Origin of the sequence: Thalassospira sp. MIT1004 (assembly GCF_001858545.1) — a bacterium.
GTDB classification, from domain to species: Bacteria; Pseudomonadota; Alphaproteobacteria; order Rhodospirillales; family Thalassospiraceae; genus Thalassospira; species Thalassospira xiamenensis.
The window spans coordinates 1-57,671 of the sequence record NZ_MCAO01000008.1; the positions used below are offsets into that span (position 1 = coordinate 1).

The 57,671-nt window shown below is 55.5% G+C and carries 46 protein-coding genes and 2 tRNA genes (1 of these 48 running past the window's edge); 21 read left to right on the forward strand and 27 right to left on the reverse strand.

The window, feature by feature from the left end; translation table 11 throughout:
- From BC440_RS03910 to soxR, 7 genes are all read right to left on the reverse strand, one after another.
- The coding region (locus BC440_RS03910; protein WP_247643525.1) for an Ig-like domain-containing protein at positions 1-3,152 on the reverse strand (3,152 nt) is incomplete at its 3' end.
- Positions 3,153-3,297: 145 nt separating this feature from the next.
- Complete coding sequence (locus BC440_RS03915; RefSeq protein ID WP_071239573.1) at positions 3,298-4,650, reverse strand: HlyD family type I secretion periplasmic adaptor subunit; 1,353 nt, start codon at positions 4,648-4,650, stop codon at positions 3,298-3,300.
- Positions 4,647-6,785 carry an ATP-binding cassette domain-containing protein gene (locus BC440_RS03920; protein WP_071239574.1) on the reverse strand — a complete coding sequence of 713 codons (2,139 nt, stop codon included), beginning with the start codon at positions 6,783-6,785 and terminating at the stop codon, positions 4,647-4,649. Before BC440_RS03920 ends, BC440_RS03915 begins: the two co-directional genes overlap by 4 nt.
- On the reverse strand, positions 6,782-8,497 hold the full coding sequence (locus BC440_RS03925; protein WP_071239575.1) for an ABC transporter transmembrane domain-containing protein: 1,716 nt from the start codon (positions 8,495-8,497) through the stop codon (positions 6,782-6,784). Before BC440_RS03925 ends, BC440_RS03920 begins: the two co-directional genes overlap by 4 nt.
- A gap of 175 nt (positions 8,498-8,672) precedes the next feature.
- Positions 8,673-9,077 carry an RNA-binding S4 domain-containing protein gene (locus tag BC440_RS03930; protein WP_037988119.1) on the reverse strand — a complete coding sequence of 135 codons (405 nt, stop codon included), beginning with the start codon at positions 9,075-9,077 and terminating at the stop codon, positions 8,673-8,675.
- Positions 9,078-9,152: 75 nt separating this feature from the next.
- Entirely contained in the window at positions 9,153-12,008 is a 2,856-nt protein-coding gene (locus BC440_RS03935; protein ID WP_071239576.1) for a helicase-related protein, read from the reverse strand.
- A gap of 130 nt (positions 12,009-12,138) precedes the next feature.
- Positions 12,139-12,630: a redox-sensitive transcriptional activator SoxR gene (soxR, locus tag BC440_RS03940; RefSeq protein ID WP_071239577.1), complete on the reverse strand. Its 492-nt coding sequence runs from the start codon at positions 12,628-12,630 to the stop codon at positions 12,139-12,141.
- Positions 12,631-12,755: 125 nt separating this feature from the next.
- On the opposite strand from soxR, the gene BC440_RS03945 reads away from it, so the two are divergent.
- Positions 12,756-13,346: an NAD(P)H-dependent oxidoreductase gene (locus BC440_RS03945; protein ID WP_071239578.1), complete on the forward strand. Its 591-nt coding sequence runs from the start codon at positions 12,756-12,758 to the stop codon at positions 13,344-13,346.
- A 59-nt stretch (positions 13,347-13,405) separates the two neighbouring features.
- On the opposite strand, the gene BC440_RS03950 is transcribed toward BC440_RS03945, so the two are convergent.
- Complete coding sequence (locus BC440_RS03950; protein ID WP_007088900.1) at positions 13,406-13,732, reverse strand: HPF/RaiA family ribosome-associated protein; 327 nt, start codon at positions 13,730-13,732, stop codon at positions 13,406-13,408.
- Between the two features lie 276 nt (positions 13,733-14,008).
- Between BC440_RS03950 and htpG the strand changes: the two genes are divergently transcribed.
- The 3 genes from htpG to BC440_RS03965 all read left to right on the forward strand — a co-directional run bounded on the left by htpG (position 14,009) and on the right by BC440_RS03965 (position 17,650).
- Entirely contained in the window at positions 14,009-15,892 is a 1,884-nt protein-coding gene (gene htpG / locus BC440_RS03955) for a molecular chaperone HtpG (protein WP_071239579.1), read from the forward strand.
- 155 nt (positions 15,893-16,047) lie between these two features.
- Positions 16,048-17,373, forward strand: a complete 1,326-nt coding sequence (locus tag BC440_RS03960) for a deoxyguanosinetriphosphate triphosphohydrolase (protein WP_083379295.1) — start codon at positions 16,048-16,050, stop codon at positions 17,371-17,373.
- 46 nt (positions 17,374-17,419) lie between these two features.
- Positions 17,420-17,650, forward strand: coding sequence for a hypothetical protein (locus BC440_RS03965; RefSeq protein WP_071239580.1), 231 nt, complete (start codon positions 17,420-17,422; stop codon positions 17,648-17,650).
- Positions 17,651-17,737: 87 nt separating this feature from the next.
- On the opposite strand, the gene BC440_RS03970 is transcribed toward BC440_RS03965, so the two are convergent.
- From BC440_RS03970 to BC440_RS03990, 6 genes are all read right to left on the reverse strand, one after another.
- The gene (locus tag BC440_RS03970) at positions 17,738-17,935 is read right to left on the reverse strand and encodes a YqaE/Pmp3 family membrane protein (protein ID WP_007088905.1); all 198 of its coding nucleotides are present in this window, start codon (positions 17,933-17,935) and stop codon (positions 17,738-17,740) included.
- 26 nt (positions 17,936-17,961) lie between these two features.
- Positions 17,962-18,813, reverse strand: coding sequence for an OmpA family protein (locus BC440_RS03975; protein WP_071239581.1), 852 nt, complete (start codon positions 18,811-18,813; stop codon positions 17,962-17,964).
- Between the two features lie 6 nt (positions 18,814-18,819).
- Positions 18,820-19,059, reverse strand: coding sequence for a hypothetical protein (locus tag BC440_RS22570; protein ID WP_139192070.1), 240 nt, complete (start codon positions 19,057-19,059; stop codon positions 18,820-18,822).
- 232 nt (positions 19,060-19,291) lie between these two features.
- Complete coding sequence (locus BC440_RS03980; protein WP_071239614.1) at positions 19,292-20,122, reverse strand: hypothetical protein; 831 nt, start codon at positions 20,120-20,122, stop codon at positions 19,292-19,294.
- Between the two features lie 177 nt (positions 20,123-20,299).
- Positions 20,300-21,097 (reverse strand): exodeoxyribonuclease III, encoded by a 798-nt coding sequence (gene xth, locus BC440_RS03985; protein WP_037988136.1) that lies wholly within the window; start codon positions 21,095-21,097, stop codon positions 20,300-20,302.
- A 70-nt stretch (positions 21,098-21,167) separates the two neighbouring features.
- The gene (locus BC440_RS03990; RefSeq protein ID WP_071239582.1) at positions 21,168-21,854 is read right to left on the reverse strand and encodes a fumarylacetoacetate hydrolase family protein; all 687 of its coding nucleotides are present in this window, start codon (positions 21,852-21,854) and stop codon (positions 21,168-21,170) included.
- A gap of 241 nt (positions 21,855-22,095) precedes the next feature.
- Here BC440_RS03990 and BC440_RS03995 point away from each other — a divergent pair, with 241 nt between their 5' ends.
- Positions 22,096-24,771 carry a cation-transporting P-type ATPase gene (locus BC440_RS03995; RefSeq protein WP_071239583.1) on the forward strand — a complete coding sequence of 892 codons (2,676 nt, stop codon included), beginning with the start codon at positions 22,096-22,098 and terminating at the stop codon, positions 24,769-24,771.
- Positions 24,772-24,864: 93 nt separating this feature from the next.
- Here BC440_RS03995 and BC440_RS04000 read toward each other — a convergent pair whose 3' ends face one another.
- On the reverse strand, positions 24,865-25,851 hold the full coding sequence (locus BC440_RS04000) for a D-glycerate dehydrogenase (RefSeq protein WP_071239584.1): 987 nt from the start codon (positions 25,849-25,851) through the stop codon (positions 24,865-24,867).
- Between the two features lie 214 nt (positions 25,852-26,065).
- Here BC440_RS04000 and BC440_RS04005 point away from each other — a divergent pair, with 214 nt between their 5' ends.
- Entirely contained in the window at positions 26,066-26,578 is a 513-nt protein-coding gene (locus BC440_RS04005; RefSeq protein ID WP_071239585.1) for an SH3 domain-containing protein, read from the forward strand.
- 34 nt (positions 26,579-26,612) lie between these two features.
- Here BC440_RS04005 and BC440_RS04010 read toward each other — a convergent pair whose 3' ends face one another.
- A complete protein-coding gene (locus tag BC440_RS04010; RefSeq protein WP_071239586.1) occupies positions 26,613-27,680 on the reverse strand; it encodes a hypothetical protein in 1,068 nt (355 codons plus the stop codon).
- A 172-nt stretch (positions 27,681-27,852) separates the two neighbouring features.
- Positions 27,853-29,247 carry a methyltransferase gene (locus BC440_RS04015; RefSeq protein ID WP_083379296.1) on the reverse strand — a complete coding sequence of 465 codons (1,395 nt, stop codon included), beginning with the start codon at positions 29,245-29,247 and terminating at the stop codon, positions 27,853-27,855.
- Positions 29,248-29,605: 358 nt separating this feature from the next.
- On the opposite strand from BC440_RS04015, the gene BC440_RS04020 reads away from it, so the two are divergent.
- Entirely contained in the window at positions 29,606-32,227 is a 2,622-nt protein-coding gene (locus BC440_RS04020; protein ID WP_247643526.1) for an EAL domain-containing protein, read from the forward strand.
- An 82-nt stretch (positions 32,228-32,309) separates the two neighbouring features.
- Here the strand turns inward: BC440_RS04020 and mgtE are convergent, their stop codons facing one another.
- From mgtE to BC440_RS04035, 3 genes are all read right to left on the reverse strand, one after another.
- Positions 32,310-33,716, reverse strand: a complete 1,407-nt coding sequence (gene mgtE / locus BC440_RS04025; RefSeq protein WP_007088916.1) for a magnesium transporter — start codon at positions 33,714-33,716, stop codon at positions 32,310-32,312.
- A 143-nt stretch (positions 33,717-33,859) separates the two neighbouring features.
- Entirely contained in the window at positions 33,860-36,151 is a 2,292-nt protein-coding gene (locus tag BC440_RS04030; protein ID WP_071239587.1) for an NADP-dependent malic enzyme, read from the reverse strand.
- Positions 36,152-36,458: 307 nt separating this feature from the next.
- Positions 36,459-36,545, reverse strand: a tRNA-Leu gene (locus BC440_RS04035).
- 118 nt (positions 36,546-36,663) lie between these two features.
- Here BC440_RS04035 and lipB point away from each other — a divergent pair.
- The 3 genes from lipB to BC440_RS04050 all read left to right on the forward strand — a co-directional run bounded on the left by lipB (position 36,664) and on the right by BC440_RS04050 (position 39,167).
- Entirely contained in the window at positions 36,664-37,329 is a 666-nt protein-coding gene (lipB, locus tag BC440_RS04040; RefSeq protein ID WP_007088918.1) for a lipoyl(octanoyl) transferase LipB, read from the forward strand.
- Positions 37,322-38,341 carry a diguanylate cyclase gene (locus tag BC440_RS04045; protein ID WP_071239588.1) on the forward strand — a complete coding sequence of 340 codons (1,020 nt, stop codon included), beginning with the start codon at positions 37,322-37,324 and terminating at the stop codon, positions 38,339-38,341. The genes lipB and BC440_RS04045 overlap by 8 nt, the downstream gene beginning before the upstream one ends.
- A 286-nt stretch (positions 38,342-38,627) precedes the next feature.
- Positions 38,628-39,167 (forward strand): hypothetical protein, encoded by a 540-nt coding sequence (locus BC440_RS04050; RefSeq protein ID WP_071239589.1) that lies wholly within the window; start codon positions 38,628-38,630, stop codon positions 39,165-39,167.
- Between the two features lie 297 nt (positions 39,168-39,464).
- Here BC440_RS04050 and BC440_RS04060 read toward each other — a convergent pair whose 3' ends face one another.
- Together BC440_RS04060 and BC440_RS04065 are read right to left on the reverse strand one after the other, a co-directional pair.
- Entirely contained in the window at positions 39,465-39,839 is a 375-nt protein-coding gene (locus BC440_RS04060; RefSeq protein ID WP_083379297.1) for a DUF4169 family protein, read from the reverse strand.
- 113 nt (positions 39,840-39,952) lie between these two features.
- Complete coding sequence (locus BC440_RS04065) at positions 39,953-41,074, reverse strand: hypothetical protein (protein ID WP_071239592.1); 1,122 nt, start codon at positions 41,072-41,074, stop codon at positions 39,953-39,955.
- A gap of 335 nt (positions 41,075-41,409) precedes the next feature.
- On the opposite strand from BC440_RS04065, the gene BC440_RS04070 reads away from it, so the two are divergent.
- Positions 41,410-41,486, forward strand: a tRNA-Arg gene (locus tag BC440_RS04070).
- Between the two features lie 222 nt (positions 41,487-41,708).
- Positions 41,709-42,461 carry a tellurite resistance TerB family protein gene (locus BC440_RS04075; protein ID WP_071239593.1) on the forward strand — a complete coding sequence of 251 codons (753 nt, stop codon included), beginning with the start codon at positions 41,709-41,711 and terminating at the stop codon, positions 42,459-42,461.
- Positions 42,462-42,541: 80 nt separating this feature from the next.
- Here the strand turns inward: BC440_RS04075 and BC440_RS04080 are convergent, their stop codons facing one another.
- Positions 42,542-43,030, reverse strand: coding sequence for a fasciclin domain-containing protein (locus BC440_RS04080; protein ID WP_071239594.1), 489 nt, complete (start codon positions 43,028-43,030; stop codon positions 42,542-42,544).
- Between the two features lie 253 nt (positions 43,031-43,283).
- Between BC440_RS04080 and BC440_RS04085 the strand changes: the two genes are divergently transcribed.
- Positions 43,284-43,808, forward strand: coding sequence for a hypothetical protein (locus tag BC440_RS04085; protein WP_037988153.1), 525 nt, complete (start codon positions 43,284-43,286; stop codon positions 43,806-43,808).
- Positions 43,809-43,817: 9 nt separating this feature from the next.
- Here the strand turns inward: BC440_RS04085 and BC440_RS23600 are convergent, their stop codons facing one another.
- Positions 43,818-45,674 (reverse strand): calcium-binding protein, encoded by a 1,857-nt coding sequence (locus BC440_RS23600; protein WP_071239595.1) that lies wholly within the window; start codon positions 45,672-45,674, stop codon positions 43,818-43,820.
- A 151-nt stretch (positions 45,675-45,825) separates the two neighbouring features.
- The gene (locus BC440_RS04095) at positions 45,826-46,986 is read right to left on the reverse strand and encodes a GGDEF domain-containing protein (protein WP_071239596.1); all 1,161 of its coding nucleotides are present in this window, start codon (positions 46,984-46,986) and stop codon (positions 45,826-45,828) included.
- A gap of 411 nt (positions 46,987-47,397) precedes the next feature.
- On the opposite strand from BC440_RS04095, the gene BC440_RS04100 reads away from it, so the two are divergent.
- Entirely contained in the window at positions 47,398-48,384 is a 987-nt protein-coding gene (locus BC440_RS04100) for a CoA ester lyase (RefSeq protein WP_071239597.1), read from the forward strand.
- A 71-nt stretch (positions 48,385-48,455) separates the two neighbouring features.
- Here the strand turns inward: BC440_RS04100 and BC440_RS04105 are convergent, their stop codons facing one another.
- Positions 48,456-49,478: a zinc-binding alcohol dehydrogenase family protein gene (locus BC440_RS04105; protein ID WP_071239598.1), complete on the reverse strand. Its 1,023-nt coding sequence runs from the start codon at positions 49,476-49,478 to the stop codon at positions 48,456-48,458.
- Positions 49,479-49,623: 145 nt separating this feature from the next.
- Here BC440_RS04105 and BC440_RS04110 point away from each other — a divergent pair, with 145 nt between their 5' ends.
- Positions 49,624-49,989: a helix-turn-helix domain-containing protein gene (locus BC440_RS04110; protein ID WP_071239599.1), complete on the forward strand. Its 366-nt coding sequence runs from the start codon at positions 49,624-49,626 to the stop codon at positions 49,987-49,989.
- Positions 49,990-50,001: 12 nt separating this feature from the next.
- Here the strand turns inward: BC440_RS04110 and BC440_RS04115 are convergent, their stop codons facing one another.
- Positions 50,002-50,505, reverse strand: coding sequence for a GNAT family N-acetyltransferase (locus tag BC440_RS04115; RefSeq protein WP_071239600.1), 504 nt, complete (start codon positions 50,503-50,505; stop codon positions 50,002-50,004).
- Positions 50,506-50,663: 158 nt separating this feature from the next.
- On the opposite strand from BC440_RS04115, the gene BC440_RS04120 reads away from it, so the two are divergent.
- The 6 genes from BC440_RS04120 to BC440_RS04145 all read left to right on the forward strand — a co-directional run.
- The gene (locus BC440_RS04120) at positions 50,664-51,620 is read left to right on the forward strand and encodes an acetyl-CoA carboxylase carboxyltransferase subunit alpha (RefSeq protein ID WP_007088932.1); all 957 of its coding nucleotides are present in this window, start codon (positions 50,664-50,666) and stop codon (positions 51,618-51,620) included.
- A 130-nt stretch (positions 51,621-51,750) separates the two neighbouring features.
- The gene (locus BC440_RS04125) at positions 51,751-52,566 is read left to right on the forward strand and encodes an ion transporter (RefSeq protein WP_071239601.1); all 816 of its coding nucleotides are present in this window, start codon (positions 51,751-51,753) and stop codon (positions 52,564-52,566) included.
- Between the two features lie 133 nt (positions 52,567-52,699).
- The gene (locus tag BC440_RS04130) at positions 52,700-53,479 is read left to right on the forward strand and encodes an MBL fold metallo-hydrolase (protein ID WP_071239602.1); all 780 of its coding nucleotides are present in this window, start codon (positions 52,700-52,702) and stop codon (positions 53,477-53,479) included.
- 88 nt (positions 53,480-53,567) lie between these two features.
- Entirely contained in the window at positions 53,568-56,756 is a 3,189-nt protein-coding gene (locus tag BC440_RS04135) for an ABC transporter transmembrane domain-containing protein (RefSeq protein ID WP_071239603.1), read from the forward strand.
- Between the two features lie 26 nt (positions 56,757-56,782).
- On the forward strand, positions 56,783-57,031 hold the full coding sequence (locus tag BC440_RS04140) for a hypothetical protein (protein ID WP_071239604.1): 249 nt from the start codon (positions 56,783-56,785) through the stop codon (positions 57,029-57,031).
- A 178-nt stretch (positions 57,032-57,209) separates the two neighbouring features.
- Positions 57,210-57,671, forward strand: partial view of an NAD-dependent succinate-semialdehyde dehydrogenase gene (locus BC440_RS04145; RefSeq protein ID WP_071239605.1) — the beginning only. 1,026 nt of this gene lie beyond the right edge of the window; the window shows 462 of its 1,488 coding nt (coding positions 1-462); its start codon is at positions 57,210-57,212; its stop codon lies off the right edge, out of view.

Below are 57,671 nucleotides of genomic sequence, written 5' to 3' on the forward strand. Positions count from 1 at the left end.
GCTGGCGTGATCGTCAGGCCTGCAAGCTGATCGGAACCAAGAGTCCAGGTGCCGTCACCGTTATCGGTGCCCGCGGACAAAGTTGCCCCTTCCGGGACACCAGAGATGGTCACCGTCAGCACTTCGCTGGAATCCGTCAGACCCGCGTCAATATCAAGCGAAATGGCAGAATCTTCTGAACCACTGGCATCAGAAACTTCCAATGTCGGTGTATCTGCCACACCGGCAACATCAACAGTAATCCGGCCCGTTGTGGTCGCAACATCGTTGCCATCCGCAGACTGCGCGGTGACGGTCAGATCAAACGATCCACTAAAGTCCTCCGCCGGGGTAATCGACAGGCCGTTCAGGTCGGCAGCAGATAGCGTCCAGCTGCCATCACCGTTATCGGTGCCCGCAGACAGGTTCGCACCTTCTGGCACGCCGCTGATTGTAACAGTGAGAACTTCGCTGGAGTCCGTGAGACCAGCATCAATATCCAGCGCGATGGCAGAATCTTCCGAACCACTGGCATCAGAAACGTCCAATGTCGGCGTATCTGCCACACCGGCAACATCAACAGTGATCGTGCCGCTGCTCGTCGCAACATCGTCACCATCAGCCGACTGCGCCGTCACCGTCAAATCAAACGATCCGCTGAAATCATCCGCTGGTGTGATCGTCAGACCGTTCAGGTCAGCCGCCGACAAGGTCCAAGTCCCGTCACCGTTGTCCGTGCCAGCCGACAAGGCGGCACCTTCTGGCACGCCACTGATCGTAACGGTTAGAACTTCGGAGCTGTCCGTCAGGCCTGCGTCAATGTCGAGCGTAATCGCCGAATCTTCTGAACCACTGGCATAAGAAACTTCCAATGTCGGCGTATCTGCCACACCGGCAACATCAACAGTGATCGTGCCGCTGCTCGTCGCAACATCGTCACCATCAGCCGACTGCGCCGTCACCGTCAGATCAAACGATCCGCTAAAATCATCTGCTGGTGTAATCGTCAGACCGTTCAGGTCGGCAGCAGATAGCGTCCAGCTGCCATCACCGTTATCGGTGCCCGCGGACAAAGTTGCCCCTTCCGGGACACCAGAGATGGTCACCGTCAGCACTTCGCTGGAATCCGTCAGACCCGCGTCAATATCCAGCGCGATGGCAGAATCTTCTGAACCACTGGCGTCAGAGACGTTCAAAGTAGGTGCGTCAGCAAAACCTGTAACGTCAACCGTAATCGTATCCGTCGCTGTCGCAATGTCGCTGCCATCCGCAGATTGCGCGGTGACTGTCAGGTCAAACGATCCGCTAAAATCATCTGCTGGTGTAATCGTCAGACCGTTCAGGTCGGCGGATGACAGAGTCCAGCTGCCATCACCGTTATCGGTGCCCGCAGACAGGTTCGTACCTTCTGGCAAGCCGCTGATCGTAACGGTGAGAACTTCGCTGGAATCCGTCAGACCCGCGTCAATATCAAGCGAAATGGCAGAATCTTCTGAACCACTGGCATCAGAGACGTCCAAAGTCGGCGCATCGGCGACACCCGCGACATCAACCGTAATGCTGCCTGTTGTGGTCGCAATGTCGCTGCCATCCGCAGACTGGGCCGTCACCGTCAGATCAAACGATCCGCTGAAGTCATTCGCTGGCGTGATCGTCAGACCTGCAAGCTGATCGGGATTTAGAGTCCAAGTGCCATCACCGTTATCGGTACCGGCTGACAGGGTTGCGCCCTGTGGCACGCCGCTGATCGTGACATTGAGAACTTCGGAGCTGTCCGTCAGGCCTGCATCAATGTCGAGTGCAATCGCATTGTCTTCGGACCCGCTAGCATCCGACACATCCAATGTCGGCGCGTCTGCGATCCCCGCAACATCAACCGTAATCTCTTCGACTACGACTGCGCTGTCGGTGCCGTCAGTTGTCGTGACAGATACGGTCAGGTCGAAGCTGCCGCTGAAATTTTCGCCCGGTGTGATTGTCAAGCCGTCGAGATCGGCGACGTCGAGGGTCCAGGTGCCGTCACCATTGTCGGTTCCGGCGGACAGGGTTGCGCCATCTGGCACGCCTGAGATGGTGATCGAGATGCCCTCGTTCGCATCAAGCAGTTCGGTATCAATCGAGAGTGCAATCGCACTGTCTTCGGCACCGGCGGCATCGCGGACATCAAGCGTTGCACCATCGGCAACGGCTTCGACATCGACCGTGAAGCTTGTGCTTGTCGATGATGTGCTGCCATTGGCCTCGGTGCTGGTCGCGGTCACCGAAAGATCGAAGCTGCCATTGTAGTTTTCGCCCGGTGTGATCGTCAGGCCCGCGAGCTGGTCTGGCGTCAGTGACCATGTGCCATCGCCGTTATCCGTACCGGCCGATAAAACCGCCCCATCAGGCACGCCGGAAATCGTGATCGAAAGGGTTTCATCCCCGCCATCAAGATCACGAAGAGCGGCAGAGACATCAAGCGAGATCGCACTGTCTTCGTCACCGCTAACATCCGTGGCAGAAAGGCTTGGCGTGTCGGCGACTTTTGGCACCTCGTTCCGGGTTTCGAGTTCAAGAACCTCGTCCAGTTCGTCGGAATCCGCAGCACTGACATCAGCCGCCGCAACAGCAGCCTCTGATGCCGGTGCGGATCCGGACGCAAAATCAGTTTCAATATTTTGACCGGAGCGGCCACCACCGCCTTCGCGGGCGCCAGGCACAATGGTCGTATCGGGTGTTGAAACCGGTTGCGGGTTATCAGCACCACCTGCATCGTTTGACCGCAAGGAAACCGGGTCGTTTCCTGAGCTGCCACCAGCAGTTTCAGCGCCCTCGCCAACCGTATCGATATTGTTTTCAAGCTCGACCCGCTCGGCCTCGGCCTTTATCTGCTTTTCCGTGGCGTCGGCCTGGGTTGTTTCCTCGGCCCGTTGATCTCCCGCGTTGCGCTGGCGGAACTGGCGTTGGTCTTCGCCCTGCGGATTATTGACCTGATTGCCATAATGAACACTGCCCAACTGTTCGTTGGGAATGCCACCATCACCATTCTGATCACCATGCAGTTCGACATGCTCGTCCGGGTCATCGCCACTGCGATCATCACGCATAAGATCATCACCGCCGGTACCGGTATCTGCCCGGTTTCCGCCCAGTTCGTTGCGAGTGTCTTCTGCGTCGCGAGGATCGTCCGCCATCTAGCCCATTCTCCGAGAAATGCGGGACGGGAATCCCTGATCCGCATTTCTATACAAAAGTATAGAATCCTCTGTTTTACCAGAGAAACGTGCGGCCAGGCAGTAGAAATGAAATGAACATTTCCAGCGGGACCATTATGAAAACTCAGCGTTCGCTAAATGCCTGATCAAGCGAGACATAAACCGGCTTGAGCAGATATTGCAGCAATGTCCTTTCACCCGTCTGGATGTCGGCCTGAACCGTCATGCCAGGGATAATCGGCTGAGCGCGGGCACCCTCACCGACCCGGTCGGAATCAAGTGCCACCCTTCCTTTATAATACGGTCGTCCATCTTCATCAACAAAAGTAGAGGCCGATATCGATACCAATTCACCACTAATACTACCATATCGTATATAGTCAAATGCGCTGACTTTAACAGTCACCGGCTGTCCAAGATGAACATGACCGATATCCTCGGTCGAAATCCGGGTTTCCGCGACCAGTGCATCATCGGTCGGAACCAGCTCCATGACCACCTGTGCCGGGGCAATCACCCCGCCGATCGTGGTAAATTGCAGCCCTTTGATATAGCCCTTGGACGGGGCGCGGATTTCAAGTCGCGCGACACGGTCCTTAAGCTTGCGCAGCGCTTCATCGGCCTGGGCAATTTCACCGCCAAGCCGCCCCAGTTCACTTAGCGCTTCCTCGCGCTGGCTGTTTCGAAGTTCGTTCTGGCGCAGATTGGCTTCGGCAATGGTTTCACGCGCACGCGCCATTTCCGCAATGACACTTGAAAGATTGCCCTGCGCTTCGTTCAATTCACGCTGGATATTGAGGAACAGGACCTTGGAGTTCAGCCCCTGTTCATACAGCGAGCGGCGCATCGTCACTTCTTGGTTAAGCAATTCGACAGAACGGCGCAAAGTCCCTTCCTGCTGCTGGAGCTGGGCCAGTTCGGCGTTGCGTTCCTTGATCTGAACGTCAAGGATTTCGCGCTGGCTGCTATCAAGGTCGGTTTTGATCCGATAGATTTCCTGCTGGTTTTTTGCCAGTTCCGGATACTGGTCCATCAGCTGGGTGAAGTCGGGATCGCGCGATTCGGCAAGTGCGCGATAACGTTCGGCTTCAAGACGCAGGCTGGCCTGTCTGGTTTCGGCCTGCGACAGTTCGGCCTGTGATGCTTCGGGTTTCAACCGCATCAGAACCTGGTCTTTTTCAACCAAGTCACCATCCCGCACCATGATTTCGGAAATGATGCCGCCTTCAAGATGCTGGATCTTGTTAACCGCCCCGGTCGGCATGACCTGCCCGAAGGTGGTTGCCGTTTCCTTGATCTGGGTGGTTGCCGCCCACGCGATCAGCGCGATAAAGCCAACCGAAAGCATCACCATTGCCGAACGGACAAAGACCGAAATCCCGCCTTCTTCGAGCAAGACGGCATGTGACAGATAGCGTGCCATACGGCGCGACTGGCGGAACCGTTCAATTGCGGTGTTCTGAACTGCTTCGCTCATAGGAAACCTCCGTCAAGCACCTGCTGCTTGATGCGTGCTGGCGGCGCGTCGGCGCGCACCTGGCCTGCTTCAAGAACAATGATGCGGTCGGCCAGATCAAGATGGCTTGGCCGATGGGTAATCAGGAAAATCGTCGATCCGCCGCGCAGACGGTTGATCGCATGCTGGAATGCCCGATCCGCTTTCTGGTCAAGGCCATTGGTCGGCTCGTCAAACAGGATGATCGGTGCTTCGCGGACAAAGGCACGCGCAAGTGCCAGGCGTTGCAGGAAGCTTGTCGAAAAGCGCGAGGAATGCTGATCGCCGATCCGTGTTTCAAAACCGTCGGGCAGGGCTTCGATTTCGGAAAGAATTCCCGCCGACATACAGGCCATCCGCAATTCATCGGGCGATGCGATCGGATTGGCAAGGCGCAGGTTTTGCGCAATTGATCCACGGAAAAATTCAACATCCTGGGGCACATAGGAAATGGACTGACGCAAGGTTTGCGGATCCATCTGGCGAATGTCCGCCCCGTCGATCAGAACAGCACCGGCCTGTGGCTGATACATCCCGGCGATCAATTTGATCAGCGATGACTTGCCCGCCCCGTTCGATCCGACAAGCGCAACCACCTGTCCGGCCTTGATATCGAAATTCACCCCGACCAGAGCCGGATCGGAGTCCGGCGTATATCGGAAGCTGACACGCGAGAAGGTGACATTGCCTTCGAAACGGCGTTGGCCAACCGTGCGCGGCACCAGATCACGTTCCGGTGCCAGCGTCATCAGACGGTTTATCTGCCGGACAGACCCGCGAAGCTGTGCCAGCCGCGGCATACCGACAAAGGCCTGATTGATCGGGCCAAGCACACGCCATGCCAGCATCATCGATGCCACAAGTGCGCCGACGGTCATTGAACCCGCCATGACCTGAACCGCGCCAAAGGCAAGGATAAGCGCCCCGGATGAGACCATCAGAATCTGTGCCGATGTGTTGATCACATTATTGATCATTGCCACCCGGAACCCGGCATAAGCCGTATCGGCCGAAATATCGCGGAAACGCGACAGCCAGCGATGTTCTGTGCCTGTATATTTCAACGCCTGCATCTTGCCGACCGTTTCGACAAGGAATTCCTGACGATTGGCCCCATTGCGGCCAAGTTCCGAAACCCGTCGTGACACCACCGGGAAAGACACCAGCCCGATCAGGACAAAAACAACGATCAGCCCAATCGGGATAAGTGCTAGCCACCCCCCAAGGATCGCCAGAACAATCAGGAAGATCGGCAGGAAGGGCATTTCCAGAATGACAAGCGCCATCGGGCCGCTAAAGAATTCGCGGACGCTTTCAAAATCGCGAATCCGCGAAATCTGCACCCCGACCGGGGCACGTTCGGTAAAGGCGGGTGGCAGGGACAGGAGCCGTTCGAAAATGGCACTGCTGACAAGTGTATCAAGGCGCGCCCCAAAATGGCTGACCATCTGGCTGCGCAGATTGCGCAGGACCCAGTCAAGGATCAGGACAATCCCCATGCCGATCCCGAACTGGATCAACATGGGGATCGACCGCGTTCCAATGACCCGGTCATAGATCCCCATTACGAAAATCGGGCTGGCCAGCGCCATCAGGTTCAGCATCAGGGTAATCAGCAAAAGCTGTCCACCGAGGGCGGAAAACCGGTCGGTTATTCCGCCAAACCAGCCGCGTTTGTCCTCTTCAAAAAACCGTTCGTGACGCCCAGCCTGGGTAAACTGGAACAACCGCCCCGGAAGATTGCCCGGCTTGATCACCATTTCGCGGCTGGTGCCGCCATCAAACACCCGGATGCCAGCATTTTCCGGCTTGATCACCACAAGTGCGGTGCCGTTATCGGGCACGAACAGACAGGGCATCAACCGATCATCGATCCGATCAAATGTGGTATCGATTTCGCGCGACCGGTAATTCAGGTTCGCCAGCACATTGCGAAAATCGGTCAGATCAAGGGCCTCGTCCATATGCGGCAATGCTTCTGCGACCTGACGGGGCAGCCCACGCCAGCCAAGCGCCTGCAACAAAGGCCACAGGCAGGCATCAAAATCCGACTGGGCGTCATTGCTGGCAAGGCCCATGCGGTAATTCAGCGCGAAGTCCATGTTTTCGATATTCATGACCGGCCTCCTGCGCGTACGACTTCTTCTGCCTCGATCACCGGCTGGGTGCCGCTGCGCCGCAGGACCGGCACCAGACGTTTTTCAATCAGGCGATATTGCCTGTCGGCCAGAGCAATCAATGACGGTCGATGAGAAACCATCACCAGCGTGCAGTGTTTGCGAAGTTCAATCAGAAGACCGGCAAGAATATTATCGCCCGCGATATCAAGCGAACTGTTGGCTTCGTCAAACAGCACGATGCGCGGATAGTCGATCAGGGCACGGGCAATGGCGATACGCTGCTTTACGCCGCGCGGAAGGGTTTCGGATGCCTGTCCGCCCACTTCGGTATCGTAACCGTTGGGCATGCGCATGACGATTTCATCAAGCCCCAGACGCCGCGAGATTTCCACGACACGATCCGTGCCAATTTCCTTGCGGAAGGATGTGATGTTTTCAAGGATCGTTCCCTTGAACATCACCCCATGTTGCGGCAGATAGGCAATCTGGCGGCGGATCGATTCCGATGCATATTTATTTGGATCACGACCATCCAGCCGGACCGAACCGCGATCAGGGCGTAACGCCCCCATCAGAAGCCACAGCAAGGTGGTTTTACCGGTGCCGTTTTCACCGGTGATTGCAACAGATTCACCGGGCTGTATCGCAAGCGTCAGGTTTTCAAAAACTGTGTCCCCGCCCGCGTGCGAGAAACTGACATCATCAAGCTCGATGCGCCCTTCAAGCGGCGGCATTTCAGCAGCATCGTCGGCATCTTCGGGCGGCAGACGGAAAAGTTCGCGGCACCGATCACGCGCAACCCGAATACTTTGAAACTGGGTCCAAAGACCCATGGCACGTTGCAGCGGCTGGATCGAACGCCCGGCCAGCATCGTGCAGGCGGCAAGCCCGCCCACTGTCAGATCGGCATTGATAACCAGAAGACTGCCGACACCAGCAACAAGGATCATCGTGATCATCGAAAAACTGGCACTTGAATTGATCGCGGCATGGGCGCAGCGTGCGGCGACAAGGTCATCCTCGGAACACTGGATTTGCAGCTGGTCATGGCGACGGATCATCAGGTTTTCCATCGCCATCGCCTTGATGGTGTGAATGCCGGTCAGGGTTTCGATAATGAAATTATAGCGCCGCTCGTCGGCCTGACTGCGTTCATCAAGCGCGCGACGCAACCGCCGCCCCAGGATCATTGCGGTCAGCATGAAGGCAAACAGAATGCCCAGCGGTACCAGCACAAGCTTGCCACCAATAATGGCGATCAAACCAAGGAACAGGATAATGAACGGCAGATCGATCACCGCCCCGATTGCCTGCCCGGCATAAAAGTCACGCAGGACATTCAGACTGTTCAGCCGCTGAAGATGCAGGCCAGGTGCGGTTTTTTCGTAATCGGAAAGACTGGTCGCCAACAAATGACCGACAGCAGCCTGCGAACTTTTATGTTCGAACTTTGCCGCCGACAGCGACGATATATAGGCCCGACAAAGGCGCAAAGCCGCTTCAAGCACCAACGCGCCAAAAACCCCGAGTATAAGCAAGGTCAAAGTCGGGATGGCATTATGGGGCAGCACACGGTCATAGACCTGCAACAGGGTCACCGGCAGTGCCAGCGACAGCAGGTTGATCACAAGTGCTGCGAGCAATATGGCAAAACGGCCTGCCCCCAGATGTGACAAAGTGCCGATATGCAGGCCAGGCTTGCGTTTCATAACGCAGTCATTCTCCAAGTCGAAGCGAAACCATACTAAAGTAGGTGTATTATACCTTGATATAGGATCAATAGCCCATGACTATGCTGGAGGCAAGAAAATCCTGAAGGTTCTACAACCCGGTATATTGTTCGCGCCGTACCTGGCGTCAGATCAGATTACTGCCTGTAAAAAGTTATTCATCGCCGCGCAACCGGTCCGTTGCGCGCCTTTCGGCCTTGGTCGGACGTCCGCTGCCAGCTTCGCGTTCAGCAATCGGAGCGGTTCGGATATCGGCCGCGACCTCTTTTTTCGCCACACGTGGTGGCGAGTGATCAACGTAAAGCTGCTGGGCTTCGGGGGCGGGGCCACGTCGTTCGCCAGGTGCCACCACTTCGATCACGCGCAGATGCGGGCCCTGAAAGAATTGCAGCCGATCCCCGACAACGACCGTAACGCTGGCTTTGGAGACAGACTGACCGTTCAGAACGATATGGCCCGACTGGCATGCCTTGCTGGCAAGCGAACGGGTCTTATAGAACCGCGCATACCATAGCCATTTATCGATACGGACTTTGTTGCCTGTCTGATCAAGTGTCATGGATTGATTTTACCATCCCAAACGCAATGCGGCGACCCCGCAAAGGGTCGCCGCATCACAGAAAACAGGTCGGGATCAGCCCTTTGCCGCCAGCATTTCCTTCAGCTTGGCAAATGGCGAATCCTCGTTGATCTGATTGTTTTTGGCCGGTGCATTGTTCGGACGCCCCTGACCTTTGCCACCACGGTCGCCGCCCTTGTTCGGGCCGCCACGGTTCGGGCGTTGACCGCCTTTGCCTTTCGGCGCGCCTTTGCCATGGGCTTCCTGGCGCGGACCGCCACGCTGGCCTTTGCCGGCACCACCGCGCTTGCGGCGGTCGACACGGACAAAATATTTAACCTCGACGAATTCCGGCTCGGCTTCGGCTTCACCGGCTGCCGGGGCAGCTTCTTCGACGGGCGTTTCGCTGACGGCGTCGGCCGGAGCTTCTTTGGCCGCTTCATCGGCATTTACGGCTTCAGCAGGAGCTTCCGGTGCATCTGCGGTCACAGCCACAGGTTCAGCAGCCTTTTTAGCAGCTTCCTTGGCATCAAGTTCAGCCTTGCTGACCTTGACCACCTCGGCACGCCAGCCAAGTGCGGTAAACACGCCTTCGGCCTGCTCGACCGTGCAGCCCAGAAGCGACAGCAGATCGGGATCGGGTTTTACCTTGCCATCATTTTCGCGCGCCTTCTGGCGCAGCAATGCGGCAAAACGTTCGAGCATATCGACGCGTGCTGCAAGCGGCCCGACCGGCATGTAACCGGCAGCCAGATAGAAGCCCTTGGAATTGCTGCGATCATTTGGAACCGATGTGCGACCTGCCGGTGGCAGTTCGGGAAGCGCATCAAGTTCGCGCGAAATCGCCCAAAGGATGCCACGCAGTTCGACGGGATCGGGTTTCAGCGCGTCAAGCACATGAACCGTTTCAACCCCCAACCGCACGCCAAGCTTGGCCAGCGCCTTGCGGTCTTCGTCCGAAAGATCCTTGATCAGGCTTTCAAGATCGGCACGCGGCACACAACCAAGGCCTTCGTTCAATTGGAACAGAAGGCCGCGAATCGGACCGGGAAGCTGACAATCGCGCAGGCGGGTCAGCATTTTCAGGCGCGCTTCGATATGGGCGTTGACGAAATTCTGAAGACGGGTCCGTACGCGTTCGCGGGTCGGGCCGTCAAAAAACTCGCTGTCAATGACCTGGACGTCAGGGCTGAGGACGGTGTCGCCCTTTTTCAACCCACCGACAACCGCCCCGTTCCACAGGACTTCCAGTTGACCATTCACCGCGAATTTGTCGTCTTCATCGGTTTCCAGTTGTTTGACACGCTGCGCAATTTCGCCAGTCAGTGCACGACGTGCAGCACTGGCGATTGCCTTGCCTTCAAACGCAGCATCGGTTTCATCGGCGATGAAACGGAATCCTTCCAGTCGGCCGACGTATTCACCTTCGACCTGGACTTCACCATTCGCAGTGATGGTAGACATGAGTTCAGACTTGTCCTTGAGACTTTTCAATAAAACCGAAGTTCGTCTGTCAACGAACCTTTGGGTCAGGCGTTCATGTAGCACATCAGAGAGCTTATCCTCAATGGCCCGCGTACGTTCCTGCCAATGATTGGCATCTTCGAGCCAGTGATGCTTGTGCGATACATAAGTCCAGACGCGAATACCCGCCAACCGTGATGACAACTGATCGATATCACCATCATAACGGTCCAGGCGCAAGACTTGTTCGCCCAACCAGTCGACAGGCAGTTTACTATTTGGTTTTGCCAGATAGCGATAGATGGATGTTAGCAGCCTTGGATGCGCATCGGTATGGATATTTCTGAAGTCCGGAATCTGGCAGACTTCCCACAATAGTTGCACCCGATCCGGGGCCGATGCGATGCGCGCGACGTCTTCGTTCTGCGATAAATGCGCCAGCATGACTTCATCGACCGGTTCGCGCGCCAGAACAAGCGTCGGGTTGTCCGACCGCTTGCGCAGCGATTTCTGCAAGGCATCGACGGTTCTGAAATCCAGTCGCGCATTGCGCCAGAAGACTTTGGCAAGCGGTTCGAATTCGTGGGCTTCGATCTGTTCGATAATATCGGGATCGATCCCCGAAAGATTGCCCGTCACCCCAAAGGTGCCGTCATTCATATGACGTCCGGCGCGCCCGGCGATCTGAGCGGTTTCCGCCGCCGTAAGCCCGCGATTGAACTGACCGTCAAACTTGTGAAGGGCGGCAAAGGCCACATGGTTCAGTTCAAGATTAAGCCCCATGCCAATCGCGTCGGTCGCAATCAGGTGTTCGACCTCGCCATTCTGGAACATCTCGACCTGGGCATTGCGCGTGCGCGGGCTAAGCGCGCCAAGCACGACGGCCGCCCCGCCCTTCTGGCGGCGGACCAATTCGGCAACGGCGTAAACTTCCTGTGCGGAAAATGTCACGACGGCCGACTGGGATGGCAGACGCTGGATCTTTTTCGATCCGTTATATGTCAGAGTCGAAAACCGTGCGCGCGTATCAAATTCGACATTGTCGATCAGTTGACGGATCACCGGACGGATGGTTTCCGCCCCCATGAACATGGTTTCGCTGATACCGCGCGCATGCAACAGCCGGTCGGTAAATACGTGCCCGCGTTCGGGATCGGCACACATCTGGATTTCATCGATGGCCAGAAAATCAACCTGCTTGTTGACCGGCATGGCTTCGACCGTACACAGGAAATAGCGTGCTGATTTTGGAAGGATGCGTTCTTCGCCGGTGATCAGGGCCACCGCACCCTTGCCAACACGGGCGACCGCGCGATCATAGTTTTCGCGCGCCAGAAGCCGCAGCGGAAAACCGATCATACCCGAGGTATGCGCCAACATCCGTTCCATGGCCAGATGGGTCTTGCCGGTGTTGGTGGGCCCCAATATGGCAAGGATACGGGGACCGGTTCGGGTTGAAATCTGCATCAAACTTTTCCAGCAGGCATCGCGGATGATTTCGCGCGCCTAGATCAATGCGCCTTTCAACACGCCGCATCGCACAATGTCAAGCATTCTGCCGCATCGGCAAGAGTATCCCAATGCATTCCGTTACGGATCAAGACGTTCCATCTGACGGTTCGTGATCCCGTGCGTCATCAAGTTCAAGCAACCGCGCGCCGGGACCATCCGTTGCCAGTTCATCCGACGGGTTGCGAAGCGGGCAGTCGCTGATCGAAAGGCAGCCACACCCGATGCATTTGCCCAATTGATCGCGCAGCAGGGTCAATTGTTCGATCCGGGCATCAAGATCATCACGCCACCGCGACGAAAGCTTTTCCCAGTCCTGTGTCGTCGGGGCCCGGTTAATTGGCAGTCCCGATAACGCATTCCCGATTTCGGCCAACGGAATGCCGGTGCGTTGTGCGACCTTGATGATCGCGACCCGGCGCAGGATACCGCGCGGAAAGCGTCGCTGATTGCCATCCGTTCTGATCGAAGCGATCAGCCCCTTACGCTCGTAAAAATGGATCGCTGATACGGCAAGTCCGCTTCTTTTGGCGACTTCACCCACACTGAGATAGCGGTGCAATGGCCCGGGTTTCACCATTTTCCTGCCCTTTCCGTTATTTTTTTCATGGCGTTCTGATGCGCTTGAAATTCATCATTGACCTCAACTATTGTTAAGGTTCTATAGATTTACTCCTTGCTGCGAAATAATCAAGGAGTGACGTTATGAAAGAGACTTTCAATCTTGCACTGATCTATGGCAGTGCCCGTGAAGACCGGTTCTGCGACACAGTTGCCGACTGGGCGATCAAAATCCTGAAAACAGATCCGGATCTGTCGGTTGATATTATCGATCCGGCGAAGCTCGATCTGCCATCCCGTCACGTCGGCAATGCGCATCCCGGTGTTGCCGAACTCCAATCCGCTCTTGCCGAAGCCGACGCCTTTATCATCGTCACCCCCGAATATAATCACAGCTTTACCGGTGAACTGAAATTGCTGATCGACGCAGCCAAGCCCGAATGGCGCCGAAAGCCATTGGCATTTGTGTCCTATGGCGGAATGTCGGGTGGTTTGCGGGCGGTCGAACAATTGCGACTGGTTTTTGCCGAATTGCATGTCGTGACCATGCGCGACGTTGTCAGCTTTGCCAATGTCTGGGACCAGTTTGATCAGAATGGTTATCCGATCGACAAAGCCGGGTCCGAGGCGGCCCTTAAACACATGGTCAATGATCTGAAATGGTGGGCGCGCACATTGCGCGAGGGCCGCTATCCACAAGCCCGGGCCGAAATGCCGGAGGTCACGATATCATGAACGGGGCGGTCAACTGACCGCCCCGTCATTTCAATTACTCGCTGTTGTTAACAGGAACCCTAGTGGGCGCGCATCCGGTCGACATATTCCTTGAGTTGACGGCGCGCGGCCTGATAGCTGTTTTTGAGCGCGATATAGACATCCTCGTGGGCATGATCGGCACTGTCGCGCTTAACCATAATCTCCTTACCCGGCACATGAATTCCGAAATGAACCGCATAGCGGTTTCCCTGTGCGTGGGATGCATGGGGTCTTTCCACGATGACATGACAACTTGTCATGCGGTCGAAGGTTTCTTCCAGTTTTTGCACCTTGAAGCGGATCCGCTCGTCCAGCGCATCTGATTGATCAACATCACGGTAGGTGATTTGAACGGGAACCTTCATATTGCGGCCTCCTGTTATAGAGCCTGAGACATTCACAAGGCATTGCACCTTGCAATTATCCGAAACGTTTGCCGTTTCGGGGCAGGACAGGACCCAAGACAACTTCCGCAAGCCTCGCGCCCTGTAATGAAACCGTCTTTTTATATACTTAGGATACAGGGCTTGCGCTGCAAGATGCGTTGACGCATATCAAGCACTGCCTGAAGGTTGCCAAATCGGGACCCAGCAGCGCAAATTGCACATAGTGGATTGAAATTACAGGAGAACACAGAGGTCATGACGGAAGAAAAAATGCGGTTCGAGGCTGAAGTCAGCCGCCTGCTCGATATCGTTGTCCATTCGCTTTATTCAAACAAGGACATCTTCCTGCGCGAGCTCATTTCCAATGCGTCGGATGCCTGCGACAAGCTGCGCTACGAGGCGATTGCAAAACCGGAACTGCTCGCAGGGGATTCAGAATTCAAGGTTCGTCTTCTGACCGATAACGTCCGTAATGTTCTGACGATTGCCGATAACGGGATCGGGATGAACAAAACCGACCTGATTGAAAACCTTGGCACAATTGCCAATTCAGGCACCGCGAAATTCGTCGAGGCCCTGTCGAAATCCGACAAGGCAAAGGATGTTGACCTGATCGGTCAGTTCGGTGTCGGTTTCTATTCCGCCTTCATGGTTGCGGGTCAGGTCGACGTCGTCACGAAAAAAGCCGGTGAAGATCAGGCGTGGAAATGGTCATCGGATGGCAAGGGCGAATACACCATCGCCGAAGCCGAAATGGAAGGCCACGGCACCCAGATCACCCTGCATCTGACCGATGATTTCAAGGAATTCACCGAAGAACACCGACTGCGCCATATCGTCAAAACCTATTCCGATCATATCGGCATCCCGGTTGTCCTGATGAAGGCGGACGGCAATGACGAAACGCTGAACGAGGCATCGGCACTCTGGACCCGTCCGAAATCCGACATTACCGACGAACAGTACAAAGAGTTCTACAAACACAATTCGCACGCGTTCGACGATCCGTGGAAAACCATCCACTATCAGGCCGAAGGTGCGATTGAATATACCGGTCTTCTGTTCCTGCCGACCATGCGCCCGTTCGATCTTTATGATCCGGCGCGCAAAGGCCATCTGAAACTTTATGTCCGCAAGGTCTTCATCACCGAAGGCGCCGATGACCTTCTGCCGCCTTGGTTGCGGTTTGTGTCCGGTGTTGTCGACAGCCAGGATCTGCCGCTGAACATTTCGCGCGAAATGCTGCAACACAATCCGGTCCTGACCAAAATCAAAAACGGCCTGACCAAAAAACTCCTGTCCGAACTTGAAACCGCATCGAATAAAGACTCGAAAGGTTTCGAAACCTTCTGGGAAAACTTCGGTTCTGTCGTCAAGGAAGGCCTGTATGAAGACTACGCCAACCGCGACCGCATCCTGAAACTGGCACGTTTCCGGTCCACGCATTCGGATGGCTGGACAACGCTTGCCGACTATGTCACCCGCATGAAGGATGGTCAGAAGGCGATCTACTATATCAGCGGCGAAGACGTCGATGCGCTCAAACGCAGCCCGCAGCTTGAAGGTTTTGCCGCCAAGGGGATCGAAGTTCTGCTGTTGACCGATCCGGTGGATGAATTCTGGTTGCCATCTGTTGGCCAGTTTGAAGAAAAAGACTTCAAATCGGTCACCCGTGGCGGTGCGGACCTTGCCGACGTCAAATCCGATGACAAGGATGATGCCAAGGACGACAAGAAAGACGATGCCGCGTCCGATGCGTCCCTTGATGCCCTGATCGCATCGATCAAGATCGCACTTGGCACCAGCATCAAGGATGTCCGTGAATCAGATCGCCTGACCAGTTCGGCCTGCTGTCTGATTGCCGATGAAACCGGCATGGATTTGCGGATGGAACGCCTGATGAAGCAGCATAACCGTGTTGATGAAATCAGCCCGCGCATCCTTGAAATCAACCCGAAACACAGCCTGATCAAAAAGCTGTCGGACATTGCCATCAAGGACGCCAAGACCCCGATCCTTCATGACGCCGCCCTGCTGCTGCTTGATCAGGCCCGGATTCTGGAAGGCGAAGCCCTGCCCGACCCGGTCAGCTTTGCCCGTCGCCTTGATCTGGTGATGGAAAAGGGTCTGGGCAGCTAACCCGTCCCTGTTCGATGTAAAACCAAAGCGGCGCGTCATTCGATGCGCCGTTTTCTTTTGCAGATTCTGCAAATTTAAAACGGTTCTTTACCAAACACCGGCATATAACCACCACATTAGGCAAACAGACTTTGGCATACGGGAAATTCGGACCGATGATGAACTGGCAAAAACTGTTGTCACCCGCGCGTCTGGGCACACGACATTCAAGTGTCGGGGCGTTCGGTCGATCCGATTTTCACAAGGATTACGACCGGATCATTTTTTCGTCGGCTTTCCGGCGTCTGCAACGCAAGACGCAGGTTCATCCGCTGCCTGAAAACGACAATGTCCATACCCGCCTGACCCATAGCCTTGAAGTATCCTGTGTTGCACGGTCCATGGGACTTATGGTCGGCCATCAGCTGGCCGAAAAAGGCCACCTGCCCGACGGAATTGAACCCGATCATATGGCCGCCATTGTTCAGGCCGCCGCCCTTGCCCATGACATCGGCAACCCGCCATTTGGCCATGCCGGGGAATATGCCGTTCGTCAGTGGTTTCTGGATGCCGATCCCAAATATCTTGCGCCGCTGTCCGAGGCAGAACGTGCCGATCTGACCACCTTTGAAGGCAATGCGCAGGGGTTCAGGTTACTGACCCATAAACGAAGTGGCCTTTATGACGGCGGCATGCGCCTGACCTATGCGACGCTGGCAAGTTTTGTGAAATATCCATGGTCGGCGATTGGCAGCCCTTATCCCGAGAAAATGAAATTCGGTGCGTTTCAGCGCGAGATGGATCTTCTGACCGAGGTCGCCGATGCCACCGGCCTGATCCGCACCGGGGCACAATCATTTTGCCGCCATCCGCTGGTTTATCTGGTCGAGGCGGCCGATGATGTCTGTTATGCCCTGATTGATATCGAAGATGGTGTCGAACTGGAACTGGTTGATTTCAGCGTCTTTGAAAACCTGTTATTGCCCTGCATCCCGGGCGACATTCCTAGCGAATATCACCGTGAAACCAACATCCGGCGCAAGATGACCTTCCTGCGCGGCAAGATCATCACCGGGCTTCTTGATGCGCTGACCGATGCCTTTGTCTTGCGCGAGGAGCAGTTGCTGAACGGGGCAGTCGATGGTGATCTTCTGTCCTGTGCCGATGGTCCGTTCAACGAAATGATCGCGACCGCCAAACAGTTTTCAGAAAAGCAGATCATTCTGAACCGGCGCAAAGTCCAGATCGAGGTCGGCGCATTTGCCTGCCTTGAAACGCTGCTTGATACCTTCTGCAAAACAGCCCTTGAAATCCATCAGGCCAAGGATGACGCAGAGCTTTCCTATCGTACCGGACGGGTTCGCGAACTGATCGGCAATGATTCGATGCCGGTCGGCGCACCGCTTTACAACCTGTATCTGACGATCCTTGATTACATATCGGGCATGACCGACGACTTTGCCGCCCGCCTTGCGCGCGATATCGGCGGCGGACAGCATTGATGCGCGGCAATCGTAACGGCCGGACGCAAGCATAGGAAACGGGACGATGTGGTTATTTGCCCCGTTCATCGGTCGCTATCGCAGGCGTCTGGCTTTTATGGCGGGCGCAGGATTGGCGGTCGTCGTTTACGGGTTGGTTGAACAAAGCACACGGCCCGAAATACAGGCATGGTACTGGCCCGGGATTGCCGGTTTCCTTACGTTTGCCATCACACGCTTTACCGTTTCACGGCTGATATCGCGGTTTATCGGCGGGGTTCGTCGCCACATGCATTAACAAAAAAGGCAGGCCCGGAAGCCTGCCTTTCACATGCAATGCGGTTCAACCGCCAATCATCAACACCATCGAATGGGCTATGGGGAATTAACCCTGCCCACCGCCCATGGCCTGACTGATTTTTTTGTCGGTGTTGTACTGGCTCAACGCATAGACAGCCCAGATTGCCGCCGGAATCCACCCCAGAAGGGTAATCTGCAAGATCAGGCAGATGATACCTGCAATGGGCCGCCCGATGGTAAAGAACAACAACCATGGCAGCAGAAGCGCGATGAGTAACCGCATATATTCACCCTCTTTGTTATGTCGGCTTACATGCCGTCTTCAAATTTCACCGTAACAACCCTGTTGCCTTTTTCCGCGACACCATCGGCAGTCGGAACCGGTACGTTGGCCTCGCCGCTGATGCTGATGGCAAGCCTGCTGGGGCTGACGCCATGATCACGCAATGCCTTGACCACCGCATCAACGCGCGATTTGGCAAGGATGTCATTATACATCGGATCACCGGCCCGGTCAGCATAGGCTGTAAGACTGATCATTTTCGGGTCGAATTTTTCATATGCTTCGACAATCCCGTCAATAACCGGCATCGCCTTGTCACCAAGAACGGCACTGTCGAACGCAAAGTAGATTTTCATCGGTTCAGGCATCATCATCGGCGCAGCCGCGGCCATCGGCTTTTGATCAAGTTCCGCCTGAACAAGGGCAAGTGCCTGATAGAACGAGGCACGGCAATTATCGATGTCTTCCTGCTGAATGTTTTCTTCAAGTTCCTGCATCCAGCAATCGAAAGCAGCCTGGGCCCGTGCGGCGGCCTCTGGTGCCTTGTCCCGTCCGCCCGCATCAAAGGCCGCCATCAAATCAGCCCGTGCAACACTTATTTCTGCCAGGCCTTCTTCGGGCAGATTGCGATCTGCCAATGGTTGCGGACCGGTATCCTGTCCCATCGCCGCCGTTTTCGCGCGGTTGGTGAAGTAACGCGCATCCGCCCAGTCCGCTTCGTCATATTCGGCTTGCGCAAGGTCGGAATACGCCTGATGAAGGGCTGCATCAAATGCCGACCCCGTATCGGTCATCCCGCGAACGCCCGGAATATCCATGTTCGCACAGGCCGCAAGAAAGGCAGCTGCGGAAACAGCAAAAAGCAGTTTAGCTCTCATCGGTCTTCACTCCTTGTCTGGATGACGACAATAATGATCCCAATCCCAATATTTTATTTTCAGGGCGCATAACCAACCGGTTGATCCGGCTTGATGGCAAACGCCGCGTAACCAATGCAATGCATTGATCTTTGTTTGGCGGTGTAAATCGTTGTCGATGACCAGATCGGAAAAATGACCAGACCCCGAAAATAATCTTTCCGGTTCATATTGCCGAACAAGATTCCCCAAGACGACACCGTCCATTGGTGAAATGTTTCCATACCCCAAAATATATGGAAACCAAATTCATGAAAAAAAGCAGGGAGATAGAGAAAATCTCACATCAGTAATATGCGGATTGTCCTTGTGCGGTGCGGCAGTACCGTCAATTCGCCGTTAAAAAGAAAAACGGAAGGAGCGATAGCCGCGCCTTCCGCCAAGACATTGATTATAAGGATATTATTGAAATATCCCGTAACTCCGGTTCCGAGTCCCGTTATTCGGACGAACCGCCAAACAGTCCCTTGACCGCATCACCGACAGCACCCGCACCGTCCTTGACCACGCCGCCGGTTCCGGTTGCAGCACCGCCAATCAATCCGGTCACTCCCTTGCCAAGGTCACCGACCCCTTGCAAAAGTCCATCGACATTCAGACTGGAAACCGATTTGAACACCGCGGTGTTAAGGGCGGTGATGATTTCTTCGGCGACTTGCGCCGGGGTCGCTCCGCCTTCTTGCTTGCCAATGTCCTTAAGGTAGATTTCAGGAAGTCCCGAAGACAGTTTTTTACCCTGCAGCATCGCGGCCGACACACTGACATTGCCGTTGCGGATATAGACATTATCAATCACGACCTTGGTACCCGAACCGTCATCGGCGGCGGTATCTGCCTTGTCGCCACCTGCACCGGTCGGGCCGGAGACACGCTGGACAAAGCTTTCAACATTGCGCTGAATGGTCGCGATGTTTGACGAACCCTGCCCCAATTCGTAGGTCACACTGGGCGCATCCACGATCACCTCGATCACGCGGATGGTATTGCTGGTAAGGGTCGAACCATCCAGTCGCACCGAAATATTGCCCAGCGAAAAGGCATGGTCGGTTTCAAAACCATCCGGGTTCCCGACAACCAGCCCGCCAATGGATGCCGTGTTCTGGGTGGTTTCAATCTTGACATTATCCACCGTCACATCGGCCAGCGTCACACGGGTTCCAGCCTCTTCGATGGTTGCTTTGACGATATTGTCAAGATTAACATAGACATACACCAGTCCGGCAACGACCAGCAAAATGATGGCTGCCAACGCGATGAGGATCTTTTTCATTGCCCGTATCCTGTTTTTTGTTTCATCGGGATAAAATTGCTTAAAGAATTGGGGACGTTCGTTTCCGGGTTCAATCAGAAGCTTCACCCCGGCACGCCCCGTGATCAAGACCTTTTAGACGAAAAAACAGCGGACTGGATAAATCCGGCCCGCTGTTTGATGCTGAAAAAACGGTATTCAGATATTGAACTCGACAACCACCGGTGCATGATCGGATGGTTTTTCCCAGTCACGGGCAAGGTCATAGACCGATGCGGTACGAACCGATCCGGCCATATTCGGTGTCATCCAGACATGATCCAGACGACGCCCCTTGTTGCTGGCCCGCCAGTCGCGTGAACGATAGCTCCACCAGCTAAACAGTTTTTCCGGCTCTTCGACGATTTCACGCACCGAGTCCACGAAATCACCGGATTTACGGAATGCTTCGAGCTTTTCAACTTCGATCGGTGTGTGGCTGACAACTTTCAAAAGCTGCTTGTGCGACCAGACGTCATTTTCCGACGGGGCAATATTGAAATCGCCGACCAGAATGGCCTTGCGATCCGGGTCGGCAACCCGGCGTTCCGCCCACCATGCGGTCATTTCATCAAGGAAGGAAAGCTTGTGGGCGAATTTTTCATTGATTGTCACGTCCGGTTCGTCGCCCCCGGCCGGGATGTAGAAATTGTGCAGCTCGACCCCGTTTTCAAACGTCACCATACAGTGACGGCGGTCTTCCTTGCCGCAGAAATGCCTGATATCGGTTTTGGCAAACGGCAACCGCGACAGGATCGCAACACCGTTATAGCTTTTCATGCCATGGTTATGACGATGAATGTAACCGGCGGCTTCAAATGCCTCGTGGGGGAAATGCTCGTCCGGGCATTTCAGTTCCTGAAGACACAGCGCATCGGGTTGTTGTTCTTCCAAAAACTTTATGACCTGTTCGATGCGCAATCGAACGGAATTGATATTCCAGCTGACGATTTTCAAAACGGACTCCGTTTCCTGATGAGGTGAGTGGGCCCTGACCCTTTAATCCCTGTATCTTGATATCCTGATGCTATTTCAGCGTAACCGACAGTTCGGCGACATCGGCAATCACCACATCCATGCGATCACCACGAACAACCTGACCGACACCTTCGGGCGTTCCGGTAAACAGCAGATCACCTGCCTTAAGCTCGATCAGGGTCGACAGATGCACCAATGCATCAACCATCGGCCAGATCATTTTGGCGGTGGTATCATCCTGTTTGACCGTGCAATTGACCGACAGTTTCAGGTTGGTTGCCTGCGGATTGCCTGCATCGGCCTTGGGCCGGATTGCCGAAATCGCGGCACAATCGTCAAAGGATTTGGCCATATCCCACGGCAAACGGCGGTCCTTGAGGCCGGCCTGCACATCACGGCGGGTCATATCAAGGCCCGCAGCATATCCGAAAATGGCAGCTTCAACCGCCGCACGATCAAGGTTCTTGCCCCCCGCACCAAGGGCCACAACAAGCTCCCCCTCGTAATGGAGGTCTTCGGTTCCCGACGGATAGGCAAGATCACCGTTGCCAACCTTCAGGCAATCCGTCGGCTTCATGAAGATGCAGGGCGGGGTATCGGCCGGGTCGGAGCCCATTTCGCGCACATGGTCGGCATAATTCTTGCCAATGCAGAAGATGCGATTGACCGGGAAAAGCTGATCCGAATTCTGCACCGGAACGGTAACCGGCGTGGCTGCGGGAAAGACAAAATTCATGGTGGCCCCCTTGAAGGAAATCCTGATGGAAATATTGTCCTTACTGATACCCAAGCTGCTGATAAATTGAAATGCTTTGAGTACGGATTTAATCCGCCTCCCTGTCAGAAGCTGTCAGGAGGATGCTGCACCATCAAATCAGGTGCCCTTAAATGGCCGGTTGCTTGACCGGTCACTGATTTAGTGACCTAGTTGGCTGGTGCCTGCCCGTCTGCTCGTTGCTGATTGCAAAGGTTTCTGCATGTCCGATCATCATATTCAGCCATTACCGGAAATCCTTGCACATCTGAATGTTTCCCCCGAGGTCGGCCTTTCGGAAACGGACGCCACAGAACGCCGGAAGAAATACGGCAGGAACAGCCTTAAGGACCAGAAGCACGTCTCTTTCTGGAATATCCTGATCCGGCAATTTGCGGGGCTGATTGTCTATATGCTGGCCGGTGCCGCGGCCCTTTCATTTTATTTCGGCGACCTGACCGAGGGCATTGCCATCGTCGTGGTGCTGATCATCAATGCAGCCATCGGCTTTACATCCGAATTCAGGGCCATCCGTTCGATGGAGGCATTGCGAAAGCTTTCAAGTGTTCACGCCAAGGTAAGGCGGGATGGGCAAATCCACGTGCTGGAGGCCCGCGACATCGTACCGGGCGATATTGTTATCTTTGAAGCGGGCGACGTTATTCCGGCTGATATCCGTTTGATAGAATGCAGCAACCTGCAGGCAGATGAATCTGCTTTGACAGGGGAGTCCGTTCCGACGGACAAAACCATCAACCTGCCCGATGATGCCAGAACCGATGAAAACCTGCCGCTTGGGGATCGCACGAATATGGTGTTCAAGGGCACGGCCATCAGCCGCGGAGATGGATCGGGCGTCTGTGTTGCCACCGGAATGACAACCGAACTTGGTCATATCGCGGCGATGACCGAAATGGCAGAAGCCGAAACATCACCGCTTGAAAAACGTCTTGATACGCTGGCTGGTCATCTTATCTGGGCCACTTTGGGACTGACCATATGCATCGCCATTGTCGGCATTTATGTCGGCAAAGACATGGTGATGATGCTCAAGACCGGTATCGCCCTTGCGATTGCCGCCGTCCCAGAAGGATTGCCGATTGTTGCAACGGTTGCCCTTGCCCGCGGGATGTGGCGGATGGCGAAACGCAATGCCCTGATCAAGAACCTGTCAGCCGTTGAAACGCTGGGTGCGACCACGGTTATCATGACCGATAAAACCGGAACGCTTACCGAAAACCGGATGACGGTCGTAGCCCTCCGGACCTCGGAAAACGAGGTTGATTTTACGTCATCTCCTGGCGCATTGCTGGCAGCAAACAGCCCCGAAGAACTGGCCATACGGATTGCCGTTTTGTGCAACGACGCAATTCTGCTGCCATCCGGCAGCACGGAAAAGCATATTGGCGACCCGATGGAACTGGCCCTGCTTGAAGTCGCCCGGAATGCGGGCATTGATCAGACAGAACAACAAGCCAGATACCCCGAAATCGCCAAGGAAGCTTTCAGCACGCAGACCCGCATGATGGCAACCTTTCATCGCGATCAAAACACCCCCGATAACCTGTTTGTTGCGATCAAGGGCGCACCCGAAGCCGTCATAAAAAACAGCACCGGCTTCCTTGAAAATCATGGCTCGCGTGAAATGGACGAAAAAGCCCGGCGGCGCTGGTCGGATTTAAGCAATGACATGACGCAAAAGGGCTTGCGCGTTCTTGCCCTTGCGATGAAAAATGCCCCTGCGGTCGATACGCCCCCCTATCAGGATCTGATCCTGATTGGCCTGATCGCCCTTCTTGATCCCCCGCGAGAAGATGTACCTGCCGCAATACAGGCCTGTCATGCGGCGGGGGTTCGGGTCATCATGGTAACGGGCGATCATATCGGCACCGCCAGGAATATTGCGGCGCAAGTCGGACTTTGCGATGCAACGGCATCGGGACTTGAAGGCAGGATGCTTCAGGCAACCGACCTGACACAGAAAACAGAACGTGACCGCATTCTTGCCACCCCCGTTTTTGCAAGGGTCAGCCCCGAAGCAAAATTAAATCTGGTTTCCCTTCACCAGCAGGCAGGTGCCATTGTTGCCATGACTGGCGATGGCGTTAACGATGCCCCCGCGCTTAAAAAGGCTGATATCGGCATCGCCATGGGCAAAAGAGGCACAGACGTCGCCCGCGAAGCCGCAGACATGGTTCTGCGTGACGATGCCTTCCCGTCAATCGTAACCGCGATGCATCAGGGACGGGTTATTTTTGCCAATATACGCACCTTTGTGCTGTATCTGATGTCATGCAATCTCAGCGAGATACTCGTGATCGGCCTTGCCGTGCCAAGCGGTCTTCCCTTACCGCTTCTGCCGTTGCAGATTTTGTATCTTAACCTTGTAACGGACGTGTTTCCGGCTTTCGCACTTGGTATTGGCGAAGGAGACCGGCATGTGATGAACCAGCCCCCGCGCGATCCCAAAACACCGGTTCTGACCAAACAGGATTGGGGTGGCATTCTTTTTTACGGCGCATTGATTACGGTCGGCGTACTTGGTGCTTTCGCCATGGCACTGCATGTTTTCAACCTTGGGGATCAGGAAGCTTTGTCGGTATCGTTCCTGACACTTGCAACCGCACAGTTGCTGCATGTTTTCAACATGCGCGCCCGATCTTCCGGCTGGATTTTCAACGATGTTACCCGCAACCCTTTCATCTGGATTGCCTTGGGAATTTGCGTGCTCCTGATCGGGTTGACGCTTTATGTTCCCGCATTGTCCCGGCTGCTCATGATTGCCCCGCCAAGCGGCACGGGATGGCTTCTGGTTATCGGGGGAAGTCTGGTACCGCTGGTTATCGGGCAGGCCGCGAAAATATTCACCAAACCGGCAAAGCAACCTGTGTCGTCTTAAGGCCAATCACCCCGCGAAACGCAATGTGCCGGATAACAGTACCCGGCACATCAATTCCCCCACAGGTATCGCCAAAGGATATATATCAGGTCCTTACAGAAGCCCTTCAATCACCCGATCCGGCGGTGTGTGACCATCGACAAAGGTCTTGATATTGATCAGCACCTTTTCGCCCATATCGACACGCCCTTCGATGGTCGCCGACCCCATATGCGGCAACAGAACGGCGTTCTGCAATTCAAGCAGTTTCGGGTTCACGGCCGGTTCATGTTCGAACACATCAAGCCCGGCCCCGGCGATCTCGCGATCGGCCAGCATCCGGGTCAATGCCGGTTCATCGACAATCTCGCCACGGGCCGTATTGACCAGAATGGCGTGCGGCTGCATCAGTTTAAGGCGACGGGCCGACAGCAGATGATAGGTTGCCGGTGTATGCGGGCAGTTGACCGACACAACATCAACATGGGCCAACATCTGATCCAGGCTTTCCCACCAGGTCGCATCCAGTTCTGCCTCGGTATCGGGATGAACACGGCGGCGGTTATGATAATGCACCGAAAGACCAAAACCCTTTGCCCGGCGGGCCAAGGCCCGGCCAATGCGCCCCATGCCGACAATGCCAAGCCGCTTGCCCCAGATGCGATGCCCCAGCATCGATGTCGGTGCCCAGCCCGTCCATTCGCCGCTGCGAATCATGCGTTCGCCTTCGGCAACACGGCGCGATACTGCAAGGATCAGCGCCATTGTCATGTCGGCGGTGTCTTCGGTCAGGACATCGGGGGTGTTGGTGACGGTGATACCGCGTGACCGTGCGGTTTGCAGATCGACATGGTCAACACCCGTCCCGAAATTGGCAATCAGGCGCAAATTCGGCCCCGCATGGGCAAGAACGGCGGAATCGATTCTGTCCGTCACCGTCGGGACAAGAACATCGGCCTGTTTGACCGCCTCGATCAATTCGGCCTTGGACATCGGGATATCGTCGATGTTCAGACGTGCATCAAACAGTTCCATCATGCGGGTTTCAATCGCTTCCGGCAGTTTGCGGGTCACGATGACGAGGGGTTTTTTCTTGGTCATCTGCCGTTCCTATGCGGTCTTTTAACTCTTTTGCTGACAAGATGGGTTTCTTGCGCCAAATGCGCTCTTGCCGCAATGCAGTGATGCCACGTCACAGGGTATTAAAGCAAGAATTTTGACGTCATTTTTGTAATTTTATTTCTTAAAGAGCAAGGTTCGCCGGTTCCGAAGTTCTATTCCGGCAGCAGAAGAAAGAGCAGGGAAAACCGTCACAATGCCGCGGATCATCCGTAAATTCCTTCATACTTTTATCGCCATGGCGATCCTTGGCAGCCTTGGCGCGCCGATTGTCGCCAGCGCGCAGGAATCAGGCCTGCCGATCCCGCGCTTTGTTGCATTGCGGTCAGACAAGGTTCACCTGCGATCCGGGCCCGGCCTGCGTTACCCAAAGGTCTGGATCTATCAGCGCCGCAACATGCCGATGGAAGTCATTTCGGAATTTGATACCTGGCGCAAGGTTCGCGACTGGGAAGGCAGCGAAGGATGGGTGCATCAAAGTCTTTTGCTGGGATCACGTCATGTGATTGTCACTGCCGACACCATCACGCTTTATTCCGCCGCCGATGAAAATGCCCGCAAGATCGCCATTGTTTCCAATTCGGTGATTGGCAAAATCGAAACCTGCCCGCGTTCGGTTGACTGGTGTCAGTTGCAGTTTGGCGATTTCGAAGGATGGGCCCCGCGTCAGGGCTATTGGGGCATTTATGATGGGGAATATATCGAATAGGCTTTATGTCTTGTCCGACCAGGGCCTATATCATTCAGGCTTCTATCGATACGCGGGGCGCGCTGGATTGACCAGCCCCGCCACCACCTGACAAGGCGCCGCCAATACCCGTCCCACCACCGTTGCTGTCATAGCCGCCAAACGTGCTGGACGGGAGCGGATCGTTGGTATTTCTTCCTGTTGTCGGCGCGAAGTATTGCCCATCATCACTCCCGAATGGATCCGCGTTCGGATCATAGGCAAACGGATCATCACGCTCGGTAACCGGCTCAGGTCTTGGTTGCGGTTCTGGCAGACTGATGCCACCAATCGTCACGGTCTGATCCTGCAAACGTGCCGATATTTCGCCAAGATAGCCCTGAAAAGCTTCTATGATTCCGCGCCGCACCTGATCGGCGTCGCCGGGTTCGGCTGCGGCAAGTTGCGCCTGAAGGATGTTATTACCTGCAACCTCGGAAACCCGGCTGCGATCAGCCGCCCCGGCAATGCTTTCGCGGTCTGCCTGTAGGGATATTTCCCGGTTTGAAAGCGCTTCCTGCGCGGCATCAACACGGTCACGCGCATTGGAAACCCCGGCATCATCGGAAATGTCGATGGCGGATAGCCCGGTTGCCAGTCCTTCGGTTCCGGATGCATACAGTTCAACATTCAGACGGTTGCCTGATGACGTCCCCGATCCGATCTGCAATTCAATTGTCTGATCACTGTCCAGCAGGTTTTTGCCATCATAATTGCTGCTGGCGGCGATTTCGTCGATCTGATCAAGATAATCCTGAATTTGCGCTGTGATGAACCCACGTTCGACGCGTGACAGTGATGGATTGTTTTCAACGCTGCTGACCAGTGTATCGACTTCGTCCAAAGCAGAGCCGATCCGCGAAAGATCATCGGCGGCAACTTTAAGAAAATCATCCGCACGACCAAGCGAGCCCCGCAGGCTCCGGGATGCAGCACTGCTATTGCGAAGGGCATCGTTACTAAGGCTGGTGTTCGGGGAATTGCTGCTTTGGATGCTCTCGACGGACGCAAGCAGGCGGTTCTGCGGCGCGATGGCGCGCGCAGTGTCAGTATAGACCGGATAAGGACTACCAACTGCCTGCAATGTCGTTTCCGCACAAACAAGCCGGTTATGCAGCTACATGCTACGCCCCGGTCCGAATCACATTGATCCGAAGCCGGGCAGCCCATCCTGGAAGTCCGGCGGAAAAACCAGACATAAGTATAGTGTATTTGGAACGAAATATTAAGCCAAAACAAACAACTGGAGCGTTCAATCAGGCCGATGTTTTGTTTCGATGCAGGATTGCGAACATCTCAAGATGCGATGACCACAGGAACTGATCGACCGGAACAACCCGCGTCAGTTCATACCCACCATTGCGCAACACCCTGATATCGCGGGAAAATGTCGCCGGATTGCACGACACCGCGATCACCCATTCAGGCCCGTCAATCGCGAGGTTTTCACACTGCGCCAATGCACCGGCACGTGGGGGATCAAACAGGACAAGATCAAGTCCGGACAAGTCGGCCTTATCAAGGGGACGGCGAAATAGATCGCGTTCGACAACCTTGATCGGACTCGACGATTGTCCGACGGCATATTGCAGGCTGCGCACGGCACGCGGATCGCTTTCCACCGCGACGACATTGCGGCGATCCCCCCCCAATGCAAGCGCAAAGGTAAAGCTGCCAATCCCGCAAAACAGGTCCGCCACGTGGCGGGCCGGGATACGTTGCAACGCCACCTTGATCGCATTGGTCAGGGATGCCTCGCCATTCCGGGTCGCCTGCAGGAAGCCCCCCGGCGGCACGGGCACATCGATGCCTTCGAAGGCAACGGTTGGGGGGCGGCGCGCCGCCACCGGTTCATCATTGGCGTCACCGACCTTCCAGCTTAGCCTTGCCAGATCAAGATTTTCGGCAAATTCGGCCAGATCCTGCCGCATATCGAGCCCCGGTTCGACACCTGCATGTATCACCACATCAAGGCCGTTATCCGCACGGGTCACAAACACTTCCTTGACGGTCTTTGCGGCATCCGGATCACATTTGCCAAGAAAGGCCGCAAAGGCATCACGGAACGCCATCAGGTCCGGATGCAGAACGGCACAGTCGGCAATGTCGATGACCGTATGGCTGAACCGGCCATGGAAACCGACATGCACACCGGTTGCTCCCACATGAACAGCAAAACCGGCCCGGCGACGGCTTGCCGGTGGTGAAATTTCGACATCTCCCACCAGCTCCTCGGCCTCGTCGGGATCAAGTCCGGCACGCTGGACAGCGGTTAATGCCTTCTGGCGTTTCCAGTTGCGATAGCTGTCATCATCAAGATGCTGAAGCGCACATCCGCCGCAGCTTTCATAGTGGCTGCACCGCGGGGCACTGGCAGGCGCACTGCGCGCAATCAGTTCGACCAGTTCCGCACCATATCCATCACCGCGTTTTTGCCGCAGGGCCACACGCACGTCATCACCGGGCAGGACACAGTCGACATAGGCAATGATGCTGGAACCATCCGGCCCCGTGATGCTTGCAATGCCGTCGCCCCGCGCGCCGATTTCGCGGATTGTCGTTGTCGCCTCGAACCCGATCAACGGATCGCGGCGCGGCGCGGATTTACGACGCCCACCGCGGGCACGGGGATTGCGGTGATGATGTTTCATGAACTCTCTCTTTGATCCGGCTTCTGCTGCACCTTGCGGGATGGCGCATCGGCATCGACATACACCAGATATGCAATCACGAACAGACCCGCACAATGCATGGCTGTCTGACAGCCCGAAATCCGCCTTTCCCAGCATCACAAGTGATCATCGGGTCAGTTGAATTTAGCCTTTATTCACTTTTGCGCACGCTCAAACCCTTAAAATCGTGTAAGAATGCCCACATAAACAGCGTAGTGGATTAAATTACGGGGCCACAAAGCGCTGGCACGCTATTTTCGACAATTGCACGAACACCATCCTGACAATGCAATCTGTCTCATCAGGCTGAGGCGCAGAATAAAATCACGATTAAGCAATGATCGTGAGACTTGGGGAAGACATGGAAGACGATAACCGGCCAACCGAAGAATCAGCAACCGAGCGCAAAACCGGCATCCGCAAGCAGGCCCTTCTTGCCAGCTTCATGACCGGCGTGCTGCTTGCCCTCGCGACTTTTCTGCTCTGGAGCAACGCGCTTCAGAATCGCGATACCATGTTGCTGTCTGCGGCCCGGATCATGTCTTCTGGCATTGCGCAGCAGGTCAAACAGATCGTCGATAACAATCTGCATGTGCTCGAAACCTTTGCCGATAACTGGCAGGACGGCCCACCTGCGGAAGAACGCGATTATCTGAGCCTCGCCACCCCGTTGCAGGCCCGTTTTCCCGCCCTTCAGGCCGTCAACTGGGTCACACCGAACTACATCATCATGTATGTCGCCCCGATCAAGGGGAATGTCCCGGCGATGGGTGCGGACCTGAAACGCCATCCGCTTGCCGGGCCGGTGCTTGATATTGCGCTTGATCAGCGCCGCACACAGATCACCCCCACCCTTGAACTGCTGCAGGGCGGGCGCGGATTTGCCGTCTATACCCCGGTACTTAGCCGCGATGGGCAGATCATCGGCGTGATCAACGGTGTTATTCGTATCCGCACAATGCTGACATCGGTTATCGATGACGACGGGATCATGGGGTATTCGGTCCGTGTCCGCGAAGGCGACACCGTCCTGTTTGACCTTCAGGGCGAAGGCGACGATCCAGAGCTGAAACAGACCACGGCGGTCGATATTGCCGGTCGCCAATGGCACATTGATGTTACCGCCGACCCGACCCTTGCCAACCAGGCGATGTTCAGCCCGGAAACGGTGCTGTTTATCGGGGCGGCGATCACGATCATCATGACGATGATTGTCTTCGTGCTTGCCAACCGCCAACCGCGATCATCTGGACGCATCATCCAGCACATGCGTGCGCCTGACGATATCAGCGATCTGTCGCTTGCCATCACGCGGCTGGATGGTCACCTGAAATCCATGACGCCGGAAACGGCTGATTTCTTTGACCTGCGCGAAGAAGATTACGGCTTTATCCGGTTTTACAATCTGGCACCGGAATTCCAGTCCGACGGCACGGCATCACGCCGGGCGCAGGAAAAGATGCTGCTTGCGCTGAGCCGCGGGGACGAAGAACTTCGTCGCGAATGGGTTGTCCGCAGTGCCGAGGGTGTTCATGTGGTCTGCGACCTGTCGATGCGGCCATCTGTCAATCACGATGACTGCGTTGATATCACCCTGCATCACAATCCGGCGGCCAATGCATCGGTCAATCGCCTGCGCTATCTGGCAACGCATGATCCGATGACCGGCCTGCCAAACCGCGCACTGTTTGATGACCGGCTTAATCAGGCCGTTGCCCATGCCAAACGTTATGAAAAGCTTCTGGCGGTTCTGGTGGTGGATATCGATAATTTCCGTGCCATCAATGACCGGTTCGGATCGGATATCGGCGATGAAACATTGCGCACGGTTTCCGGTCGCTTGCGCGCGACGGTTCGGGAAAAAGACAGTTGTGCGCGTTTTTCGGGCGATATGTTTGCCGTCATTGCAACCGACCTGTCCGAAGCCGAAGGGGCGGCCCTTGTCGCAGAACGAATTGTCGAGTCCATGTCCCAGCCGATCCAGGCCGGTGGCAATGATGAAATCCGCCTGCATGTAAGTGTGGGCGTTGCACTTTACCCCAACGATGCCAGGGCACCTTCGCAATTGCTGGCCAATGCCGATGCCGCGATGTATCGCGCACAAAAATCAGCAGAGTCGTCCTATTGCTTCTTTGTCGAGACAATGAACAGCGTGATGCATGCCCGCCTGTCGATGGAAACGCAATTGCGTCGGGCGGTCGATGAAAAGCGCTTTGTTCTGGAATTCCAGCCGCGCTATCGCACATCCGACCGGACCCTTACCGGTTTTGAGGCCCTGCTGCGCTGGATCGATGAAAGCGGGAAAAGACGCCTGCCGCCTGACTTCATTGCCGTTGCGGATCGCACCGGCCTGCTGACCCCGCTGGGGCGCTGGATCATCGAAACCGCCTGCAAACAAATTGCGCAATGGCGGGACGAGGGTTACATCCCGGTTCCGGTGGCACTGAACGTCTCAAGCCGCCAGTTTATTCAGGCCGATCTGCTTAAAAGCATTGTCGAGCTTACCAAGGCATATGAAATCGACCCGGCAATGATCGAGATCGAAGTCTCCGAAGAAATTGCCATGCGTGATCCCGAACGCGCACTTGGCCAGTTCTATCGCTTTGCCGAGGCCGGGATTGGTCTGACACTGGATCATTTTGCTGCGGCCAACACATCGCTTCGCTATCTGAAACGCTTCCCGGTGCAGCGGATCAAATTGTCCAAGGCATTGTTTAACATCGCGCTTGATGAACAGCCCGAAAACAGCATCCTGCAACCGGCCATCCGGTTGTGCAAAAGCCTTAACCGCAAAGTGGTTGCTGTCGGCGTCGAAACCGAGGATCAGCTTGCCGTCCTGCAATCCGCCGATTGCGACGAATTGCAGGGCTTCCTGCTGTCGCCGCCGGTCGATGCGATTGAAACGACCGCACTGCTCAGCCATCAGAACCCGGCAGAAAAGTCACCGGCGCGAAGCTGAATTTCGCGGGCTTTCAGGATGAACCACAAACGGCAAGACCGGGTAAAATGCCCGGCCTTGCCGTTTTTTGCATTTGGCGCTGTTACAGCAGGAAGGTCGCTGCCAACCCAAGGAAGGCAAAGAAGCCAACCACATCGGTAATCGTCGTCAGAAATACCGATGAAGACACCGCCGGGTCGATGCCGGCCCGTTCCAGACCAAGCGGGATCAGCGCGCCAAACAATCCGGCAAACAGCAGATTGATGATCATTGCTGCCCCGATCACACCACCAAGCATGACATCATCAAACCAGAACCACGTCACAGCACCGGTCAGAACGGCAAAGGCAATCCCGTTCAAACCGCATACGGCGACTTCCTTGCGGATAACACGCCAGGCGTTGGTGCTGGTCAGTTCACGTGTGGCAATCGCACGCACGGCAACGGTCAGGGTCTGGGTCCCGGCATTGCCCCCCATCGAGGCCACAATCGGCATCAGAACCGCCAGCGCAACAAGCTGCTGGATGGTTGCTTCAAACACGCCAATGACCATCGATGCCGCAATGGCGGTAAAAAGATTGACCAGCAACCAGGTAAATCGCGATCGGGTGGTATCAAAAATCGCACTTGAAAGGTCGTCTTCCTCGCCAACACCGGCAAGGCGCATCATGTCTTCTTCATATTCTTCATCAATGACGTCAACCACGTCATCGACCGTGATCACACCGACCAGTCGGCCGCTATCGTCGACAACCGGCGCCGAAATAAGGTCGCGCTGACGGAACAGGTGGGCGACGTTTTCCTGTTCTTCGGTCACGACGACCGTGCGCATGTTCTCAGAATCCATGACATCACGGATCAGAACCGGGCGGTTCGTGCGGATAGCCCGTGAAAGCGGCACGATCCCGACCGGGCTGTAGCGCGGATCAACCACGATGATGTCATAAAAATCATCCGGAAGGTTTTTCGCCGAGCGCAGGAAATCGATGGTCTGCCCGACCGACCAGTAATCCGGAATCGCCACCAGCTCGCGCTGCATGATACGACCGGCGGTATATTCCGGATAGGACAGCGCTTCTTCAACGCGCGCACGTTCGATATCGGAAAGGGCACCCAGAAGTTCTTTCTGGTCTTCTTCTTCCAGATATTCGACAACCTCGACCACGTCATCCGAATCGAGTTCGGAAATTGCTTCGGCCACCGCCTCGGTACCAAGCAGCGAAATGACCTCTTCGCGCAGCTCGTCATCAAGTTCGGTCAGAAGTTCCGGATCGAAATCCGGACGGATCAGATCGACCAGCTTGACGCGCTGGCTGCTGCTGGCCCACCCTAGAAGGTCGGCAATATCGGCAAAGTGAAGTTCGGAAATCAGTTCTTCGGCGCGCGATACATCATCGTCGCCCAGTGCATCAAGAATCTCGCGCGCATATTCAGGAGTAAGATCGACATACTCGTCACCAGACGACGTATTTTCTGCCGGACGTTCCAGTTCTTCGACCTGATCCGTCATCTGCCCCTCCCCTGATTGTGTTGCGCGCTAATTTCGTTCCTGCACTTCAATTAAAAATGCCGTGCCGGACCAGTTGTCCGGCACGGCTGTTTCTGCGCTATCGGTCAGGCCCGGTCAAGGGCCGCGCGATAGCAATGTGCGGTTTAATTGTGTTCCTGACTGCGATTGATGGCATCAACCACGGCAATCGCACTCATATTAACAATCCCACGTACGGTGATCGACGGGCTGACCACGTGGGCCGGTTTGGCCGCACCGACCAGAATCGGGCCAACCGGCAAACCATCGCCCAGCATCTTGACCATGTTGTAGGAAATGTTCGCCGCATCAAGGGTCGGCATCACCAGAAGGTTTGCCGAGCCTTTCAACATCGAATTCGGGAAAATGCGTGACCGGATTTCTTCGGAAATCGCGGCATCGGCATGCATTTCACCCTCAACCTCAAGGTCGGGTGCCAGGGTACGGATCAGCTGCAACGCATCGCGCATCTTGCAGGCCGATTTGTTTTCATGGCTGCCAAAGTTCGAATGCGAAATCAGGGCGGCCTTCGGCGTAATCCCGAAACGCTTGACCACGTCGGCCGCCATGATCGCGGTTTCCGCAACATGTTCCGGCGTCGGATCAACCGACACATAGGTATCGGTCAGGAAGAATGTACCCTGCTTCATGATCATCATGTTGACGGTCGAGAAGTCGGTAACCCCCTTCTGCACGCCGACAAGGTTCCGCACATAGCGCAGATGACGCAGGAAACCGCCTTGGCACCCGCACAGCATCGCATCGACTTCGCCACGGCGCAGCATCAGGGCGGCAATCACGGTCGGACGGGTCCGCACGATGGAACGCGCATATTCCGGGTTGATACCACGGCGGCCCATGATGTTGTGGAAATCCTGCCAATCCTGTTCGAAATGCGGATTGTCTTCCGGATCATGGATTTCAACCTGTTCGTCCGGGATCAGGCGCAAACCAAGTTCGGCAATGCGTTCAAGGATCACATCACGACGACCGATCAGAACCGGATGACACACACCATCATCAACCAGAACCTGACAGGCCTGCAGAACACGGCGCGATTCGCCTTCGGGATAGACAACGCGTTTTTTCTGCGAACGCGCCATATCAAACACCGGCTTCATCACCAGACCGGACCGGAAGACAAAGCCTTCAAGCTGCTGACGATACGCATCGAAATCCGTGATCGGACGTTTGGCAACGCCACTATCCATCGCGGCTTTTGCCACGCGCGGCGGGATTTCAAGCATCAGGCGCGGGTCAAACGGCTTGGGAATAAGATATTCCGGCCCAAAACGCAGCTCCTGCCCGCCATAGGCAGCCGCCACAATGTCGGAAACCTCGGCAGTTGCCAGATCGGCAATCGCCTCGACCGCGGCAATTTTCATTTCCTCGTTGATCTCGGTCGCGGCAACGTCAAGCGCACCACGGAACAGGAACGGGAAACAAAGAACGTTGTTAACCTGGTTCGGATAATCCGTCCGTCCGGTCGCCATAACCGCATCCGGGCGGATTTCCTTGACCAGTTCGGGTGAAACTTCCGGGGTCGGGTTGGCCAGCGCCATGATGATCGGGCGTTCGCCCATCTTGCGCAGTTCTTCCTCGCCCATGATGTTCGGTGCCGAAAGACCAAGGAACACATCGGCCCCCTCAATCACATCGCTCAGGGTCCGTGCATTGGTGTCGATGGCATATTCCGCTTTCCACGGATCCATCTCTTCCTTGCGCCCCTTGTAAACCACACCGAACCGGTCGGTTACGGTGATGTTTTCGCGCGGCAGCCCCATGGAAACCAGAAGGTTAAGGCACGCAAGTGCGGCCGCCCCGGCACCAGATGCCACAAGGCGTACCTTGCTGATATCCTTGCCAACAACCCGAAGGCCGTTGCGCACGGCTGCGGCAACGCAAATCGCCGTGCCATGCTGGTCATCGTGGAAAATCGGAATGTTGCAACGTTCGCGTAATGCCTTCTCGATAATGAAGCATTCCGGTGCCTTAATGTCTTCCAGGTTAACACCGCCAAATGTCGGCTCAAGGGCTGCAACAATATCGATGAATTTCTGTGGGTCGGTTTCATTCACTTCAAGATCGAAGACATCGATATTGGCGAATTTCTTGAACAGAACCGCCTTGCCTTCCATCACCGGCTTGGATGCCAGCGGGCCAATCGGGCCAAGGCCCAGAACCGCCGTGCCGTTGGAAATCACACCAACCAGATTGCCGCGCGCGGTATATTCGGCTGCGGTTTCAGGGTCTTTGACGATTTCCTCGCAGGCGAACGCGACACCGGGCGAATAGGCCAGCGCAAGGTCGCGCTGGTTTGCAAGCGTTGTGGTTGCCGTAACGGACAGCTTCCCCGGGGTGGGATACCGGTGATAGTCCAAAGCTGCTTCGCGCAGCTTGTCATTTCTGTTTGCCATAAGAATACCTTTTAATTTCAGGTATTTGAGCCAAATTAACCGTAAATTGGTTAAATCCTGATTATTTTGTCTTTAAGTGGGGCGCACAGCGTAAAGTACTTTCAAGCCGGTTTGAAGCATTCAGTTCAAAGAACCGCCCAAACACGACAAGGGTCAGCATTGCATAATTTTCAACGCCACACCGCAACTTTCCTCGTTACCGACCAAATAGCGGTCCCGTTTCATATGGGGATCATCCGAAACGAAAAAACCCGCCATCGCTGGCGGGTTCTTTTCATGACCCTTCCCGAAGGAGGGATCCAGATAATGGTGCGGTCGAGAAGACTCGAACTTCCACGGGGGTTAGCCCACAGCGACCTCAACGCTGCGCGTCTACCAATTCCGCCACGACCGCATATGTCTTGTCTGCAAGCCCGTTGAGGTAATTTTGTGGGCTTGCCTTGGTGCGGAAAGGGAGATAGCAAAAAGGTTACCCCTGATCAAGGGCTCATTTCACTTATTTGACAGGAAAAATGCAAACCATCGCCCCTACCGCGCAAATTCCCGACTGGCGCACCGCCTCCGGGTTGGTTTCCTACCCCGAAGCGCTGGCCGAAATGGAAGCGCGCGCCGAAGCCATCCATGACGGCAAAGCCACGGAACTGGTATGGTTTCTGGAACATCCGCCGCTATATACGGCCGGAACCAGCGCGCATGTCGAAGATCTTGTCGATCCGGATCGCTTCCCCGTCTATGACGCGGGACGCGGCGGACAATATACCTATCACGGCCCCGGACAGCGCACCGTTTACCTGATGCTGGACTTAAAAAAGCGCGGTCGGGACGTTCGGGCCTATGTCCATAACCTTGAAGAATGGGTGATTCGCACCCTGGCATTGCTGGGTGTTACCGGCGAACGCCGGGATGGTCGGGTCGGTATCTGGGTTGTGCGCGATGGCGGACGCGAAGACAAGATCGCCGCCATCGGTGTGCGGGTGCGACGCTGGGTCACGTTCCATGGCATCGCGATCAATGTTCATCCCGATTTATCGCATTTCGGCGGGATTGTTCCCTGCGGTATTTCCGATCACGGGGTCACAAGCCTTGCCGATCTGGGTGTTGATATTTCTATGGCGGAACTCGATAGGCTGTTAAAACAGACCTTTGTCGATGTATTCCCCGGATTCGCAGATGAGTGACAGCCAGAACAGGGGTGCCAGAACCAGCAAAGCCAAACCGGGCAGTTCCCGGAAGATGGGCGAAAGCATCGCCGAAGTCGGCATGGCTGATGCGGAACGCGATATTCTGGCAGAACTCGACAAGGCGCTTAGCGAACATATCTCGCTTCTGCTGGGATGGTGCCGCCGCCTGACCCTGCCCACGGGCAAACAGCCCCCCGCAACAGCCCACGACCATAGCGAAGACCACGATTGCGACTTTGGGGCATGGTATGCGCTTAATCGCCATAACAGGCTCATAGACCAGCCTGCGATGCATGCGCTTGCCACCACCCATGAACAGCTTCATGCGTCCGCCAGACGGCTTCTGGACGGCCACGAAATTGATGGCAGCGTCGACGAAGCCGAATTCGAAATGCTGTCACTGCGCGCCGAATCGTTTTTTGCCCAGCTTCGTCGGCTCGAACGGGCCTTCCGGACCGCGCGTTCCGATGTCGACCCGCTGACGGGCACCTATAACCGGCAAACCATGCTGGGTGACCTTGGCAATGAACGCGAACGTTCTGTGCGCACCGATACACCAACCGCGATTGCCCTTGTCGATCTGGATCACTTCAAAGCGGTGAATGACACACATGGCCATCAGGCCGGCGATCTGGTGCTGCAATCGGTTGCCGGTATCCTGCAATCGCATGTCCGCCCGTTCGACAAGGTCTATCGTTATGGCGGTGAAGAATTCCTGATTTGCCTGCCAAATGCCGACATGAAGCAATCCGCACGCGTTCTTGAACGCCTGCGCCGCGTTATCGAAGCATCCCCGGTGACGCTGAATGACGGTACGATTTTGCCGGTCACGGCCTCTATCGGGGCGGCCCCGATGACCAAAACCCGCACGATCGAACAGATCATCGAAAAGGCCGATCAGGCGCTCTATGCCGCCAAGGAAGGCGGCCGGAACAAGGTTCGGGTCTGGCGCAATCCCGATGGTCCCAAGAACACCGGCAAAACCGACGGATCGAAATCCGACGCCTGAGCACCGCAGCCGATATCGAAAATGTGATCGTTTTTAACGACGCGATCCGGACATGGGATATTGGGTTGAATCCGCCGCATTTCTTGCGGGGCACCGCGCGATTTGCGTGAAAATCTATTTAAAAATCAAAAAATTCTACCAAAGCGCAATCTTGTCTTCACAAGATGGAAACATATCTGCAAACTATAATGATAAAAGGCAGCAGGGTCCGGCGACGGCCCCGAAAACGAGAGAGAAAACGCTGCCTATGGGAGGGAATTCGGTTCGGACAGAACGGAGGCCCCTGATGTCCACTGCGACGGATTTCGTGCCTGGCGATCCCGCCTTGATGCTGACGGTGCTCCGCAGTGCCGATGGCAACCTTGACCAAAGCATCCTGCTTGAACGCATTTTATCCCTGTTTTGCACGGATGATGACGGCAATCAGATCATTGTCGAAGACTCACCCGACTTGCGACGACGTATCAATAACGCAATTTCGCATCTGAAAATTGCCGGTCTGGTGGACACGGCAACGGATAACAGCCTGTCCATCACCTCCCTTGGCAGGGCCATGATGATGGCCTATCCGATGGGAATCGATGATGGGGTATTGTGTTCGCTACCGGCCTTTCGCAATCAGATTTACGATACCAATGCCCCGGTTGTGCATGAACGGCACCTTCCCAATCCCGCTTATGGATCGGGTTTCTCGGCGGGACTGGGTTCCCATCGGTTAACCGAGAACCCCTATCCGTCCGACAGCCGCGATCATGAAGACTGGCTGATGGGCTGGGACGAAGCGCTTGATCAAAGCAAACGCGAAGCCGAAACGCTTGTAAGATAGGCAATCATTCCGGCCATGAATGCGGCCCGCCATGAAAATCTGCGACCGGCACCATTTGGGGGAACCAGGACGGTGCCGGAATTGACCACACCGGAATTGATCCGGTTGGCCCGGATGCCCGTCCGATGGCCACATATTGCCCGCCGGCTGCTTCCGGGTACGAATGCGTACCGGTCCAGCCAACAGCAGGGCAACCAGTATGCGTCACCCAATTTCCCAAAGATGTATCGCGACGCCAGATAGCAAAGCCATCAGGCGGCGGCTCTGGCGCAAGAACCGGTTTAAAGCGTTTTGTGTTTAATCGTTATCGGGTCTGGAATTCGGATTGGCGGCGCGGAAAAACGAAATCACGTTGTCGCTACCAGCGCCGGTTTCAATGTCGGTGTCGGTGTCCGAAGATGCCATATCGACGTCATCGGGATTTTTCCCGCCCCCGGCAACAGCGGATTCGGCTTCATCGCCGGTTTCATCAGATTCGGTATTTTCAGACGGTTCGGAACCACCGCGATAATGGCCATCATGCTGCCTGTCGGCCTTGCGATCCTCGGCGTCTTTTTTCGTGCGCTCGCCGCGTGTGCGGCCATGCAGGGCACGATTGGCATCGGCCTGTTTTTCCTTGGCTGTGCGCTTCTTCTGCTTGCGCGCCTGACGCAGATTGACAAGATCGCCCATGCGGACGTCCCCTTTCATCGCGGCCTGAAATGACAAACGGGCACCCTGAATGATCAGGGCACCCGCCTGGAAGCTTGGCAAACCGTTGATAAAACCTGCTGCCTCAAACCGCCTTAGCGGACGAAGACATGTACCTCGTTGGCCGAAACCGAGGCACTGGTCGCATCAGAAACACGTACACGCGTGCTGGGCATTCCCATATCTGTCAGGGAACGCAGAACCGATTGCGCATTGCGTTTTGATTTGTTGCTGTTCAGCGCAACCTGCGCCGGGGTACCACGATTCGGCGTTACCGCAACAACATCAAAGCTGGCCTGCGGGCGGCGCTCCAGAACGCGGTTGACCGCGTTATAAAGCGCCTGCTCGTATTTCACGCTCGCGCTGTCGAAACGGATAACCACCAGCGGACGTTCGCTGGCCGATGCCATGCTGGCACCGGCAGATGCCGGTGCAGCCTGTGACTGGAAGACACGCTTGGAAAGCGCATCACCGAAAATCTCGCCATTCTTGACGGCCAGTGCCAGCGCATTGAGGTTTGCACGCTCGTTGCTGACATAAGACGTCTGACGGGCAAGGCCTTCGCTGATTTCATTCAGAAGACGATCAATCAGAACCGTGGTGCGATTGGTTTCGTCTTCAAGCAGTGCGAGCTGACGGTGATCTTCGTCAACAGCACCGGAAACCTGATAGGCAGACCGGACTGATTCCAGCAGGAAGGTCGACAGGGTCGAATCAGCGGCCACTTTGTTGGCCAGCGAATTCATCGCCGCAATGTCGTCATTCACACGATCAAGTTCCTGCTGTGCAGTATTCCACTGCTGCACCAGAACCGGGTTGCCCGGCGTGGTACCAACCTGCAAACGTGCGCTGATCGCTGCCACAGTCCCGTGATAGGCCTGCGAATTGCGAACTGTCTGCGCACGAAGCTGCTGCAATTCGTTGTTGTGATCATTCAGCGCAGCCTTCAGGCGGTTAAGCTCGGACTGCATGTTTTCGACCTTGGACCCGACAAAGGTTCCGGTCTGCGAAATGCCTGTAAGCGGTTGGGAACTGCGCGCAACATCGCTTGATGTCGTAGCATCTGCCCCGCTTGTATCAGCCATTGCTGCTGAATTTTCAGAGCCGGCATTCTCTTCGCCAGCCAAAGTCGGCCAAAGGGCCTCTGAAGAAAAAGAACATCCCCCCAGCAAAAGGGCGGCGCCGATTACGGCGAGGTAGGTTTTACGAACGGCCATTTCGATCTATTACCTAAGTAGGAATAAGCGAATCTCCCTGAGCCTGCTTTTTTATGAATTGAAACAAGCCCCTGCTCCCCCGGGATTGAATGCATCTTAGTCCACGACCACGTGTGGAACAAGACGCATTTGCCCCTTTTTTAGCCATAGTTTGTCATATCGTTGTCAAAAGCAACAAACCGGGGCAGAACAAGGCCCTAGCAGCGGTAAAAAACCTGCATTCGGAAAAAATACGGTTTTTTGAAATTTACCGCTTGCAATGCCCCGCTCGTTTGCATAAGTTCCGCTCCGCCGACGGGGAGCACTCAACGCAAACTGGCGGAAACCAAGGCAAAGCGCCCGTAGCTCAGCTGGATAGAGCATCTGACTACGAATCAGAAGGCCGGAGGTTCGAATCCTTCCGGGCGCGCCATTCAAAGGCCCGACGTTATCGCGTCGGGCCTTTGCCATTTCCGGATCAAAATTTATCGCGCTTTCGCTGTCCGGTCTTTCGGAACGCAGAAATGTGAAGCGGATTACACTTTAAAGCCGGTTATCTGCCCTTATTACGCAACTTTTATCCACCATCCTTGCCCCAGCCAGTCCCTCAAACATATCTGGGGAGAACAGCAATCCCGCCCGCAAGGAGACAGGAATGGATATCGGAAAAATTCTCGGTGGCGTACTCGGTTCCGGCAGTACCGGCCAGATCGGCGACCGGATCAAGCAAGCCACTTCCGGCGGATCGACCAGCGGAATCGGCAAGGTACTGGGCAATAGCGGCCTGGGCGGCGGGCTCGTTGGTGGCGCGCTAAGCGGTGGGCTGATATCTGCGGTTCTTGGTTCAAAAAAGGGCCGCAAGATGGGCGGCAAGGTGCTGGCGTACGGCGGCACAGCCCTTGTTGCGGGGCTTGCCTACAAGGCATGGCGCGATTACAGCAACCGCCAGAAACCACAAAACCATGCACGCGACACCGATCTTGCCAGTATTCCAGCCGATAGCGGCTTTGCCCCGGAGCAGGAACGCGGCGAGGATGATGTTGATTTCCGTCTTGCATTGGTGCGCGCCATGATTGCCGCCGCCAAATCCGACGGACATATCGATCAGGCAGAACACAAACGCATTGCCGCCCAGATCGAACAGTTTGAACTGGGCGCATCGGAAAAGGCGTTTCTGTTTGATGCATTTTCCGCCGATGCCGATCCGCTGGCGATTGCCCGTCTTGCACGCACCAGCGAACAGGGAGCCGAAATCTATCTGGCATCCAGCCTGTCGATTGATCCCGATGAACAGGTCGAACAGCAATATCTTGACCGGCTTGCCGGTTGCCTTGGCCTGCCTGGCGAATTGCGGGCCCATCTTGATACACAGGCCGAAGGCGCACGGCGCGAATTCGCCGCCAGATAGCAAACCAACCGACATAATACACAAAGGCCCGGACGATCCCGTCCGGGCCTGACTTTTTTGCGCAAATATATGCTGGCCGATTACATACCCGGCATGATGACGGTATCGATAACGTGAATAACGCCGTTATCGGCCTCGATATCGGCCTGGGTTACCGTTGCATCGTCAACCATGACACCACTGGTCGCATTTACATCAATGGTGTCGCCCTGAACGCTGGCAACTTCCATTTCCTTGCCCGCGATGTCCGTCGACATAACCTTGCCCGGCACCACATGATAGGTCAGGATGGCCACCAGCTTTTCCTTGTTTTCCGGTTTCAGAAGGTCGTCGACAGTTCCTGCTGGCAGCTTGGCAAACGCATCATCGGTCGGCGCGAAAACGGTAAAGGGCCCTTCACCTTTAAGGGTTTCGACAAGCCCGGCGGCCTGAACCGCGGCAACAAGCGTCTTAAAGGACCCGGCAGATACAGCTGTATCCACGATGTCGGCGGCCTTTGCCGGAAGGGTTGCCAATGCGAGTGCCGCGGCGGTAACGGTTGCGATCACGGTTTTCTTAAAAGCAGTCATGTTTCGAACTCCTGTCCATATGTCGTCGGATGTTCCCGACATTTGTGCTGTCGAAATCCGTACGCACCCTTCGCACCCAACGGATCCATTCTGATCCATCATTTAATTGTGATGACCGCCCGACATCCACACAGGGCCGTCCTGCGTACAGCATCGATTGTGCGTCTTGAAAACGGGAAAAAGCCGGTGCCCGGAAACGGCAAGGAATGCTATGCTTGATGCCATCTTATGATCGCCTCAAGGAGCCCCAAGCATGAATGCCAACACGCGCATCACCATTTCCTGCACTGATCGTGTCGGTTTGGTATCGGATATATCCGGTCGTCTGTTTGATATCGGTGCCAATCTGGGGCCGACCAGCTTTGTGCTCGATCAGGGGCGCGCGAATTTTGTCACCACCTGCGAATTGCCCGACACCTGCCCGATCACCGAATGCGAGGCAGCCCTTTGTGAACTGCCGATGGAACAGGCCGAAATCACAGTCGAAGAAATTCAGCCCGCCCCGCTTCTGACCCGCGCACCGGGGGCCACGCACATGATTGAATGTTCCGGCATTGATCAACCCGGCCTGATCGCCCGACTGTCGGAAATTTTCATCGAATTCAACGCCAATATCGTGCAACTGGCGGCATCGGCAACCGATGAAAAAGATGCGCGCATCTATACAACACGCTTTGCGGTTGCCATCCCGGCCGACCGTGCGGCTGCCTGTCTGGCAACGCTTGCCAACACCGCCGGGTCAATGCGCATGCTGTTCCGGTTTGAAGAACTGAAATAGCGTCGCGGCTTACAAGCTTCCGTAATCATCGACATCAAAGGCCACATTGCCTTCAACCAGATCGCCGATCTCGATCCCGTCGATCTGAACGCCATAGCTATAATGTCGACCACCACTGAAATCGACATAAACACCTGTGTCGTTCTGTTCGGCGTGATTGATGAAATCATCAAAATCATCGATGCCGCTTTTTTCCTGGAATGTCTTGCCCAGCAAAAGCCTGTCACCATTTTCGCCTGGGTCGAAATCGGTAATGCGATCGCGTTCCGCCCCGCCTTCGAACCGGACCCAGACGAAATTGTCCGACGATGCACCGCCGGTCAGAAGATCATTGCCATCCCCGCCAAACAGCGCGTCTTCGCCATAATCCCCGCGCAGGACATCATGCCCGTCTTGCCCGAACATCCGGTCCGCGCCGCGGCCACCTTCCAGAAGGTCGCGACCAGCACCCGCCACTAACTGATCATCGCCGTGATCCCCGCGCATGATGTCCTGACCATCGTTGCCATACATTGCGTCGTCACCCATACCACCTTCGATAAGGTCATTCCCGGCGCCGCCATAAAGAAAGTCGTCCGCATTGTGGCCTTTGACAATGTCATCTCCGTCTCCGCCATCGGCATGGGTGCCGTCCGGCGGAAAGAGATCATCATCATAATACACCTCACCGGCCAGAACCGTGTCATTGCCCTCGCCGCCATATAGATAATCGCCGCCTTCATTACCCAGAATGGTGTCATCACCGGCATCACCGTAAAGGTAGTCGCGATCAGGCTGGCCATATTCCGTGCCAGAAAGGGTATCGTTGCCGTCACCACCATAGGCCGTCGCCCCGGTTAGCGTGTCATCACCGCCCTTGCCATAGATGGTGTCATATCCAAAATAGCCATCAATATGGTTGTCCTGATCGTCACCGATCAAAAGATCGCGATGGCTGGTTCCGAAAATGCCCTCGACATCAATCAGGACATCCCCGTTGGCATCCCCACCTTCGGCAATGCCCGCGCCAAGATCAATATGCACAGCCTCGGCAGACGTCTGATAGCTGATCGTGTCCTGCCCGCTGCCGCCATCAAGGAAATCGGCCCCTCGGCCGCCTGTCAGGTGGTCATCACCATCATTTCCCATCAGGGTGTCATTGCCGGTATCGCCGACCATTGTATTGTCACCACCGCGACCGATCATCAGATCATCGCCCCCCGCGCCAAACAGGGTGCCACCGCGCTCCTCCCCACCAATCAGCAGGTCATCATGATTTGATCCGCGTATGTTCAGATCGCGAAGCTCGCTATCATCCGCAAAGGAAATTCTGTCCCCCTCTGCATCCCCGCCATAACCCTTCATGCTGTCCTGATCGAAGTAAATGGCTTCGGGCGAACTGCCATAGGCAACAGTCGGCGCATAGCGGGAATAGGAAGAGGGAAAAATATCGCGGAAATCAAAGTTGATGGTATCGGCACCGCCGCCACCTTCGACCGCACTTATTTCTCCTTCAAAATAATCGTCTCCGTCAGTACCAATCACGCCCAGCTTCTGGGAGATATGGTCGCCATACTCTCCAACAATCAGCTGATCGCCATCCGCATCACCACCACTGACGTCAAGCTCGGCCACCTGTTCGCCAGACGGGGCATCTTCGTTATTGTAGAATTTGAAGGTTAGCGGTTCGCGCGACGTCGCATAGGACAATACGTAATCGTCAGATCGCCCACTGACGAAAAAGCTGTCGGCCCCGGCTCCACCGATCACCGTGTCTGACTGGCTGAAATGGATTTCATCATCACCATCCAGCCCATAAATAATGTCACGACCACGAGAGGTATGGTTCAACACGTCGTCTTCGTTTGTACCGATGATCCGTGCCATGGAAGGCCTCCTGTCGTTGAATGAAACGACTCAACGGTACGCCCTATGGGTGATTCTAAAAAGGAAAATAAAACCTAAAATATAGTTCGATTTTCAACCGGAAATGCAGGTTTTCTGCCAGTAATGGCACAACGCCACACCATCGACGCCCTTAAACCGCAACCCGGTTACGCCCTGCCTGCTTGGCGGCATAAAGTTTTTCGTCTGCCTGTTTCAGCACCGCCCACGGATCGTCAACATCCTCGTCACGTTCCGAAAGACCAACCGAAATTGTCACGGAAACCGTCTTGTTTTTGTCGGGCGGGGTAATTCTGGTTGCGGCAATCCGCTTGCGAAGGGCTTCAAGCGGCTCGTGGGCTTTTTCAGCACTCCGTCCGGCAAAAACAACGGTAAATTCTTCGCCGCCATAGCGGAACGCCTTGCCTCCGCCGCCAACGCGCGCCAGTTCGCGGGAAACCTTGCGCAGCACGATGTCACCGACATCATGGCCATAGGTATCGTTGAATTTCTTGAAATGATCGACATCAAGCATGGCAATCGCATATTGGCTGCCAAGTTCGGCCAAGGCATGGCCCAGCGCACGGCGTCCGGGCAATCCGGTCAGATCATCGACAAATGCCATCCGCCAGGCTTCCTGTGCCAACCCGGCCAGAACCACACCGGTTGCCGCCAGATAACCGAACTTGATAAAACCGGGGCCCATGACAGTTGCCACCGCAATAGCAATGATCGCGGCGGCAAAGCTGGTTTCAAGCGGGCGATGCAGTGCAAGCAGAATACCGACCGACAGGATCGACAGGATAAGGGCCGGTTGCGGCATGTCGGCCATGAAACTTCCGATATCGATCAGCCGGTAATTAAGGACCTGATAAAGGGCCGCCCCGACATCGGCCTTGCCGGCCAGCATCAGCATGACAAAAAGCTGCAATCCCAGCACCAGCATCCGCGCAATACCGCGTGGATTAAGAACCCCGCGTTCTGCGGTAAATCCCAGAACCAGCAGATTAACTGGGATCAGATAAAGCGTCGCAATGCGCAGGAATGCCAAACCATCGGCTGAAAATCCGCCGCCATTTCCCACCAGCAACCAGTAGCAGACCAGAAGCAGGATCATGACGAAAACCGCCCGCCCGCGGTTAAACCACCAGCCGATCGCACCGCCCAGAAGGGCCAGAATAAAGGGGCCATATCGCACAAGCCCTGCCAGTTCACCCGGCACCAACCCCGGTGAAAGCGCAAGCACAAGGCAAGCCCCCAAAATCAGAAAGGGTGCCAGCCCGGCAGAGACAAGAATGGAATAAGCGCGACGCATGGGCGGTGTGGTTCTGCCTGAAATTCCCCCAAGGATACGGAAACGGGCACAGCCGATCCGCAATATTCCGGGTAATCTAACCACTGCACCCTTAACGGGCCATTGCTTTATGCCTTGTTTCTGCGTTTTTTCTAATCCAGTCGGACAGACCCGCATCAGGGTTGCCTTCCGGTTGGCATCAGACGATGGTCGTGTGCGCAAAATGGCTTGCATCTGTTAGCATGCGCACCATAAATTGGATCAAATTCGCTCTATCTCACTGCGGCGCACAATGATCGCAGGCGCAGAATTCTGTCACGGCGGCCACGGTACGATCCCGAAAACGGGACAAAAGCATTTAACGCCGGAAGCTTGGCCCAAACACAAACAGGCCGATCCTTCCAGAATGACAGGCTTTGGAGAGACGTTACCATGAGCTTCACCACACCGACCCCGGCACCAGCACGTCTGAACCGGTCCGAACTGGCCGTTCCGGGCAGCCGTATCGAATTGTTTGAAAAGGCCGCCAGATCAAAGGCCGATGCGATCTTCCTTGATCTTGAAGACGCGGTCGCGCCAAGCGACAAGGAACAGGCGCGCAAGAACATCATTGCCGCGATCAATGACATCGACTGGGGCGACAAGGTGCTCTCGGTCCGCATCAATGGTCTTGATACACATTATATGTATCGCGATGTCGTCGATGTGCTCGAACAGGCCGGTGACCGGCTTGACCTGATCATGATCCCAAAGGTCGGCACGGCCGCCGATGTTTATGCGCTTGATATGATGGCAACCCAGATCGAGGCCGCCAAAGGCCGCAAAAAACGCATCGGGTTCGAACTGATCATTGAAACCGCCCTTGGCATGCAGAATATCCACGAAATTGCCGGTGCCTCCAAACGCAATGAAAGCCTGCATTTCGGGGTTGCCGATTACGCCGCCTCGACCAAGGCCATGACGACCGGCATCGGCGGCCCGAACCCGCATTATGGCGTTCTGACCGACAAGGACGGCGACAATCCGCGCGATTATCACTGGGGCGATATGTGGCATTACGCCATTGCCCGCATGGTTGTTGCCGCACGCGCCAATGGCCTGCGCCCGATTGACGGCCCGTTTGGCGATTTTTCCGACCCGGATGGCTATCGCGCCCAAGCCGCACGCGCCATGGTGCTGGGCTGCGAAGGCAAATGGGCCATTCATCCCAGCCAGATCACCCTTGCCAACGATGTCTATTCCCCGTCCGAGGCCGAGGTCACCATAGCCAAACGCATCCTTGAAGCCATGACCAAGGCACAGGCCGAAGGTGCCGGTGCCGTCGCCCTTGATGGCCGACTGATCGATATCGCATCCATCAAACAGGCCGAAGTCATGGTCAAACAGGCCGAAGCCATTGCCGCACGCGACGCGGGATAAATCATTACACTCTGCCAAACAATAAGGGGTGCCGCCCGGCACCCCTTTGTTTTTATGGCAACCGCAAAAGGTTAATCCGCGATGCCCTCAAAGGTGATCTTGCCAATGGCCTTGCCGGATTCCAGCAACGCATGCGCCTTGCGCAGGCTTTCGGGTGTTAAGGCTCCGAAACTTTCATTTGCGGTATTTTTCAGGGTTCCGGCATCGATCAGATCGGCCACGGTCGCCAGCAATTTGTGCTGTTCGATCATGTCCGGGGTCTGGAACATCGAACGGGTAAACATGAATTCATAGGAAAAGCTGGCCGATTTCGCCTTCAGCAGATCGACATTGTGGCTTTCCTTGGCTTCGGTAATCGTTGCGATCCGGCCTTGCGGGGTGATGATTTCAGCCATCACATCGAAATACTGATCGGTTTCCGACGTGCACAGAATGTAATCGACATGGGTAATGCCAATTGCCTTCAGCTCGTCATTCAACGGATTGCGGTGGTTGATCACCTGATCGGCACCAAGATCTTTGACCCAATCGATGGTTTCCGGGCGCGATGCGGTCGCGATAACGGTCAAACCGGCCAGTTTGCCAAGCTGGATCGCAATCGAGCCAACCCCGCCTGCACCGCCAATCACCAGAAGTGTCTTGCCCGCATTGGCATCCTTGGCATTGCGATCAATCATCATACGGTCAAACAGGGCTTCCCATGCCGTAATAGCAGTCAATGGCAATGCCGCCGCATCAGCAAAGCCCAGCGACTTGGGTTTTGGCGCAACGATGCGTTCATCGACAAGCTGGAACTGAGTATTGCTGCCCGACCGGGTAACATCCCCGGCATACCAGACCTCATCACCCGGGCGAAACAGGGTGACATCCTCGCCAACAGCTTCAACGACACCGGCCGCGTCCCAGCCAAGGATTTTGAAATTGCCGTCATCCGCCTTGCCACGGCGGACCTTGAAATCAACCGGGTTGACGGCAATACCCTTGACCCGAACCAGAATATCCCGGCCTTCGGCCTTTGGAGTTTCCATATCGATTTCACTGAACAACCCGTCCATCTCGACGGGGGCGGCTTTATAAAGTCCGATTGCTTTCATCGTGGCATCCTTTTGATCAAAGGTTTGAATTGCGAATGCACCAGACCTAGCGCATAATGCCCTTCACGGTAAGTACGCACAATTTGGACCAATAGTATCACTTTGTATACTATTGGCGGTTTCAGTGGATTAAAGGAGCCATTTGATGGCATCGACATTTGATTGCCCCCCGGATCGCAGCCCCGGTTGCCCGGTCGAAGGGGCGCTGGACGTGATTGGTGGCAAATGGAAAGGCGTCGTCCTGTTCCATCTGCTGGACGGGACAAAACGGTTCAATGAATTGCGTCGTCTGATGCCCGGCGTGACACAGCGCATGCTGACCCGCCAACTGCGCGAGCTGGAGGCCGACGACCTGATCCACCGCGAAGTCTATGCCGAAGTCCCACCGCGCGTGGAATACAGCCTGACCGCAAAGGGCGAAACGCTTCGCCAGATCATCCTCGCGCTAAAGGACTGGGGGGAAAGCCACGTGCCTTATTTCGCAGTCAGGCCCGAAGCAGACGTCGCCTGACTGCCGGTTGGATCAGGCCGATTTCGCCATCTGTAAAGGCCGCGCCATTTTCCAGAATGTCGTGCGATCATAACCGTCGTGAACGCCTTCACCGGCGATTTCAAAGCCGCGCGACTTGAAAAAGGCAATATTACCGGTCAGTTCAACCCGAACGTGGAGCCGCATGTTTGCCTTGCCCGCCTTTTCGGCATGGGCGCAGGCCGCCTCGACCAGTGCCTTGCCAATGCCGCCGCCCTGAATGGACGGATCAACCGACAATTTATAAAGATAGGCGTCTTTGCCAACATCCTCGATCCAGGCCTGGCCAATGACACGCCCCGCTGAATCATGGGCCAGAAACAGCGTATCACGGGCAAATCGCCATTGAAGTTCGGCAATATTGACCGATTTTGCCGAACTTGGCGGATCGACGATATCGTCCTGAAAGGCAAATGCCGCCAGCAGGATTTCAACAAGCCGGTCGAACGGAACAAGGGCGGGATCGCTGGGCGATGTGATCTCGATACTGGACGTCATGGATTTCCGCGTGCAAAACTGTCACTGTGCAGCGCGAAATATACGATATAATTCGTGCAAGGATGGAATTTATATGCCTATCGGACCTCAACCCTTGACGTGACGGGTTGATCAACTATGTTCCGCCTCATTGTTTCCCAGCCGGATATGATGCCCTGATGCATAACTTTCTGGATTTTGAAAAGCCGATCGCCGAACTCGAAGGCAAGATCGAAGAATTGCGCCACCTGACCGGCAATGATGAAGTCAACATCGCCGACGAGGTCGCACGCCTGCAGGACAAGCTGACCAAGCTGCTGCAAAGCACCTATGGCAAGCTGACCGCATGGCAGAAAACGCAGGTTGCCCGTCATCCTGATCGCCCGCATTTCACCGATTACGTCGCCCACCTGTTCGAGGGTTTCACCCCGCTTGCCGGTGACCGTCTGTTTGGCGAAGACGAAGCCATCATTGGTGGTCTGGCCCGCCTGCAGGGGCGCAGCGTCATGGTGATCGGTCATGAAAAGGGCCGCGATACCGAATCCCGCGTAAAGCACAATTTCGGCATGGCCAAACCAGAAGGCTATCGCAAGGCGATCCGCCTGATGCGCATGGCCGAACGTTTTGGCATTCCGGTTATCACACTGGTTGATACGGCCGGTGCCTTCCCCGGTGCCGATGCCGAGGCGCGCGGACAGTCCGAAGCCATCGCACGGTCAATCGAAGCCTGCCTTGATATCAAGGTTCCGCTGATTTCGGTCATTATCGGCGAAGGAGGATCGGGCGGTGCCATCGCACTTGCGGTCGCAAACTCGGTCATGATGCTTGAAAACTCGATCTATTCCGTGATCTCGCCGGAAGGCTGCGCCTCGATCCTGTGGCGTTCGGGTGACGAAGCCAAAACGGCGGCCGAAGCCCTTCGCCTGACCGCACAGGACCTTCACCAGCTAGGTGTGATTGATGAAATCATTACCGAACCGCTGGGTGGTGCACAACGTTCGCCGGTCGATGCCTGCAAACGGGTTGGCACCGCAATCGTCAAAGCACTTGAAGCCATGGACAATGTCGAAGGCGGTGTGCTCAAGGCGCGCCGTCGTGACAAGTTCCTTGATATGGGCCGTCACGGTCTGAACTGATTTCGCAGGGCGCAGTCGTCAGCAAGTCTGGTCTGCGCCCTGTTCGTGTTTTCTTTCCGGCGCAGTCCCGCCCGTCGGTGAAAACCCCGGCTGCCGCGCCTTTTGAACCGGTACCCACCGGGAGGGTTTAATGGAAACGCTGCGCCGGATCGTCGAATCTTCAAAGTTCCAGAATTTCATCACTGCGGTCATTGCGATCAACGCGATCATTCTCGGACTTGAAACTTCCCAAACCGTCATGAATGCCGCCGGATCGATCCTGCATCTGCTTGATCAGATCGCGGTCGCGATTTTCGTCATCGAACTTCTGATGAAACTGGCCGTGTATCGGCTGGGCTTTTTCCGGCGATCATGGAACATCTTTGATTTTACCATTGTCGCCATCACCCTGCTGCCGATGGGGCAGGGCGTATCGGTATTGCGTGCCCTTCGAATCCTGCGTGCCTTCCGCCTGATTTCGACAGTACCCTCGATGCGCAAGGTCGTCGAAGCCCTGATGAAGGCCATTCCCGGTATGGTGTCGGTCCTGACCCTGCTGTTGCTGGTGTTTTATGTGTCTGCCGTCATGGCGACCAAGCTGTTCGGATCGGGCTTCCCCGAATGGTTTGGCACCATCGGCGCGTCGCTTTATTCCCTGTTCCAGATCATGACGCTCGAAAGCTGGTCGATGGGAATCGTCCGCCCGGTTATGGAAATCTATCCGCTGGCGTGGCTATTTTTCGTGCCTTTCATCCTGGTCACCACCTTTGCCGTTCTGAACCTGTTCATTGCCATCGTCGTCGATGCCATGGCCACCCATGTTGACGTCGAAGAAACGCAGACTCGCACTGAACTCGGCCTTGATCATCACGAAATCCTGCGGGAATTGCGGGAATTGCGTGCCGAAGTCACCCGTCTGGCCGATGGCAAAAAGGACATTGAAACGGTTCGCCAACCCGGCGAATAGCGCGCTATACCTTGCTGAACCGCGGGTCAGCCCGCTGCTTTTATCCGGAAAATTAGCATTTCCCCATCAAAGGGGGTGGTTCTTTGCCCCAAACCTCGTCTAATCTTTCGTCAAAATGTCGGGAGATCGGGGAATGAAGCTTACGTTTGCGGGGACAGGTTCGGCATTCTGCATGGCGGCTGACAATTTCCAGAGCAATATGGTTCTGGAAGCAGTTCAGCCCGGCAGTGACCAACCGACACGCATGTTGATTGACTGTGGTTCAGATGCACGGCACTCGCTGCGCAATCTGGGCTATATGCCCAATGACTTTGATGCTGTTTATATCAGCCATCTGCATTCGGATCATATTGGCGGTCTGGAATGGATGGCACTGGCCAATTATTTCATTTTCGAAGGCCACCAAGCCAAACTGTTTGCCGTTCACGACCTGCTTGAACCGCTTTGGGAACACAGCCTGCGCGGCGGACTTCAGATCAGCGATCAGGGCAACAACAGCCTGTCATCCTATTTCAAGGTCAATGAACTCAGCCCGGCCAAGGGGTTTGACTGGCAGGACGTGCATTTTGATGTCATCCCGGTTGAACATATCGTGACGTCCCAGGGGACGATGCTTTCCTACGCGCTGTTCGGGCATGGAAAAAAACAAAGCTTCTTCCTGACGACAGATGCGATTTTCAATCCTGATGCCCATATGCCGCTGTACCAGAAAGCAGATATCATTTTTCAGGACTGCGAACTTGGTCCCCGCCATTCAGGCGTTCATGCCCATTACGAACAGCTTGTGACCCTTCCTGCCGATATCAAAGCCAAAATGTGGCTCTATCACTATCAGGCCTATCCAAAGCCCGATGCGGTTTCTGACGGCTTTTGCGGCTTTGTTGAACCGGGTCAAAGTTTCGAACTTGGCTAAAGCCTTAAAGGCCGGGTACATTCTGCATCAAAACGAGCAATAGGAACGGGTAAAAAAATCCGTTCCGACAAGAATACGGGACCCGTGAATGCCAAAGTCGGTTTTTGCCTATATCTGGCAACACAGCAGCTTACAGCAGATTATCCTGACTTTGGTCACGGTGATCTCCTTTCCATTTCTGTATTACTCGCTGGATTTGCCAAAGCTGATCGTCAACCAGGCAATCGGCGGCGCTGGCGAACCTTATGATGTTCTTGGCATCGAACTGAACCAGATCGAATATCTGTTCACCCTGTCTGGTATCTTTCTCGCGCTGGTCTTCATCAATGGCGGATTCAAATATTTCATCAACGTCTATGTCGGCGTGATGTCCGAACGGCTTTTGCGCCGGTTGCGCTATACCCTGTTTGAACGGGTCCTGCGTTTTCCGCTGCCGCATTTCCGTAAAACCAGCCAGGGCGAAATCGTTTCCATGATCACCGCCGAAGCAGAACCGCTTGGCGGTTTCTTTGGCGAAGCGTTTTCGCTGCCGCTTTATCAGGGCGGTATTCTGGTCACGATCACCGCCTTTATCTTTATTCAGGACCCGTTGATGGGGCTGGCGGCAATTTCGTTTTATCCGTTGCAGGGCTACCTGATCCCGAAACTGCAACGCCGCGTGAACCAGCTTGGCAAACAGCGCGTGCAGAATGTGCGCCGCATGTCTGAACACATCGGCGAAGTCGTTGCCGGTGCGACCGATATCCGCGCCCATGAAACGCAGGGTTTCGAGCTGACCCATTTCACCCAGCGGATGGGCCGGATTTTTGAAATCCGCAAGGAAATCTATTTCCGCAAATTCTTTATCAAGTTCCTGAACAACTTCATCGCCCAGATCACGCCGTTCTTCTTCTATTCGATTGGTGGTTATCTGGTGATCATGGGCGACCTCAGCTTCGGCGCGCTGGTCGCGGCCCTTGCCGCCTACAAGGATATGTCGGCCCCCTGGAAAGAGCTTCTGGCCTATTACCAGCGCCTTGCCGATGCGCGGATCAAATATGAACAGCTTCACGAACAGTTCGAACTGCCTGATCTTGGCCGTGAACACGAACTGATCGCGCCGAAATCCGAACGCCTGCCCGGACCGCTTGATGTCGCGGCCCTGTCATGGGTCGATGATGACGGCACCCGGGTTGTTGAAAATGTGTCGTTCAACATGCCCTTGCCGGGCTCGGCCCTTCTGACCGGCTCGGCTGACAGCGGAAAATCACAACTGGCCCGCCTGATCGCGCGGTTACTGACCCCGACCGGTGGCCGCATCCAGTTCAGCGACCGCAATGCCGAAGACCTTCCGGCATCCACATTCGGGCAACGTCTGGCCTATATCGGTAATGACGCCTATCTGTTTAACGGCACCATCGCCGACAACCTGTTTTATGGCCTGAAACACCGTCCGATCCTTGCTATCAAAACCGGCGATGAAAAAGACGGTGACGGCGATGACGAAAACCTGAAACTGCCGCTGCCGAAATTTGTCGACCATATCGAACTGACCGATCCGACCGATCTGCCGTGGCGTCTGACCGACGAGATGTACGACGAAATCAAGCGGTCCGGTAATATCCCCTATGACCCGGCGGCAGAATGGATCGACTATATCGGTCCGGGCTTCAATTCGATTGATGAATTGAAGGCCGAACTGATGCGCCTGCTTGAAGTCGTGCAGCTTGACCGCGATATTTACCGCATCGGCCTGCAACGCCGCATTGATCCGAAAGAACGCCCGGATCTGGTCGAAGCCGTTCTGACGGCCCGCCCGAAACTCAAGGAAATCCTTGCCGAACGTGGCCTGTCCGATCTGGTCGAACCCTATGATATTGATCTTTACAATGACAACGCACCGGTCGGCGTCAACATTCTGTTTGGTGCCCCGGCCCGATCCGATTTCGAACGCACGGCATTTCTGTCGCATCCCTATATGCAGGAAGCCCTGCGCGAAACCGGGCTTTACGACGTCATGATCAGCATGGGCCGCGATACGCTTGATCTGATGGTCGAACTGTTTACCGGCCTGCCGCCCGGACACGAATTCTTTGACCGTTACAGCTTTATCTCGGCCGACGAACTGCCCGAGGTCAAAAACATGCTGAAACGCACCGACGGGGTCGCGATCACGGATATGCGCGCCGAGGACAAGCTACGCCTTCTTGACGTCGCCATGAACCTGACCCCGGCACGCCATCGTTTGCGCGTCATTGATGACGAATTCCGCCAGCTGGTCCTCAAAGCGCGTCCGAAATTCTATGGCAAACTGCCCGACGATCTGGCGGACATGATCGACTTCTTCAAGGTAGATGAATATGCCGCTGCGGCCCCCGTCATCGACAACCTTCTGTTCGGTCGTTTTGCCTATGGCCGTGCAAATTCCGAAGAACGTGTTGGCGAAGTGCTGTTTGAAATCGCCCATGAAGGCGGCCTTTACGAAGCGCTTGTCACACTTGGCCTTGATAGTCAGGTTGGTGTCGGCGGCAGCCGCGTTTCACAAAGCCTGCGTCAGAAAATCGCGCTGGTCCGTGCCCTGATCAAGAATCCCGATCTGATGGTTGTGGACGAAGCCCTTTCGGCATTGGACCGTGAAACACGCGAACAGGTCATTGACTGGCTGACCGGGCAATCCGAACATCGCAGTGTAATCTGGGTTGATGGTGATGAAACCGACAGCCAGCGTTTCGGAACCTATCTGCATATGGCGAACGGCAAAATCGTTAAACGCCAAAGCCATGCAATCGACGGTGCCACCGCCGAACAGGCCGAAGACGAAGTCGCCGAAACCGCATCTGATGCAAATGATGGCAGCATCGAACAGGAAGTCCGACTGCTTCGGACCATTCCGCTGTTTGCCGGCCTTGACCCCAGCGTGATCAAGCTGCTGGCCTTTACCAGCCCGCGTCTGACCTTCAAACGCGGCGAGGTTCTGGTCAAACAGGGCGACCCGGGGGATGCGGCCTTTATCGTGATTTCCGGGCGCGGTGAAATCTGGCTGACGACCGACGAAGCCCAAACCATCAAGCTTCGCGATGTCGAACCCAAGGAAGTCATTGGTGAAATCGCCCTTCTGGTCGATGCACCGCGTTCCGCAACCATTCGCGCGGTCGAGGAAATGACGGTCCTGAAACTCGATAAAAACGAGTTCCTTGGCCTTGTCCGACAGGACCAGGCGGTTGCCGTTCAGCTGATCCGCGTTCTGGCCCACCGTGTTGATGTTACCACCAAACAGCTTACCAGCCGCAGTGGCTGAGTGAATTACACTCGACCGGACCTTTTATGAACAAGCTTGCCTCCATCATCATCGCCGCCGTTTTCGCCATCGCCTTGCTTGGCGGAATGGCGGCGATGATCGGCGGTGGGCTTTTGGGTGCCATTGTCTTTATCATCGGCATCCCGGTCGCCTTTCCGATGTCCACCAGCATCGTTGCGCTGTTCTTTGCCGTGATCATCATCCGTACCGTCATCGAGAAACGGCGCGAACGCCGCGAAATGCGCGCTTTTCTCAAAGATAACGCCGACGATTGAATATCCGCACAGCCCCGGCAGAAAAAACATCTGCTTTCGACCGGGGCTTGCCAAAAAAACCGCATCAAATCGCATCGAGTTCGGAGACCTCCTCTGCCAGCTTGTTGATAGCCTGCTGGCAGTTCAACAAAACAGGGGCTGACGCCAAAAGGCGCGGCCTTGTTTCAAGGAGGTTTTCATGACGGCACAACTCAAAGAACAGCGCTGCGTGTCGTTAAGCCAGCTGTCTGATCTTCGGCTTCTGCGCGAACACGCTTATATTGACGGGCGCTGGTGCTCGGCCGACAACCGTCAGGTTATCGAAGTCACCAATCCGTTCGACGGTGCGTTTCTTGGAACCGTGCCCAATATGGGCATTGCCGAAACCCGTAACGCCATTGCCGCAGCCCATGCGGCCTTTCCGGCATGGGCCGCCCTTCTGCCGCAGGATCGCGCCGCGCGTCTACGCCGCTGGTTTGATCTTCTGATCGAAAACAAGGAAGACCTGGCCCTTCTGATGACACTTGAACAGGGCAAACCGATTTCGGAATCCCGTGGCGAGATTGATTATGCCGCAAGCTTCATCGAATTCTTCGCCGAAGAAGCCAAACGGGTGAATGTCGAAAACATCTCATCCCACCTGCCCGGCCGGAATATGAGT

What these genes read in the sequence shown, in the direction of transcription:
- BC440_RS03915 (WP_071239573.1), bottom strand. Translation starts at nt 4,650, where the DNA reads ATGAGCGAAGCAGTTCAGAACACCGCAATTGAACGGTTCCGCCAGTCG.
- BC440_RS03920 (WP_071239574.1), bottom strand. Translation starts at nt 6,785, where the DNA reads ATGAATATCGAAAACATGGACTTCGCGCTGAATTACCGCATGGGCCTT.
- BC440_RS03925 (WP_071239575.1), bottom strand. Translation starts at nt 8,497, where the DNA reads ATGAAACGCAAGCCTGGCCTGCATATCGGCACTTTGTCACATCTGGGG.
- BC440_RS03930 (WP_037988119.1), bottom strand. Translation starts at nt 9,077, where the DNA reads ATGACACTTGATCAGACAGGCAACAAAGTCCGTATCGATAAATGGCTA.
- BC440_RS03935 (WP_071239576.1), bottom strand. Translation starts at nt 12,008, where the DNA reads ATGCAGATTTCAACCCGAACCGGTCCCCGTATCCTTGCCATATTGGGG.
- soxR (WP_071239577.1), bottom strand. Translation starts at nt 12,630, where the DNA reads ATGGTGAAACCCGGGCCATTGCACCGCTATCTCAGTGTGGGTGAAGTC.
- BC440_RS03945 (WP_071239578.1), top strand. Translation starts at nt 12,756, where the DNA reads ATGAAAGAGACTTTCAATCTTGCACTGATCTATGGCAGTGCCCGTGAA.
- BC440_RS03950 (WP_007088900.1), bottom strand. Translation starts at nt 13,732, where the DNA reads ATGAAGGTTCCCGTTCAAATCACCTACCGTGATGTTGATCAATCAGAT.
- htpG (WP_071239579.1), top strand. Translation starts at nt 14,009, where the DNA reads ATGACGGAAGAAAAAATGCGGTTCGAGGCTGAAGTCAGCCGCCTGCTC.
- BC440_RS03960 (WP_083379295.1), top strand. Translation starts at nt 16,048, where the DNA reads ATGATGAACTGGCAAAAACTGTTGTCACCCGCGCGTCTGGGCACACGA.
- BC440_RS03965 (WP_071239580.1), top strand. Translation starts at nt 17,420, where the DNA reads ATGTGGTTATTTGCCCCGTTCATCGGTCGCTATCGCAGGCGTCTGGCT.
- BC440_RS03970 (WP_007088905.1), bottom strand. Translation starts at nt 17,935, where the DNA reads ATGCGGTTACTCATCGCGCTTCTGCTGCCATGGTTGTTGTTCTTTACC.
- BC440_RS03975 (WP_071239581.1), bottom strand. Translation starts at nt 18,813, where the DNA reads ATGAGAGCTAAACTGCTTTTTGCTGTTTCCGCAGCTGCCTTTCTTGCG.
- BC440_RS22570 (WP_139192070.1), bottom strand. Translation starts at nt 19,059, where the DNA reads ATGGACGGTGTCGTCTTGGGGAATCTTGTTCGGCAATATGAACCGGAA.
- BC440_RS03980 (WP_071239614.1), bottom strand. Translation starts at nt 20,122, where the DNA reads ATGAAAAAGATCCTCATCGCGTTGGCAGCCATCATTTTGCTGGTCGTT.
- BC440_RS03990 (WP_071239582.1), bottom strand. Translation starts at nt 21,854, where the DNA reads ATGAATTTTGTCTTTCCCGCAGCCACGCCGGTTACCGTTCCGGTGCAG.
- BC440_RS03995 (WP_071239583.1), top strand. Translation starts at nt 22,096, where the DNA reads ATGTCCGATCATCATATTCAGCCATTACCGGAAATCCTTGCACATCTG.
- BC440_RS04000 (WP_071239584.1), bottom strand. Translation starts at nt 25,851, where the DNA reads ATGACCAAGAAAAAACCCCTCGTCATCGTGACCCGCAAACTGCCGGAA.
- BC440_RS04005 (WP_071239585.1), top strand. Translation starts at nt 26,066, where the DNA reads ATGCCGCGGATCATCCGTAAATTCCTTCATACTTTTATCGCCATGGCG.
- BC440_RS04015 (WP_083379296.1), bottom strand. Translation starts at nt 29,247, where the DNA reads ATGAAACATCATCACCGCAATCCCCGTGCCCGCGGTGGGCGTCGTAAA.
- BC440_RS04020 (WP_247643526.1), top strand. Translation starts at nt 29,606, where the DNA reads ATGATCGTGAGACTTGGGGAAGACATGGAAGACGATAACCGGCCAACC.
- mgtE (WP_007088916.1), bottom strand. Translation starts at nt 33,716, where the DNA reads ATGACGGATCAGGTCGAAGAACTGGAACGTCCGGCAGAAAATACGTCG.
- BC440_RS04030 (WP_071239587.1), bottom strand. Translation starts at nt 36,151, where the DNA reads ATGGCAAACAGAAATGACAAGCTGCGCGAAGCAGCTTTGGACTATCAC.
- lipB (WP_007088918.1), top strand. Translation starts at nt 36,664, where the DNA reads ATGCAAACCATCGCCCCTACCGCGCAAATTCCCGACTGGCGCACCGCC.
- BC440_RS04045 (WP_071239588.1), top strand. Translation starts at nt 37,322, where the DNA reads ATGAGTGACAGCCAGAACAGGGGTGCCAGAACCAGCAAAGCCAAACCG.
- BC440_RS04050 (WP_071239589.1), top strand. Translation starts at nt 38,628, where the DNA reads ATGTCCACTGCGACGGATTTCGTGCCTGGCGATCCCGCCTTGATGCTG.
- BC440_RS04060 (WP_083379297.1), bottom strand. Translation starts at nt 39,839, where the DNA reads ATGGGCGATCTTGTCAATCTGCGTCAGGCGCGCAAGCAGAAGAAGCGC.
- BC440_RS04065 (WP_071239592.1), bottom strand. Translation starts at nt 41,074, where the DNA reads ATGGCCGTTCGTAAAACCTACCTCGCCGTAATCGGCGCCGCCCTTTTG.
- BC440_RS04075 (WP_071239593.1), top strand. Translation starts at nt 41,709, where the DNA reads ATGGATATCGGAAAAATTCTCGGTGGCGTACTCGGTTCCGGCAGTACC.
- BC440_RS04080 (WP_071239594.1), bottom strand. Translation starts at nt 43,030, where the DNA reads ATGACTGCTTTTAAGAAAACCGTGATCGCAACCGTTACCGCCGCGGCA.
- BC440_RS04085 (WP_037988153.1), top strand. Translation starts at nt 43,284, where the DNA reads ATGAATGCCAACACGCGCATCACCATTTCCTGCACTGATCGTGTCGGT.
- BC440_RS23600 (WP_071239595.1), bottom strand. Translation starts at nt 45,674, where the DNA reads ATGGCACGGATCATCGGTACAAACGAAGACGACGTGTTGAACCATACC.
- BC440_RS04095 (WP_071239596.1), bottom strand. Translation starts at nt 46,986, where the DNA reads ATGCGTCGCGCTTATTCCATTCTTGTCTCTGCCGGGCTGGCACCCTTT.
- BC440_RS04100 (WP_071239597.1), top strand. Translation starts at nt 47,398, where the DNA reads ATGAGCTTCACCACACCGACCCCGGCACCAGCACGTCTGAACCGGTCC.
- BC440_RS04105 (WP_071239598.1), bottom strand. Translation starts at nt 49,478, where the DNA reads ATGAAAGCAATCGGACTTTATAAAGCCGCCCCCGTCGAGATGGACGGG.
- BC440_RS04110 (WP_071239599.1), top strand. Translation starts at nt 49,624, where the DNA reads ATGGCATCGACATTTGATTGCCCCCCGGATCGCAGCCCCGGTTGCCCG.
- BC440_RS04115 (WP_071239600.1), bottom strand. Translation starts at nt 50,505, where the DNA reads ATGACGTCCAGTATCGAGATCACATCGCCCAGCGATCCCGCCCTTGTT.
- BC440_RS04120 (WP_007088932.1), top strand. Translation starts at nt 50,664, where the DNA reads ATGCATAACTTTCTGGATTTTGAAAAGCCGATCGCCGAACTCGAAGGC.
- BC440_RS04125 (WP_071239601.1), top strand. Translation starts at nt 51,751, where the DNA reads ATGGAAACGCTGCGCCGGATCGTCGAATCTTCAAAGTTCCAGAATTTC.
- BC440_RS04130 (WP_071239602.1), top strand. Translation starts at nt 52,700, where the DNA reads ATGAAGCTTACGTTTGCGGGGACAGGTTCGGCATTCTGCATGGCGGCT.
- BC440_RS04135 (WP_071239603.1), top strand. Translation starts at nt 53,568, where the DNA reads ATGCCAAAGTCGGTTTTTGCCTATATCTGGCAACACAGCAGCTTACAG.
- BC440_RS04140 (WP_071239604.1), top strand. Translation starts at nt 56,783, where the DNA reads ATGAACAAGCTTGCCTCCATCATCATCGCCGCCGTTTTCGCCATCGCC.